The organism is Meridianimarinicoccus marinus (assembly GCF_040689105.1).
In the GTDB taxonomy this organism is placed as follows: domain Bacteria; phylum Pseudomonadota; class Alphaproteobacteria; order Rhodobacterales; family Rhodobacteraceae; genus Meridianimarinicoccus; species Meridianimarinicoccus marinus.
The window spans coordinates 1-56,519 of sequence record NZ_JBFBVU010000015.1 but is presented as its reverse complement, the minus strand read 5'-3'; the positions used below and the strand labels follow the sequence as shown (position 1 = coordinate 56,519).

General features: G+C 63.2%; 51 protein-coding genes and 1 pseudogene (1 of these 52 running past the window's edge). 33 read left to right on the top strand and 19 right to left on the bottom strand.

Annotated elements, in window-relative coordinates:
- Both AB0T83_RS12665 and AB0T83_RS12660 read right to left on the bottom strand, forming a co-directional pair.
- On the bottom strand, positions 1–849 hold the 5' portion of the coding sequence (locus AB0T83_RS12665; protein ID WP_366193500.1) for a carbohydrate ABC transporter permease. The gene continues 36 nt to the left of window position 1, outside the view; the window shows 849 of its 885 coding nt (coding positions 1–849); it begins with the start codon at positions 847–849; its stop codon lies off the left edge, out of view.
- Between the two features lie 63 nt (positions 850–912).
- Positions 913–2,187, bottom strand: a complete 1,275-nt coding sequence (locus AB0T83_RS12660; protein WP_366193499.1) for an ABC transporter substrate-binding protein — start codon at positions 2,185–2,187, stop codon at positions 913–915.
- A gap of 137 nt (positions 2,188–2,324) precedes the next feature.
- On the opposite strand from AB0T83_RS12660, the gene AB0T83_RS12655 reads away from it, so the two are divergent.
- On the top strand, positions 2,325–2,981 hold the full coding sequence (locus AB0T83_RS12655) for a GntR family transcriptional regulator (RefSeq protein WP_366193498.1): 657 nt from the start codon (positions 2,325–2,327) through the stop codon (positions 2,979–2,981).
- A gap of 445 nt (positions 2,982–3,426) precedes the next feature.
- Here AB0T83_RS12655 and AB0T83_RS12650 read toward each other — a convergent pair.
- From AB0T83_RS12650 to AB0T83_RS12615, 8 genes and pseudogenes are all read right to left on the bottom strand, one after another.
- Positions 3,427–3,673, bottom strand: a pseudogene (locus AB0T83_RS12650) (integrase core domain-containing protein); the annotation flags it as partial.
- Positions 3,674–3,817: 144 nt separating this feature from the next.
- Positions 3,818–4,036 (bottom strand): hypothetical protein, encoded by a 219-nt coding sequence (locus tag AB0T83_RS12645; protein ID WP_366193497.1) that lies wholly within the window; start codon positions 4,034–4,036, stop codon positions 3,818–3,820.
- An 875-nt stretch (positions 4,037–4,911) separates the two neighbouring features.
- A complete protein-coding gene (locus AB0T83_RS12640) occupies positions 4,912–6,417 on the bottom strand; it encodes a tripartite tricarboxylate transporter permease (RefSeq protein ID WP_366193496.1) in 1,506 nt (501 codons plus the stop codon).
- Positions 6,418–6,427: 10 nt separating this feature from the next.
- A complete protein-coding gene (locus tag AB0T83_RS12635) occupies positions 6,428–6,592 on the bottom strand; it encodes a hypothetical protein (RefSeq protein ID WP_366193495.1) in 165 nt (54 codons plus the stop codon).
- A gap of 339 nt (positions 6,593–6,931) precedes the next feature.
- Positions 6,932–8,239: a HipA domain-containing protein gene (locus AB0T83_RS12630; RefSeq protein ID WP_366193494.1), complete on the bottom strand. Its 1,308-nt coding sequence runs from the start codon at positions 8,237–8,239 to the stop codon at positions 6,932–6,934.
- 1 nt (position 8,240) lies between these two features.
- Positions 8,241–8,462, bottom strand: coding sequence for a helix-turn-helix domain-containing protein (locus tag AB0T83_RS12625; RefSeq protein WP_366193493.1), 222 nt, complete (start codon positions 8,460–8,462; stop codon positions 8,241–8,243).
- A gap of 229 nt (positions 8,463–8,691) precedes the next feature.
- Positions 8,692–9,810: a ParB/RepB/Spo0J family partition protein gene (locus tag AB0T83_RS12620; RefSeq protein WP_366193492.1), complete on the bottom strand. Its 1,119-nt coding sequence runs from the start codon at positions 9,808–9,810 to the stop codon at positions 8,692–8,694.
- Positions 9,807–11,114 carry an AAA family ATPase gene (locus tag AB0T83_RS12615; RefSeq protein ID WP_366193491.1) on the bottom strand — a complete coding sequence of 436 codons (1,308 nt, stop codon included), beginning with the start codon at positions 11,112–11,114 and terminating at the stop codon, positions 9,807–9,809. Before AB0T83_RS12615 ends, AB0T83_RS12620 begins: the two co-directional genes overlap by 4 nt.
- Positions 11,115–11,553: 439 nt before the next feature.
- Between AB0T83_RS12615 and AB0T83_RS12610 the strand changes: the two genes are divergently transcribed.
- Positions 11,554–12,234: a hypothetical protein gene (locus AB0T83_RS12610; RefSeq protein ID WP_366193490.1), complete on the top strand. Its 681-nt coding sequence runs from the start codon at positions 11,554–11,556 to the stop codon at positions 12,232–12,234.
- Between the two features lie 99 nt (positions 12,235–12,333).
- Here AB0T83_RS12610 and AB0T83_RS12605 read toward each other — a convergent pair whose 3' ends face one another.
- On the bottom strand, positions 12,334–13,869 hold the full coding sequence (locus AB0T83_RS12605; protein ID WP_366193489.1) for a sulfatase family protein: 1,536 nt from the start codon (positions 13,867–13,869) through the stop codon (positions 12,334–12,336).
- 88 nt (positions 13,870–13,957) lie between these two features.
- On the opposite strand from AB0T83_RS12605, the gene AB0T83_RS12600 reads away from it, so the two are divergent.
- From AB0T83_RS12600 to AB0T83_RS12580, 5 genes are all read left to right on the top strand, one after another.
- Positions 13,958–14,725 carry a helix-turn-helix domain-containing protein gene (locus AB0T83_RS12600; RefSeq protein ID WP_366193488.1) on the top strand — a complete coding sequence of 256 codons (768 nt, stop codon included), beginning with the start codon at positions 13,958–13,960 and terminating at the stop codon, positions 14,723–14,725.
- Positions 14,726–14,754: 29 nt separating this feature from the next.
- Positions 14,755–16,011, top strand: coding sequence for an ABC transporter substrate-binding protein (locus tag AB0T83_RS12595; RefSeq protein ID WP_366193487.1), 1,257 nt, complete (start codon positions 14,755–14,757; stop codon positions 16,009–16,011).
- 77 nt (positions 16,012–16,088) lie between these two features.
- The gene (locus AB0T83_RS12590) at positions 16,089–16,982 is read left to right on the top strand and encodes a carbohydrate ABC transporter permease (protein WP_366193486.1); all 894 of its coding nucleotides are present in this window, start codon (positions 16,089–16,091) and stop codon (positions 16,980–16,982) included.
- A 4-nt stretch (positions 16,983–16,986) separates the two neighbouring features.
- Positions 16,987–17,811, top strand: a complete 825-nt coding sequence (locus tag AB0T83_RS12585) for a carbohydrate ABC transporter permease (protein ID WP_366193485.1) — start codon at positions 16,987–16,989, stop codon at positions 17,809–17,811.
- Between the two features lie 10 nt (positions 17,812–17,821).
- The gene (locus AB0T83_RS12580) at positions 17,822–18,901 is read left to right on the top strand and encodes an ABC transporter ATP-binding protein (protein WP_366193484.1); all 1,080 of its coding nucleotides are present in this window, start codon (positions 17,822–17,824) and stop codon (positions 18,899–18,901) included.
- Positions 18,902–18,949: 48 nt separating this feature from the next.
- On the opposite strand, the gene AB0T83_RS12575 is transcribed toward AB0T83_RS12580, so the two are convergent.
- The 4 genes from AB0T83_RS12575 to AB0T83_RS12560 all read right to left on the bottom strand — a co-directional run bounded on the left by AB0T83_RS12575 (position 18,950) and on the right by AB0T83_RS12560 (position 22,050).
- The gene (locus AB0T83_RS12575; RefSeq protein ID WP_366193483.1) at positions 18,950–19,552 is read right to left on the bottom strand and encodes a ferric reductase-like transmembrane domain-containing protein; all 603 of its coding nucleotides are present in this window, start codon (positions 19,550–19,552) and stop codon (positions 18,950–18,952) included.
- Entirely contained in the window at positions 19,552–20,052 is a 501-nt protein-coding gene (locus AB0T83_RS12570; RefSeq protein ID WP_366193482.1) for a twin-arginine translocation pathway signal, read from the bottom strand. Before AB0T83_RS12570 ends, AB0T83_RS12575 begins: the two co-directional genes overlap by 1 nt.
- Before the next feature lie 127 nt (positions 20,053–20,179).
- A complete protein-coding gene (gene yghX, locus AB0T83_RS12565) occupies positions 20,180–21,094 on the bottom strand; it encodes a YghX family hydrolase (protein ID WP_366193481.1) in 915 nt (304 codons plus the stop codon).
- A gap of 206 nt (positions 21,095–21,300) precedes the next feature.
- Positions 21,301–22,050 carry a FadR/GntR family transcriptional regulator gene (locus AB0T83_RS12560; protein WP_366193480.1) on the bottom strand — a complete coding sequence of 250 codons (750 nt, stop codon included), beginning with the start codon at positions 22,048–22,050 and terminating at the stop codon, positions 21,301–21,303.
- A gap of 149 nt (positions 22,051–22,199) precedes the next feature.
- On the opposite strand from AB0T83_RS12560, the gene AB0T83_RS12555 reads away from it, so the two are divergent.
- On the top strand, positions 22,200–22,982 hold the full coding sequence (locus AB0T83_RS12555; protein ID WP_366193479.1) for a fumarylacetoacetate hydrolase family protein: 783 nt from the start codon (positions 22,200–22,202) through the stop codon (positions 22,980–22,982).
- A 17-nt stretch (positions 22,983–22,999) separates the two neighbouring features.
- The gene (locus tag AB0T83_RS12550; protein WP_366193478.1) at positions 23,000–24,451 is read left to right on the top strand and encodes an NAD-dependent succinate-semialdehyde dehydrogenase; all 1,452 of its coding nucleotides are present in this window, start codon (positions 23,000–23,002) and stop codon (positions 24,449–24,451) included.
- A gap of 58 nt (positions 24,452–24,509) precedes the next feature.
- Here the strand turns inward: AB0T83_RS12550 and AB0T83_RS12545 are convergent, their stop codons facing one another.
- A complete protein-coding gene (locus AB0T83_RS12545) occupies positions 24,510–26,450 on the bottom strand; it encodes a glycoside hydrolase family 127 protein (RefSeq protein ID WP_366193477.1) in 1,941 nt (646 codons plus the stop codon).
- Positions 26,451–26,634: 184 nt separating this feature from the next.
- Between AB0T83_RS12545 and AB0T83_RS12540 the strand changes: the two genes are divergently transcribed.
- The 7 genes from AB0T83_RS12540 to AB0T83_RS12510 all read left to right on the top strand — a co-directional run bounded on the left by AB0T83_RS12540 (position 26,635) and on the right by AB0T83_RS12510 (position 34,355).
- The gene (locus tag AB0T83_RS12540; RefSeq protein WP_366193476.1) at positions 26,635–27,915 is read left to right on the top strand and encodes an ABC transporter substrate-binding protein; all 1,281 of its coding nucleotides are present in this window, start codon (positions 26,635–26,637) and stop codon (positions 27,913–27,915) included.
- 57 nt (positions 27,916–27,972) lie between these two features.
- Positions 27,973–28,848: a carbohydrate ABC transporter permease gene (locus AB0T83_RS12535; protein ID WP_366193475.1), complete on the top strand. Its 876-nt coding sequence runs from the start codon at positions 27,973–27,975 to the stop codon at positions 28,846–28,848.
- Positions 28,849–28,852: 4 nt separating this feature from the next.
- Positions 28,853–29,746, top strand: a complete 894-nt coding sequence (locus AB0T83_RS12530) for a carbohydrate ABC transporter permease (protein WP_366193474.1) — start codon at positions 28,853–28,855, stop codon at positions 29,744–29,746.
- Positions 29,747–29,774: 28 nt separating this feature from the next.
- Positions 29,775–30,851: an ABC transporter ATP-binding protein gene (locus AB0T83_RS12525; protein ID WP_366193473.1), complete on the top strand. Its 1,077-nt coding sequence runs from the start codon at positions 29,775–29,777 to the stop codon at positions 30,849–30,851.
- Positions 30,852–30,913: 62 nt separating this feature from the next.
- Entirely contained in the window at positions 30,914–31,774 is an 861-nt protein-coding gene (locus AB0T83_RS12520; protein WP_366193472.1) for a DMT family transporter, read from the top strand.
- A 23-nt stretch (positions 31,775–31,797) separates the two neighbouring features.
- A complete protein-coding gene (locus tag AB0T83_RS12515) occupies positions 31,798–33,225 on the top strand; it encodes a sulfatase-like hydrolase/transferase (protein WP_366193471.1) in 1,428 nt (475 codons plus the stop codon).
- Complete coding sequence (locus tag AB0T83_RS12510) at positions 33,222–34,355, top strand: mandelate racemase/muconate lactonizing enzyme family protein (protein ID WP_366193470.1); 1,134 nt, start codon at positions 33,222–33,224, stop codon at positions 34,353–34,355. Before AB0T83_RS12515 ends, AB0T83_RS12510 begins: the two co-directional genes overlap by 4 nt.
- Before the next feature lie 88 nt (positions 34,356–34,443).
- Here AB0T83_RS12510 and AB0T83_RS12505 read toward each other — a convergent pair whose 3' ends face one another.
- Positions 34,444–35,097, bottom strand: a complete 654-nt coding sequence (locus AB0T83_RS12505; RefSeq protein ID WP_366193469.1) for a GntR family transcriptional regulator — start codon at positions 35,095–35,097, stop codon at positions 34,444–34,446.
- Positions 35,098–35,243: 146 nt separating this feature from the next.
- Here AB0T83_RS12505 and AB0T83_RS12500 point away from each other — a divergent pair, with 146 nt between their 5' ends.
- The 5 genes from AB0T83_RS12500 to AB0T83_RS12480 all read left to right on the top strand — a co-directional run bounded on the left by AB0T83_RS12500 (position 35,244) and on the right by AB0T83_RS12480 (position 40,328).
- The gene (locus AB0T83_RS12500; RefSeq protein ID WP_366193468.1) at positions 35,244–36,023 is read left to right on the top strand and encodes an HpcH/HpaI aldolase family protein; all 780 of its coding nucleotides are present in this window, start codon (positions 35,244–35,246) and stop codon (positions 36,021–36,023) included.
- A 102-nt stretch (positions 36,024–36,125) separates the two neighbouring features.
- Entirely contained in the window at positions 36,126–37,559 is a 1,434-nt protein-coding gene (locus tag AB0T83_RS12495; RefSeq protein ID WP_366193467.1) for an NAD-dependent succinate-semialdehyde dehydrogenase, read from the top strand.
- Positions 37,560–37,597: 38 nt separating this feature from the next.
- The gene (locus tag AB0T83_RS12490; RefSeq protein WP_366193546.1) at positions 37,598–38,767 is read left to right on the top strand and encodes a mandelate racemase/muconate lactonizing enzyme family protein; all 1,170 of its coding nucleotides are present in this window, start codon (positions 37,598–37,600) and stop codon (positions 38,765–38,767) included.
- A gap of 5 nt (positions 38,768–38,772) precedes the next feature.
- Positions 38,773–39,669, top strand: coding sequence for a 2-dehydro-3-deoxygalactonokinase (locus AB0T83_RS12485; protein WP_366193466.1), 897 nt, complete (start codon positions 38,773–38,775; stop codon positions 39,667–39,669).
- A gap of 17 nt (positions 39,670–39,686) precedes the next feature.
- Positions 39,687–40,328 (top strand): 2-dehydro-3-deoxy-6-phosphogalactonate aldolase, encoded by a 642-nt coding sequence (locus AB0T83_RS12480; protein WP_366193465.1) that lies wholly within the window; start codon positions 39,687–39,689, stop codon positions 40,326–40,328.
- A gap of 40 nt (positions 40,329–40,368) precedes the next feature.
- Here the strand turns inward: AB0T83_RS12480 and AB0T83_RS12475 are convergent, their stop codons facing one another.
- Positions 40,369–41,898 (bottom strand): sulfatase family protein, encoded by a 1,530-nt coding sequence (locus tag AB0T83_RS12475; RefSeq protein ID WP_366193464.1) that lies wholly within the window; start codon positions 41,896–41,898, stop codon positions 40,369–40,371.
- A gap of 127 nt (positions 41,899–42,025) precedes the next feature.
- Here AB0T83_RS12475 and AB0T83_RS12470 point away from each other — a divergent pair, with 127 nt between their 5' ends.
- The 5 genes from AB0T83_RS12470 to AB0T83_RS12450 all read left to right on the top strand — a co-directional run bounded on the left by AB0T83_RS12470 (position 42,026) and on the right by AB0T83_RS12450 (position 46,903).
- On the top strand, positions 42,026–43,249 hold the full coding sequence (locus tag AB0T83_RS12470) for an ABC transporter substrate-binding protein (RefSeq protein WP_366193463.1): 1,224 nt from the start codon (positions 42,026–42,028) through the stop codon (positions 43,247–43,249).
- A gap of 64 nt (positions 43,250–43,313) precedes the next feature.
- On the top strand, positions 43,314–44,183 hold the full coding sequence (locus AB0T83_RS12465) for a carbohydrate ABC transporter permease (protein ID WP_366193462.1): 870 nt from the start codon (positions 43,314–43,316) through the stop codon (positions 44,181–44,183).
- Positions 44,180–45,061, top strand: coding sequence for a carbohydrate ABC transporter permease (locus AB0T83_RS12460; protein ID WP_366193461.1), 882 nt, complete (start codon positions 44,180–44,182; stop codon positions 45,059–45,061). The genes AB0T83_RS12465 and AB0T83_RS12460 overlap by 4 nt, the downstream gene beginning before the upstream one ends.
- Complete coding sequence (locus AB0T83_RS12455; protein ID WP_366193460.1) at positions 45,058–45,816, top strand: SDR family NAD(P)-dependent oxidoreductase; 759 nt, start codon at positions 45,058–45,060, stop codon at positions 45,814–45,816. Before AB0T83_RS12460 ends, AB0T83_RS12455 begins: the two co-directional genes overlap by 4 nt.
- A 1-nt stretch (position 45,817) precedes the next feature.
- The gene (locus tag AB0T83_RS12450; RefSeq protein ID WP_366193459.1) at positions 45,818–46,903 is read left to right on the top strand and encodes an ABC transporter ATP-binding protein; all 1,086 of its coding nucleotides are present in this window, start codon (positions 45,818–45,820) and stop codon (positions 46,901–46,903) included.
- Between the two features lie 48 nt (positions 46,904–46,951).
- On the opposite strand, the gene AB0T83_RS12445 is transcribed toward AB0T83_RS12450, so the two are convergent.
- Positions 46,952–47,803, bottom strand: coding sequence for an SMP-30/gluconolactonase/LRE family protein (locus AB0T83_RS12445; protein WP_366193458.1), 852 nt, complete (start codon positions 47,801–47,803; stop codon positions 46,952–46,954).
- Positions 47,804–47,900: 97 nt separating this feature from the next.
- Here AB0T83_RS12445 and AB0T83_RS12440 point away from each other — a divergent pair, with 97 nt between their 5' ends.
- The 7 genes from AB0T83_RS12440 to AB0T83_RS12410 all read left to right on the top strand — a co-directional run bounded on the left by AB0T83_RS12440 (position 47,901) and on the right by AB0T83_RS12410 (position 56,333).
- The gene (locus AB0T83_RS12440; RefSeq protein ID WP_366193457.1) at positions 47,901–48,608 is read left to right on the top strand and encodes a GntR family transcriptional regulator; all 708 of its coding nucleotides are present in this window, start codon (positions 47,901–47,903) and stop codon (positions 48,606–48,608) included.
- A gap of 335 nt (positions 48,609–48,943) precedes the next feature.
- Positions 48,944–50,167 carry a mandelate racemase/muconate lactonizing enzyme family protein gene (locus tag AB0T83_RS12435; protein WP_366193456.1) on the top strand — a complete coding sequence of 408 codons (1,224 nt, stop codon included), beginning with the start codon at positions 48,944–48,946 and terminating at the stop codon, positions 50,165–50,167.
- A 77-nt stretch (positions 50,168–50,244) separates the two neighbouring features.
- Positions 50,245–52,137, top strand: coding sequence for an ABC transporter substrate-binding protein (locus AB0T83_RS12430; RefSeq protein ID WP_366193455.1), 1,893 nt, complete (start codon positions 50,245–50,247; stop codon positions 52,135–52,137).
- A gap of 100 nt (positions 52,138–52,237) precedes the next feature.
- On the top strand, positions 52,238–53,221 hold the full coding sequence (locus AB0T83_RS12425) for an ABC transporter permease (protein ID WP_366193454.1): 984 nt from the start codon (positions 52,238–52,240) through the stop codon (positions 53,219–53,221).
- Entirely contained in the window at positions 53,218–54,372 is a 1,155-nt protein-coding gene (locus AB0T83_RS12420; protein ID WP_366193453.1) for an ABC transporter permease, read from the top strand. The genes AB0T83_RS12425 and AB0T83_RS12420 overlap by 4 nt, the downstream gene beginning before the upstream one ends.
- Positions 54,362–55,372: an ABC transporter ATP-binding protein gene (locus tag AB0T83_RS12415; RefSeq protein WP_366193452.1), complete on the top strand. Its 1,011-nt coding sequence runs from the start codon at positions 54,362–54,364 to the stop codon at positions 55,370–55,372. The genes AB0T83_RS12420 and AB0T83_RS12415 overlap by 11 nt, the downstream gene beginning before the upstream one ends.
- A complete protein-coding gene (locus AB0T83_RS12410; protein WP_366193451.1) occupies positions 55,365–56,333 on the top strand; it encodes an ABC transporter ATP-binding protein in 969 nt (322 codons plus the stop codon). The genes AB0T83_RS12415 and AB0T83_RS12410 overlap by 8 nt, the downstream gene beginning before the upstream one ends.
- The last annotated feature ends 186 nt before the right edge of the window (positions 56,334–56,519 follow it).

Here is a 56,519-nt window from a genome sequence, read left to right as displayed (position 1 = left end):
CCGGACGTACCAGATCGAGATCAGCATCATGATTGCGGTGAGAATCCAGGCCAGTGCCGAGGCATAGCCCATGTCGTACCATTTGAAGCCGACGTTGAAGATGAAGAAGGCCAGCGTCTCGGTCGAGGTGCCGGGGCCGCCGCCGGTCAGCGTGACCACCTGGTCAAACATCTTCAGCGCGAAAATCGTCTTCAGGACGGCAATCACCAGCAGCACGCCCTTCATCTGCGGCAACACGATGCCAAAGATGATGCGCAGGCTGGAGGCCCCGTCGATGCGCGCGGCTTCTTCGGTTTCGCGCGGCACCGAGGCCAGGCCACCGAGGCACATGAAGGTCATGTAGGGAGCCCAGTGCCAGACATCGGTCAGCACGAGGATACCCATGGCAAGGTCGGGACTGGCCAGCCATGGCACGCCGGCAAGGGCGGGAAAGATCGCGCCCAGACCCTTGGCGATGACGCCGAATTCAGGGTTGAACATAAAACGATAGCTGACACCGATCAGGGCCGGGCTCATGGCGAAGGGAAGGATCAGGATAACACGGGTGAAGGTGTGCATCCGGCCCTTGCGCCGCAGCAGCAGGGCCAGCGACATTGCAATGACCAGGGTCAGGGCAACACTGGTAAGCACGAAGATCGTCGTCACCCAGAGAGAATTCTGAAAGCCCGGCTCGGAGAAGGCATAGCCGAAATTGTCGAGCCCGACGAAATCACCTGGACGGCGTTGCTTGGTCAGATCCCATTCCCGAAAGGCGGTGACGAAGGAATAAGCAAGCGGATAGAGCGTGGTGGCCAGAACAATCAGGAATGCCGGGACCAGCAGCAGGTAAGACAGGGATCTGTCCTGCATGACGCACCTCTTTGATGTGGAGGGAAAGGCGCGCCCATTCACGGGCGCGCCAGATGCCGTGGATCAGCGGATCCGCTTGATCTCGTCGGCAGCGTGGTTCAACGCGGCGGCGGTATCGCTCTGTTCACCGCTGGCGAGGCTCGAAATGGCGGTTTCCAGGATCTCGGAAATCCGCGGCCAGTTGTCACCAAAGCCCATGCCAGGCGCTGTGGCCAGCGCGTCTGCGGCCGCCGAATGCATGCCGCCCCAGCGTGCGTTGACGTCCTCGTCCCGCAGGTTGGAGAAATGGACGGCGACAACCTCGCTCAGGTTCTCGTCAAGCAGCACGTCGCGCTCCAGCGCGGGATCGGTAAGCCAGCTCAGATATTCTGCCGCCGCGCCCTTGTTGTCGGCCCCTTCGGTCACGGCGAAGATCCAGGTGTTGGTGAATGTGGTCTTGTCTGCATCACCAACCGAGGGCAGCGAGGTGAAACCGATCTGCTCGGCGGTCAGCTTGGACTGCTCGGGGTCGGACAGCTGCGAACGCACCCACCACCACACCGGCAGCATCGCCGAATTGCCCTGCTTGAAGCTGTTCACCGCGTCTTGTTCCACGAAGGTCGCGGAACCGGCCGGGGCAATCTTCTCTTCGGTCAGCAGGCTGACGTACTGGTCGGTCGCGGCAATGCCGGCCTCGGAGTTGAACGCGGGCTCGCCGTCCGCGTCGAACAACTCCCCACCATGCCCCCAAAGCAGGTTGATCCACACCATCAGGTTCTGTCCGCTCAGCTTGCCATAGGGCAGCGCGATCCCGGCGGCGTCGCTGGAGGCCTGCACCGCCTTGGCCGCGGCCACGACGTCATCCCAATTGCTCGGCACCGCAGCGCCAGCCTGTTCGAGCAGATCCTTGCGGTAGAACAGAAGCTGCACATGGCCCCGCACCGGCAGCCCCACCAATTCGCCGTTCATCCGCCCGTGGCGCAGGTGCGCCGGCGGGAAGTCTTCCAGATCGACACCCAGTGCGGCGATCTCGGCGTCGATCGGCTGCACCAGGTTTTGCAGAGAGGGCACCCATTGATCCATGATCGAAACCACGTCGTAGTCGCCCCCGGCGACCATTTCCGTGGTCAGCGCTTCCTTCATGTTGGGGAACGGCACGTAGTCGTAGACCACGTCGATGCCGGTGGCTGCCTCGAAGTCGGCTAGGCGCGCTTCATGCGCTTCGAACTGGCTGGATTTCACCGCCAGGACATGCACCGTTTCACCGTCGTAAGGCTTGCCCTCGGTGGCTTCCCAGGCGCTGGCGCCCGAACCGACAAGCGCCGCAGCAATGGCAAGTGCGCTGGTAAGATGTTTCATGTGGTCCTCCCTTTGAAACTGCCGTGACGTTAGGCGGGTTCCGTTTTTCTGTCAATATAATTATCAATAATCTTATCGTTGATGCTGTCGCGTGAGTTGTCTAGACTTCCCGACACCGCAACAACAGGGCCGTTCAAATGACGACCACTCTGCAGGCCGAACTGGAAAAGGACATCATTTTCGGGGTCTACGCGCCGGGCACGCGGATCACCGAAGACAGCGTCATGGAACACTACGGCGTCAAACGTCATGCGGTCCGCCATGCCTTCGCGGAACTGGAAAACCAGGGCTTGCTGGTGCACCGCCCCCGGCGCGGGGTCGAGGTCGTCGATTTCACGCCTGACGAGGTCGACGCCCTCTATGACCTGCGCACCGTGCTGGAAACCGCGGCTGCGCGCAGAACACCGCTGCCCGCTCCCGCCAAGACCACAGACGAGCTTGAGCAGATCGCGAAACGCCATGCCGAGGCCGTAGACCGCGGCGCCTTCCGAGAGGTCTATGAGCTGAACCAGAAGTTTCATGAGCTTCAGTACAGTTGCTGCACCAACCCCCGGCTGGCCGCAATGATCGCCAGACATGCCCGCATGGCCCAGCCGATCCGGGTGATCAAATACGACGACACCGACCACATGGCAACGATTGTCGCCCAGCATCTCGACATCATCGCCGCGCTACGCGGCACCTCGACCCCCGCCTATGAAGCCAGCGTCCGAAACCACCTGCCGGCCTCAGCCGAAGCCTATCGAACCATGTATGAACGGCGATTTGCGGGAAGCCGGGTCGCAAAAGTCTGAAACCCTTCTAACCCCATCGTTCTTGGAGTCAGGATGCACTGAGTTCAGCGTTCCGGTCCAAATCACGGCTTGCCAAGCGACCTTCGCCTTGAACTCGGTCAAGTGGGAATTTCGTTTTGGCATCTCTGATCTCTTTCTCAACCAAGATCAGCTGACAACAAGTCGTAGCTCACGTTGGCATCCGAATTTCGGCAAGAGTTCCGTCTGCTTGGTCCAAGCCGACCTTTCAGCCCACATGTTCCTCCTGCGCATCCGTTGGCGGCAGCCTCGAGTCAACCAAGGATCGGGTTGCGAATTGGCTGGCCCAGGTAGATGTCCTTGACCACTTCGGAGCGCCGCCTCCGTTCCGTTGACGATGACATAAAGTATGCCCGTGGTCGTGAGTGCGTTCTTCCCCGCGTCGTAATCAGCGTTTTTTGACTTGCCCTGATTTGGTGGGGAGCGTTTAGCACACTTCGTGTGCCTTTCGCTTGAAGGCGATGGGGCTTCGGAGGCCAAAGGATGAATGCCACCGGACGGCGGTTGTAGGACCCGTTGATGTATCTGGCGACGGCATTTTCAGCCTGCTAGCGGGATTGCCATGCGACCGGCCAGATCAACTCCGACTTGATTGTCATGAAGAACGATTCGACCATCGCGTTATCGTAGCAGTTCCCGCGCCCGCTCATCGACCTCCCTCTTTCACGAAGAAGGCCGCGGCGTTTTATAAGATGTCGCGCTCCTGCTTCAGCACCGCATGTTAACGCCAGCCGCACCGCCTCACGCCAAAAGTCTGGGGTCGGTCGGTTTTTGTTTCCCATAGAGCACTTCCTGGATCTTCAGTTGGTGCTCTCCACTCATTCAGGGCAAGTCCAATAGCCTGCCACGATGGCGTGGGCACCATTGAGCGTCGTTGTCGTCGACTCGTCGATGATGGCCATCTCGGGGCGCCAGTCGAACTGGCAAGCATCTTTTGGATCGAAGCTCAGTGGCACATAGGCCGCTGCTGCTCCCACATGAATACTCTGGAAACGGCTGGCAGGGCATGCCTTCACAAGCATCGCCTTAGCCACCATTCGCAAGCCGGCAATGCGGATCCCCGGAATTGAACAGACGGCTCATATGCTTCGAGGCGCGGCCTGGCCGCCTTTTTTGTCGCCTCAATGGCCCGTGTACTGTCGCAGCTGACACGCGCATCCCAATCCAAAGACGCTTTTCGCGCGCCAGGTACCATTTCCGTGCGGTGAAATGACCTGTGGGTTCGGATGGACCACCAGCGGAGCGACGAAACGGCGCGAGTCAGGACACTTGGAGGTGAACTTTCAGGCAATGGGAGTGCGGGGCCGAAATCCCCTGGTCATTGACATTACGGCCTGTTCCGGGCCTTCGGGGAGGAGCAGATGTACCCATGTTGCAGATTTGAACGCGGGTTTTCAGGACCTCAGACGACGGTCAGAGACAACGGAACCCTGCTTTTCCCCCATATCTGGTCCCTCGGAGCGTTGCTGCCCGGGAAAATCTCGCCGTCCGGGCGTCGGGTTTTGGGCATCCCATGCGCATCCAGGACCTGGCCTGCCCCGCCTCCTGCGCCGGACCTGCCCGGACCCATCTGGGGCCTTCAGCGCCGTCCGACCGGCACTTGAAAGGATCCAGACAGGCCGGTCCACAGTGCTGCCCCCCGGCGGGTCGGGCAGCCCGGGCCGGGATTCGCAACTGCGGGCCCGCCCAGGGTCGGCGATTTCAGGCGTCAGTCCGGGTCTGCCCGGAACCCACTCGCGGCCGGTCCCGGCCCACGCATGTAGTGTTTCTCCGGTCGGTATCGGTGAAGAAGCCTTAGTACGGCCCGATGCAGCAGAATCGTAATGCGCATTTCGTTATCACTTCTTTCGGGACGCCTTGACGCGTCATGATCAATCTTGGGGCTGGCCCAGATGCTCTGGCTTGCCCCACGTCACGCCCGTTCCGCAGCAGCTTTGAGCGCCTTGCCTCGCAGTCCGACAAACACCGCAATCGCCACAATCGCGATGCATAGGACCAGGAGAACCATGGAAATCGGTCGGTCGGTGAAGATCCATAGGCCATCGCGCGAGATCAGCATCGAACGGCGGAAGTTGTTCTCGACGATGGGGCCGAGGATCGTGCCGATCACCACAGGCGCCAGAGGGTAGTCGGCGGCGCGCAGCAGGATGCCGAGAAGTCCGAAGCCGAACATCACCCAGAGGTCGAACACGGAAGACTGAAGCGCAAATGTACCGATCGCACAGAGCACCAGAATGGTAGGGATGAGCGAGGATTTCGGCAGTCGAAGCAGGCGGACGAAAACCGGCACCAGAAGAAAGCCGAGGACCAGCAGGAACAGGTTGGCGAGGATGTAGACGAGGAAGATCCCGCCAACGACCTCTGGTCGGTCGGCGAAGAGGGCCGGTCCGGGAAAGAGACCGAGGATCAACAACGCGCCCATGAGCACGGCGGTGGTGGCATCGCCGGGAATGCCAAGCGACAGTGTCGGGATGAGCGCCCCGCCACAGGTCGCATTATTGGCGGCTTCGGTGGCGACAACCCCGCCTTCGGCCCCATCGCCGTAGCCCTCTTCGGGCTTTGCAACCGCTTTCGCGACGGCATAGGAGGTGAAAGCGCTGATGTCGCCACCGGCCCCCGGGAGGGTTCCGAAAAACGTGCCGATGGTCGAAGACCGCAGAAGGTTTGGTATGTGCCCGGCGATGAGTTTCAGCGAGCGCAGGCCCGGGCGTACCGGTTTCGGAATCTCGCCGGTGATCTTGTCCCGGCCGATGAGTTGCCAGGCCATTTCCGAAACAGCAAAGAGTCCGACAACGATCGAGACGATGTGGAAACCGTTCAGCATCTGGTAGCTGTCAAACGTGAAGCGATAGCCCGTCGACAACTCGTCGGTGCCGATGGTCGCGATCAGCATTCCGAGCATGCCGGCGAGCAACCCCTTGGTGGTGGCTTCGCGCGAGACAACGGCGATGGAGAGTAGCCCCAGAACCCCCAGCAGGGTGAGCTCCGGCGGGCCGAAGCGTGTTGCGAAAGCCACCAGCAAAGGCGCAAAGAGAATGAGCAGTAGCCCGCCGAACAGGCCACCGATGGAGGATGCACAGATGGCAAGACCGAGCGCGTCGGCTGCGCGGCCCTTCTGCGCCATCGGGTAGCCGTCGAACAGTGTTGCCGCGGCAATGGGTGTTCCGGGAATGCGCAGCAGAATGGCCGAAATCGCGCCCCCGCAGGACCCGCCAACGAAGACGGCGATCAACAGTCCCAGCCCCGCGAGCGGCTCGACATAGAGCGCGACAGGAAGGAGCAGAACCACGCCCATGAGTGGGCCCAGACCTGGCAGGGCGCCGATGACAAGGCCCAGTATGACACCAAGGAAGGTCAGCAGCAGGACCTCTGGACTGGCCATGAGCATTGCGCCGCTATAGAGCATTTCACCGATCATTTTTTCGATCCTACCAAGACAAGGCGATGCCGAACTGACCGCGTGGCAGGACGACGTCGAGCAATCCGCCGAAGACGAGCGAGAGAGCCACGGTGACGGTGAGCGGAACGGCAGCCAATAGGATCGGGGCGCGTTCGCCGGCGAGATACATGATCCCCGACAGGTCGGCCTGCACGGGCCGGGGTTTGCAACCGGGGCACCCTTCGACAGCTTCGGGGGCACATGTGTTCCTGCCTCCGCATACGCGCATCGCGGCCCCCGCCCTCATGCGCGCGTCATTGCAGCCCGCCCCCATGGGACGATTTTTGCAAGCCGATTGGGCTCACTGAACAATGCTATGGTTGGAAAGCCGGGCAAACGCGCATTACCCCCGCACCCTTCGCCCCTGCCCTGTCACCCCCGATAAGCCGCGCTTATCATGTCAAACCTACTCAACCCAGAAATCCACACACAGAACAGCTCCCGCTGACCCGTTCCGCCCACGATCGGCCTCAGGTGACACATGCGATCCACATCAAGGACGGTTTAGCACCACCAGATCGCGCGGCGGGATTTCCAGGTCGAGCGCAAGCGCCGCCGCCAGCGCGGATGCCTGTTCCGCGAAGCCATCCCCAAGCCGCTTGTGCGAGGGGCCGCGCATCTCGGGGATCCGGTCAACAACAGCCTGGGTCAGCGCGACCAGCCTGCGACGCATCGGGGCGGTCAGGCTGCGATACCCCAGATCCTGCGCGAACCGCTCCAGATCCCGGGCCGTGATGGTATCGGCCATTTGCGCCGCGCCGATGTCAAAGGACAATTGATGCGTGACCTGGTCGTCGATCAACGTGGGCACGATGTCGTACAGCGGGGCAAGCTGCGGCCGGCCCGTCGGATCGTAGGCGTAAAGCAGGCTGTGGTTCTTTGCATGGTTGTCCGTGTTGCCCAGCAGCAGGTTGACAACAGTGCCTTCCAGAAAGGCCGAGCGCGCCTGCGCGGGGGCGCTGCAGTGCTCCAGCAGGTGCCCCGCCGCACGGGCCGAGAACTGGCGCGCACCGGTGCCGTTGCGCTGGTACTTCAGGTGCGGCCCAAGGCTCAACGCCTGGCAGAAATCCTCCTGGTGGATGCGGTGCACCTTCGCCCCCCGCACCGACCGGTCGAAACGGGTGACCAGCAACCCGCGCAGATCGCCCTGCCCGACCTCCTTCGTCTGCGCCACCGGATGCGCCAGCAGGCTGGCCGCGATCGTCATCAGGGCGTGCTCCTGCGCGACCAGCCGCAGGTCGCGTCGCCGTGGAACCTTCAGGATATGCGTTGTCGGCGCGCCACTGCCCGCACGCGGCAGGGCAACCTGCCCCCCCGGCAGAACCGTCACCGCAAGCTTGCCCTGCACTCCGGCCAACGGCGAGGGGTCATCCGACGTCTCGGGCAGCCGCCGGTGATCGCGCAGGGCGCGCATGATCGTCTCCAGATCCTCTGCCGACAGGGCCGTGTAGTCCGTCTCCAGATTGCCGGGGCGCTTGCCCGGCCCCTCCCCTTCCGGCACCACCGAGATTGCGCCGGGACAGTCGCGGCCAAGATGCGCCAGCAGCCCCACGATATCGGTCTGTGCGATGCCGTGCTTCTGCATGACCTGATCCCGCATCGCGTTTTCGAACAGCAGGTTGTCGAAGAAGCCGCGCGTCGGAACATCGCCGAAGGGCGCGTCCCGGATCGGCAGCGACAGGGACAACGGATGTGGCAGATCCTGCCGCAGGTACCGGAAGGACACCGCGCCATCGTCGGCGCGGCTCAGGGTGCCGACAGGAGCGGCCTGCCCATCCAGAAACACGTCGAGCCGTTGCATTTCAGCCCTCTGCCATCAGGTCGAGGCCAAGGTCGCGGCACAGCGTGAACACCATCCCGATCTGGGTGGTTTCCTTGCCGCGCTCGGCCGCAATGATGGTCGGCACCGAGATCCCCGATTGCAGCGAGAGGGTTTCCTGCGTCAGGCCCAACGCCTTGCGCCGCTTGCGAAGGGCTGCGCCAAGATCGGCGGGGGTCTTGATGATGTGACGGGGGCGCGACATGGGAATCTCAAGGCTCGTTTAGGTTAGGGGTGTTTTACGTCGAAGCGGTGTAAAACTCAACAGTCTTTTAGGTTTCGTGGCGCTGCGCCGGATTTTGCCGGAAACCTGAAAGAGCCTTCATATTTTACGCCCTGCCCCGCCCTGTGATCCGCGGGGTTCCATACGGCAGAAAAAACAGAAAGGGCGCGCCAAGCGGCACGCCCCTCCCCGTCTTGCGGTATGTCCCGATCTAGTCGTCCAGCATCGCCAGCAATTGCTGCACGGCGGCCTCAAGCTTTCGCCGGTCCATCGTCGTGAAATCCGCATCCAGCTTCAGCTCCAGCCGCCCCATGGAGGCCGTGCATTTCGCCGCCCCCCTTGGGCTGTGAACCTGAAAGGTCGTGCGCGCCTTGCGGGGCGATTTTCCGGCCCTTGGCGCGTCGTTCCCCACGGGGAACGTATCCTGCGCGGGGTCCGGCGCCGCCTCCCCCTGCCCCACATAGGCCTTGAGAATCTCCAGCTCCCCGGCGGCATCCCGCGCACCACCGGTCACCAGAGCCCGCTGCAGATCGGCCAGCGTTTCCGGCTCGGCCTCGATGCGCTTGCGCACCGCCAGCCCAAGCGCGCGCGGGATCGCCTGCGGATGTTGCAGGTGCCGCTCCAGCACCGTCAGCAACTTGGCAAAGGCCCGGATATAGCTGCGCTTCTGCTTGCCGACCGAGCCATAGAGCGCATCGACAGCCTCGTCGGTGGTGTCCGCCGCCGTCGCTTCGCTTTCGGCATAGCTGCGGGCAAGGGCGGCCATCTCGGCGAAAGAGATGTCGGTGCGCACGAGGTTTTCGTCGACCATGCGGCGATACAGCCCCTCCAGCGACTCGCCCTGCCCCAGCACCACCGCTGGAATGGTGCCGTACCCGCCATCAGGGTTTTCGGCGGCCAGCGCCCGGAACGCGGACAGCCGCCGCAGCCCCTGTACCAACTCATAGCCGTCACCAGCGGCTTCGACCTGGATCGGATTGGACAGACCGATCTGTGCAATCGAGGTTTTCAGATCCTCAAGATCCTCGGCCCCCACGCTCTTGCGGTCCCGGACCAGCTTGGTGGTCCGGATTTCGCCAAGCGGCACCCGTTGCAGGACAAGGCCCTGGTTCCGCAGAGAGACGTATTCATGCGCCAGGGCATCGTTCTCGGCCCGGATCGCCTGTTCGGTTTCGGCCCGGTCGCGCAGCGAGTCCGCGTTCTCACGCACGGCGCTGGCCATCGGTCCCCGACGCGGTTCCAGCGAGGAAATGCGCGGGCCGCCGGGGCGCGGGGCCTCCTGTTCCTCGGGCATGTCGATGTCAAAGACGCGGCGTCTCTTCTTGCTCATTCCCTTTCCTCCATCTTCTCCCAGGCTTCGGTCAGGTTCTTGCGAAACTCGGTATAGGCCCGGTCGAAGGTGGCGCGGGCGCGTCGCCATGTTTCACGGGTCATGTCGCGATAGTCGATCTCGTAGACCGAACTCAGGAACCGGCCCGATTGCTCGACGGCGCGGGTCAGCTCGATCGGATGCTCGGTCACGCGATCGCCGAAGACCTTGCCAAAGGCTTCGTACATGGCGCGGTGCAATTCGTTGCCCGGCTCGAACCGGGTCAGAAGGAAGCGCAGGTCGAGGAAGGCTTTCGGCCCGGCGTTCCCCGCGGGGAACGCGGCATCCTTGAACCCGGCATCCAGATCCTCCAGCGCCTCGCTGAGCTGGCCGATGAAGCTGGTGGTGCTGTCGTATTCCCAATAGCCGGGGCCGGAGGGGATATAGAGCACATCCGCCGCGAAGACGGCGTTCATGGACTGATAGCCGATGGCCGGCGGGCAATCGAAGATGATGATGTCATAGCTGTCGTCCGGGATCGCCGAGAGGTAGCGGTCCACCGCCGCGAAGAACGACCAGTCCGGGTTCAGGTGCCGATACTGGGCCGAGGCAAATTCGACGAAGGCGGCGTTGGCGCACGACGGGATCAGGTCGATGGTCGGCCAAGAGGTCGCCTGGATGAAATCCGCGACGCGCAGGTCTTCCAGCCCCATGCCGCGGACCGAAGCGGGCAGGCGGCGTTCCACCACCTTGGTGCCCGAGGCCGCCCCCGAGCTGGCGCTGTTCATGCGGTCGGTCTCGCGGATCAGGTCGCGCGCCATGATGCCCCAGACCGTATGATCCTCGGACACGTCGCTGAGCCCCATGGAATGGCTGAGCGTGGCCTGCGGGTCGAAGTCCACGCACAACACCCGGTAGCCGTCCAGCGCCGCCGCATGGGCGAAATGCAGGGCCACCGTCGACTTACCGGCGCCGCCCTTGAAGTTGGCGATGGCGGCGCGGATCGCGCGCTTGCCGGGCGGGCGCGGCGGCATCAGCGTCTTGCGGTTCACCTTCATGCGGCGGCGCAATTCGTTGATCTCGGCCAGCGAAAACCAGCGCTGGCGGCCGTCTTCCTCGACCTCGCCGACGGGCAGGGACGGGTCCGCCGACAACCGGCCCCGAAAGGTGGACTGGTTGATCTTGAAGATCAGCTCGGCTACCTCCCACGAGGAAAAGCGGCGCAGCGTCTTCTCCATTTCCGGAGAGAAGGTCTGCTTCCGGATCCAGCCCTGCATTTTCAGCGAATGTGACTGGAGCTCCTGAAGGTCGCGATAGTTGTACATACCCACCTCATGAGACGTAAATTCTGCTCTATTCGTGAAATACGCCTATTTGCCTGTTTTGGCAAAACAGAATATCCTCAAACTGCATGAAACCCGATGGCCGGCCAACCCTATGTGGCATTGGCGCGCCAGATGTGAATCGCCGGATGCCCTTGAGGGCCACGCCAGATGTTGGGAGGCGCGCATATGGGGGGACAGGATTTGGCGTTCCCGCGCCATTGGGGGGACAAAACCGGCCAACCGGGGGACACATGGGATGTCCCCCATCACCTGTAAACCCTAATTCTTTGATTGATTGTGAAAGCCGAAAGGGGCCGCCGGGCCAAACACGTTGACAGAATCGAAAATTGGACGCTAAATCCTGAACCATGAGCAAAAGCGTCCGGACAACCGGAGGCACGGTTCGCAGGAACCACAGGCACGAGCAGGATACGGTCCAATGTTGGCCAAGCAAGCAGTGGGGCAGGGGGCTGCCTCTCGAAAATACGATGTGCTCACGGCATTGGGCACCATGGCCTGCGCCGAGACAAGCTCGGTCCAGCGGACGATCCTCAGATTCATGACCCTGATCACCGCCCGGTACAACTGGCTGCGGGACGAACTGTCGATCGGGCGCGCCGATATCGCCCGGCTGTGGCAGGTGAACGAACGGACGGTGAAGCGGGAACTGGCCAAGCTGAAAACCCGGGGCTGGCTGACCGTGAAACGCCCGGCGGCACGCGGCAGGGTGACGGTCTATAGCATCGACTGGGCCAATATTCTTGAGGCGTCGCGTCCGACTTGGTCCAATGTGGGGCCGGACCTTGAGGCGCGTCTGGGCGGGGCGCCGGAACCTGCGCGGTCCAAGGTGGTGGCCTTTCCGACCGTGGAGACAGCCGGGCAGGGGGGCTGGGGTCGCGCGGCGGCCATTCTGCAGGGGGAGGATCCGGCCTTCTATGCCAACTGGTGCGCAGGGCTGGAGTCGTCCGGGGTGTCTGACGGGGTGCTGGAACTGATCGCGCCGTCGGCCTTCCACGCCCAGTACCTGCAGACGCAGGGGTACGACAAGCTGTTCCACGCAGTGCGCAGGGGCCTGCCCGAGGTCGCGCGCATGGTGGTGGCGGGAAAGCGGCCGGGATAACGGATTCCGTCCGCCGTCCCAAGGCGGGGATGGGCCGCTGGCCCGGTGGCCGGCTCCGCACCTCTTGCCGGGGCAATGGGCGGGGCCGGGCGGGAAGGTTCAAGCGGCTCTGCGGGCCTTGCGGCTGTCATGTTCGGGCACGTCACCGATCTCGGCCATGCGGGCGTCAAGCTGCGCCAGCATGTCGTTGAAGACCTCGGCATAGGCCGGATCGTCGGCAACGTTGACCAGTTCCAGCGGGTCTTTCTCGCAGTCGAACAGCTCCCATTCCGGCGGTTCGTCCGGGCCATGCGCGCCGGGTTGTCCCAGATCGGAATTGTACCAGTAGATCAGCTTGTAGCGATGGCTGCGCAACCCGTAGTGCGCCCAGGCATTGTGATGCTCGTCCTTGTGCATCCAGTAGCGGTGATAGGCGCTGTCGGGCCAGTCTTCGGGGGCCGCCTGTTCCAGCACCGGGCGCATGGAGCGTCCCTGCATGTAGCTGGGCATCGGAAGGCCCGCGTAATCGAGGAAGGTCGGCGCGAAATCGACATTGGTGGCGATCTCCTTGGCGACGGAGCCCGGCGCGATGGCGGCGGGATAGCGGATGAGGAAGGGCATCTGCAGCGATTCCTCGTACATGAAGCGCTTGTCGAACCAGCCATGTTCACCAAGGAAGAACCCCTGATCCGAGGTGTAGATGACGATGGTGTTTTCAGAGAGGCCTTCGGCGTCGAGCCAGTCGAGCATCCGGCCGACGTTTTCATCCACGGCGTGGATCGTCGCGAGGTAGCGTTTCAGGTAGCGCTGGTATTTGAACAGCGCGAGTTCCTCCTCGGTCTCGAAGGTGAAATTCTCGCCGGTGTGCTTGTCGATCAACACCAGACCGCGCGGATCCTTGGGGTGCGGCACGCGGCGGGTGCTCCAGTAGGGCACGCTCAACTCGCCGACCTCGGCGCCACCTTCGGGCTGCACGAGGCCGAGATCGGTATAGGTCATGTCCATGCGCACCCGCATGCGCGCGGCTTCGGCAGCGCGCGCGCGGTTCTCGTAGGTGTCGTTGTAGGTCTCGGGCACCTTGATGTCGCGGCCTTCGAACATGACGCGGTCGCGCGGGTGCGGCTCGAACGGGCGGTGCGGGGCCTTGTGGTGGCACATCAGGAAGAACGGGCGGTCGGGGTCGCGGTCCTTGAGCCACGACAGGCTCTTGTCGGTGATGATGTCCGTGGCATAGCCGCGCTCGGTGCGGTCCTCGCCCATCTCGATCATCCGCGGGTCGAAATAGTCGCCCTGTCCCGGCAGCACCGACCAATAGTCAAAGCCGGTCGGCTCATGCGGCTTGCCTTCGCCCAGGTGCCACTTGCCAACCATCGCGGTCTGATAGCCCGATTGGCGCAGGTGCTTGGCGACATTGGGCCAGCGGTTGTCGATATGGGTGTCCAGCGTGGTGACGCCGTTCACATGGTTATAGGTGCCGGTCAGGATCGAGGCGCGGCTGGGCGTGCAGATCGAATTGGTCACATAGCAATGGTCCAGCCGCATCCCTTCCTGCGCGATCCGGTCGATGCCGGGGGTGTGGTTGAGGCCATGGCCATAAGCGGAGATCGCCTTGGAGGCGTGATCGTCGGACATGATAAACAGGATATTCGGTCTCACGGGCGGCTCCGTTCCATGGTTCTTGCGGGCCAACTGTTGACCCCTTTCTTAAATATGGTAGTAACAAACCCAAATATAGGAAACAAGTATGTCCGGAACATCGAGCCGCGTGATCGCGATCCTGGAGGCCCTGACAGGGCCCGAAGCCGATGGGCTGGCGGCGCAAGAGGTTGTCGAACGCTCCGGCCTGCCAGCCTCCACGGGCTATCGCATTCTCACGGAATTGCAGGATCTGGGTCTTGTGCATCGCTCGGCCAGCCGCAAGCTGATGGCCAACTTCAGCTTTCAGCGGCGCCTGCATTGTCCCGGTCTTGATGCAGAGGTTCTGGCCGAGGCCTGCGCGGTGCTGAGCGACCGTCTGACCGCCGCCGCCGAGGTTGTCGTGCTCAGCGGCCACAACATGCTGTGGCATATCGTGCAGCAGCACCCCGATCAGGCCATCCGCCTGCGCGCCTTTTCGGGCTTCATGCGCGGCGCCTACGAGTTGGATTCGATCTCGCGCATGGCGCTGGCGCATCGCCCGATCGACAGGCTGGAAAAATCCTGGGACACCGGGGCGTTCTACAGCACCGGCGTGGACCGGCAGCAGCTGGACTGGGACGCGGCCCGCGCGATGATCGAGGCCGTCGATCCGTCGGACATGCAATACGACATGATGGGCAACGCCAAGGGCATCCGCCGCTATTGCGTGGCGATCCACGGGCCGGACGGCGGCATGATCTGCCTGCTGACCGTGGCCGAAGCGGCCACGCCGGTGCGCGACGAGGCGCAGCATGTCGCCAATGTGCGCGGCCACCTGATGGCCCGCAAATCGACGATCGAAAGCGCGTTCTCGGATCCGGCAAAAACCGGCTGAAACGTTTCCAATACCAACGGGAGGACACCATGAAATTTACCCTACCAGCCTTGGCAGCCGCCGCGGCGATGACCGCTATGCCGGTCATGGCGCAGGATCTCGTCCTGTCCATCGGATCGCGCGGCTACGGTCCCGCGGTCGAGCGCAACATCGAACGCTACACGGCGGAAAACCCCGGTGTCAGCATCGAGTGGAACAAGGTCTCGGACGTTCCGGGCGAGACCCGCAAGCTTTATGTCACCGGCCTGACGGCGAAAAGCCCGACCCCCGACATCTATGCGGTGGATGTGATCTGGGCCGGCGAGTTTGCGCAGCGCGGCTGGCTGCAACCGCTGAACGGGCTGCTGGACGCGGACACCATCGCCGCCTTCAACCCGTCGCTGCTGGACGCCGCGACCGTGGATGACGAGGTTCATGCCCTGCCGCTGTATGCCGATGGCATCCATTTCTTCTATCGCACCGATCTGCTGGAGAAATACGGGCTGGCGGTGCCGCAGACCTGGGAAGAGGTTCTGGCCGCGTCGCAGACCATCCTGGACGGCGAGGGCAATCCGCAGCTTTACGGCTTCGTCTCCATGTGGGCCAAGATCGAAGGGCTGTTCATGAACTGGCTGGCCTTCACCAACGCCAACGGCGGCGGTTTCTATGATGCCGAGGGCAATATCGCGGTGAATTCGCCCGCCAATATCGCGGCAACGCAATTCATGGTCGATCTGCTGCACGAACACCGCATGGCGCCGGATTCGATCCTGAACGCGCGCCCCGATGACGCGCGCACCCTGTTCCAGCAGGGCAGGGCGGCCTTCCTGATGGTGCAGGACTTCGTGCATGCTCCGCTGAGCGCCGACAACAGCCCCGTCGCCGGCAAGTTCGACTTCACCCGCGTGCCCTATTTCGAAGGCCATGAGGACGCCAACAGCACCACCATGGGCGGCTGGTTCCTGGGCATCAATCCGAATTCGGAAAACAAGGAAGCCGCGGCCGATTTCCTGGCGAGTTTCACCGCGCAGGAGCAGCAGTTGGCCGCAGCGGTCGAGGACAACCGCGCGCCGACGATCCCCGCGGTCTATGAAGATCCGTCAATGGGCAGCAACGAGGTGCTGGCCAAGTTCGGGGCCAACTACGACTTCGGCGTCGTGCGCCCCTCTGCCAATTCGGGCAGCAAGTACCCGCGTGTCTCCGAGATCATGCAGCTTGAGATCACAAACGCCCTGCACCAGCAGAAGACCGTCGAAGAGGCGTTGAACGATGCGCAGGCGCAGCTTGAGGCGCTGATGGCCGAGTAACCCCACCAGCCCCTGACATGCGCCCGGCGGCCCCAGTGTCGCCGGGCGGACCTTTGACACCCCCAACCGGTGGCCCCATGACATCCATGATTTCCCCGCTCGACAGGCGCAGGCACCTGACGGGCATGGCCTTCATCACGCCGACGATGCTCGTGATCATCGCGATCCTCGTCTATCCGATCCTGCAATCCATCGTGCTGAGTTTCGGCCAATCCAGCATCGACGGGTCCGAGCCTTACCAGTTCGTCGGCCTGAAGCATTACGCCGCGCTGGCAGGCAATGACCGGTTCTGGAACGCGCTCTGGGTGACGCTGCTGTTCACCGGCCTGTCGATCCCGCTGGAACTGGCCATGGGCATCGGGCTGGCGGTGCTGATGAACGAACATTTCCGCTTCAAGGGGATCGCCCGGCTGGCGGTGCTGTTTCCCTGGGCGCTGCCCACCGCGCTGAACACGCTGATGTGGCGCTGGATGTACAACACCGACTACGGGCTGTTCAACGCCGCCGCCCTGCAATCGGGGCTGGTGGACCGACCGATCAATTGGCTGGGTGACGAGACGCTAGCGATGATGTCGATGGTCATCGTGGCGGTCTGGAAAACCTCGTCCTTCATGGCGCTGATCATTCTGGCCGGGCTGCAATCCATCCCGCGCGAGCTGTACGAGGCGGGCCGCATGGATGGCATGACCCGCTGGCAGGAGTTCCGCGAGATCACCCTGCCGCTGCTGAAAGGGCCGATCCTGGTGGCGCTGATCGTGCGGTCGATGGATGCGCTGCGCACCTTCGAGCTGCCGTTCAACCTGACTGATGGCGGGCCGGTGACGGCCACCGAGAGCTTGTCGCTGTATGCCTACAAGGTGATCTTCGACTTCATCGAGTTCAACTATGGCGCGGCCATCGTCGTGGTGCAGTTCCTGGTGATCTTCGCGATGAGCCTGCTGTATATCCTGACCCTGCGGAACAAGGACTGAGCCGATGAAAAAACGTCCCCGCTTTGGTCTGTACGCGCTGGTGATCCTGTCGGTGGTGATTTCCTTCCTGCCGATCGTCTGGCTGGTGCTGACTTCGTTGAAAACCACCGAAGGCATCTATGCCTGGCCGCCGCAGTATCTGCCCGATCCTTTCACGCTGAAGAACTACATCAACATCTTCACCAATTCGCCCGAACTGCTGCTCTATGTGCTGAACTCCTTCATCGTCGCCCTGGGCTGTACCGTGGTGGCGCTCAGCTTTGGCGGCATGGCGGGCTATGCGCTGTCGCGGCTGGGGATGCGGCGGGCCGGGGTGCTGATGGTGTTCATCCTGGCGGTGTCGATGTTCCCGCCGGTGTCGCTGCTGCCCTCGCTGTTCCAGACCTTTCTCAAGCTGGGGCTGCTGAACACCTATGCCGGGCTGATCATTGCCCATACCGGGCTGTTCCTGCCGTTCACCGTGTGGATGCTGGCCAGCTATTTCGCCACGCTGCCGCCCGAGATCGAAGAGGCCGCGCGCATGGATGGCATGGGGTTCTTCCGCATCTTCTGGTCCATCGTGATCCCGCTGTCCTGGCCGGGGTTCGTGGCCACCGGGCTGATCGTGTTCATCTTTTCGTGGAACGAATTCCCGCTGGCGCTGGTGCTGATGACGCAGAACGCGATGCGCACCGCGCCGGTCGGCATTTCGCTCTATCCCGGTGAGTATGCCTTCCCGTGGGAGACGATCTCGACCGCGACGGTGATTGCCATCGTGCCGGTCCTGATCATCACCGCCATCTTCCAGAAACAGATCGTCGGCGGGCTGACCGCGGGCACAGGCAAGTGAGACCCTGACAATGACAGAAGTGAAACTGGATCGTATCGGCAAGTCCTATGGCAGCGTCGAGGCCGTGCAGCAGTTCGACCTGACGATCCGCGAAGGCGAATTCCTGGTGCTGCTGGGGCCGTCGGGCTGCGGAAAATCCACGACGCTGCGGATGATTGCCGGGCTGGAAAGCATCACCAAGGGCGATCTGCTGATCGGCGGCGCGCGGATGAACGATGTCGATCCCAAGGATCGCGGCGTGGCAATGGTGTTCCAGAACTACGCGCTGTATCCGCACAAGACCGTGTTCGACAACATGGCCATGGCGCTGAAGCTTCAGAAGGTACCGGCGGCGGAGATTGCGCAGCGGGTCGGCCACACCGCCGAGCTTCTGGGCCTGACCGATTATCTTCAGCGCAAACCCGCCGCGCTGTCGGGTGGCCAGCGCCAGCGCGTCGCCATTGGCCGGGCCATCGTGCGCACGCCAAAGGTGTTCCTGTTCGACGAGCCGCTGTCGAACCTGGATGCCAAGCTGCGCGTCAAGATGCGGATGGAGCTTCAGGAGCTGCACGGGCGGCTGAACGCGACCTCGGTCTATGTCACCCACGATCAGGTCGAGGCGATGACGCTGGCCGACCGGATCGTCATCATGAACGGCGGTGTGGTGGCGCAGGTCGGCACCCCGCGCGAAGTCTATGACCACCCGGCGGATGAATTCGTCGCGGGCTTCATCGGCAGCCCGGCGATGAATTTCGTCGATCTGTCGCGCGATGACACCGGCGGTTGGCGCAGCGATTGTGGCAGCCTGGCCCTGCCCAGCCTGCCCATGGACACCGGCCCCCGCAGGCGCATCCGGCTGGGCGTCCGGCCCGAACATATCGAGGTTCTGCCCGGCGCCACCGGCGCGGACGGGATGACCTATACGGCGAACGTCCTTCTGGACGAATTGCTGGGCGCCGATGCGCTGTTGAGCCTTGGCATCGGCGATGTGCGGCTGCTGGCCCGCGTCGGCGGCGTCGACCACCCGGTTAGGGGCGACACCGTGACGATCCGCCTGAACCCGGCGCAGCTTCATGCCTTCGATCTGGAGACGACGGAAGCGCTGCGCTGATCGCGTCCGGGCGCAGGTGTCCTCCCCATCTGCGCCCGGCTTTGCCCCCTAACGACGGCTCGCCGATGGTCCGCGCCACATGCGCCAGACCCGGCGCTTGCGCAGCGCCAAGGCCCCCGCGCTCAGAACGAACAGGCAGAAGACCGCCTTCGTCACCTCCTCCATGGTGCCCTGAATCAACAAGGCGTGCACCACGGTGCCGGTCAGGATCAGGACCGCCGCAAGGCTGTGTCCCAGACGCCAGAGCCGCAGCCCGATCCGCTTTTGTAACGCGGCAAGCAAGGCCGCCGCGAAGACCGCCCACATCGCCACGGCCCCCCAGACCGAAAACGGTGTCGGAGACCGGAACAGCAAGACATCTACGACATCCGGTGGGCTGGTGATCCAGAGCCCCCCCACGTGAAGGACAACCGCCAGGACAAGACCGGCCCCGCACCAGATGTGGACACGCCGGACCGGAACCCCGGGCAGGGCGCCCGCGATCAACAGCGGCTGGACCAGCAACAGCGCCAGTCCAGCGATCCCGGCAAACCCGGCTGCGATATAGATCGGGTCGCGCCATTGCAGCAGCGGGCTTTGGGCGGCGGCGATCAGCGGTGTGGCGATGGCGAGCGCCAGCGCCGTCCACACAAGCGGGCCGCGCAAGGCCATCAGGCGGGGCGCAGCACGAACTCTACATGAAGGCGCGTGTCCGAGGCCCGCGCCATCACGGGCCGCAGGAACACCGTTTCAAAACCGCCGTCGTCAAAGTCGGCGTCATAGGCCAGATGCCCGTGCGGCTGCCCGAAGGCGGGGACGATCTGCGGCATCTCGATGCGGAACACGCCCTGGGCATCCGTCAGCGTCGCCCCGTGCGAGCGCTTGTCGCGTTCGTGCCCTTCCGTCGTATGCGCCCAGACCTGGATGCGCCGCCCGGCAAGCGGGGCGCCATCGCCGGCGCGGCGCACGGTGCCGGTGGTCCAGAAGCCGCCATTGCCGATGCGTTTCACGATCGGCGCGCCGGGGCGATAGTTGTTGGCTCCGCCCCGCATGGTTCGCGTGGGTTCCAGATTTTGAGCCAGCGCGGGCCGGATCAGGCCCGGCGCATGGAGCAACAGCGCGGCCCCTGCGGTGGCCATCACCGCGCGCCGCGTCGGGGATGAGGTTGGCATGTCGGTCTCTCCTGTCTGCCACGTCAGAAAACCCTGCGGGGTCTCTGGATAGGTATCGTTGCGCGGGGACACGTCAACTCGGGTGCCGATGGCGCCGGATCAGGTGGGCTGTCCGGCGCCCCCCGGCTTACCCCGCAAGATAGGTTCGGAACCAGGCCACGGTGCGCTGTTCGGCAAGGCGGGCGGCCTGTTCGTCGTAGCGGGGCGTGGTGTCGTTGTGGAACCCGTGGTTCACGTCTGGGTAGATATTGACCTCGTACCGCTTGTCGTTTTCCTCAAGCGCCTTCTGATAATCGGGCCACATGGCATTGATGCGCTGGTCGAGCGCGGCAAGCTGGATCATCAGCGGGGCTTGGATCTGCGCCACCTGGCTGCTTTCGGGGGCAGCGCCATAGAAGGGCACGCCCGCCGCCATTTCGGGATAGGCGACGGCCAGCTTGTTCACGACACCGCCGCCATAGCAGAAGCCCGTCGCGCCCACCTTGCCGTTGGTGCCGTCAAGCGCCTGAAGATATTCGAACCCCGCGAAGAAGTCGTTCAGCAGGGCCGTCTGATCGAGGGTGCGCTGCATCTCGCGCCCCTTGTCATCGCTGCCCGGATAGCCACCCAGCGACGACAGCCCGTCCGGACCCATGGCGACGAAACCGGCCTTTGCCAACCGGCGCACCACGTCGCGGATATAGGGGTTCAGCCCCCGGTTTTCGTGGATCACCAGCACGGCCGCTGGCGGGCGGCTCGGGTCGATCTGTGTCGGGCGAACCAGATAGGCGGTGATGTCGCCGGTGCCGTTCGGGCTTGGATAGACGATGTCTTCGCCCTGAATGTCCGGATCATCCACGGCCACCTGTTCGGCCAGCGCGTAGTTGGGCGAAAGCGTGCCAAGGATCGCTGCCGCCGTCAGCCCCCCGACGGCCCATTTGCCGGCCCGGTCGAGGAACTCCCGCTTCGAAATCTTGCCGTGGGCGTAATAGTCGTAGAGGTCCAGAAGCTCTTGATCGAAATCGGCGGCGGTCAGGCGGCGCGCAGGTGTCTGAGTGTTCATCAGCAGGACTCCGTTAGGGAAAAGGGCGTGAAGCAACGGGGCTACGGTTCTTGAATTAGGTCGTTTGGCAATTCCTCAACCCGCATCATGTGAGCGTGGGTCATTCAGAAATGCCTGTCCAGATTCGCACACTACATTTTTTGGTGAACGGCAGGGCCCGCGCCGTCTTGCGTCAGATCCGATTGGCCGGGCGCAGCTCGGCGCGCTCAGCGCGAGGGATCGAGCTTGACCACTTTCGACAGCCGGGCGGCAGCGTCGGCGAGGTGGTTTTTCATTCCGGAATAGGCGGCGTCCGCATCCTGTGCTGCGATGGCCTCGGCAATGGCGCGATGCAGGGGCACGGATTTGCGGTTCAGGCTTTCTTCGGGGTTGGTCAGGCGGATCGACAGCATCAGCCCAGCGAAAATAGCGTTCTCAAGGGCTTCAAGATAGCGGTTGTTGGTGGCGCGCAGTACGGCGATGTGAAACCGGGCGTCGGCCAGAACGTATTCGCTGTTCTCACGGGTGCTGGCCTGCATCTGATCCACCGCATCGAGGATTGCTTTCAGTTGCGCCTCGCTGCGGCGGTTGGCGGCGTAGTAGGCGGCGTCGGGTTCGATTGACTGCCGCAACTCCATCAGCGAGATCAGCCGCTCGTCCTCGATGGTCAGGGATTGGTGCCACATCAACACGTCGCGGTCGAGCATCTGCCAATTCCCGACGTCCTGCACCCGTGTGCCGATCCGCTGGCGCACTTCGAGAAGCCCCTTGGCGACCAGCATCTTGACCGCTTCCCGCACCGCGGTGCGGCTGACGCCAAATTCCTCGCACAGCGCGTTTTCGTCCGGCAGCAACTGGCCGGGCTGAAGCTGGCCATCGAGAATGCGCTCGCCCAGTTTTCGGGAAATCTGGCCGGACAGCGAGCGGGAGAGGGTGTTCGACGTCGGGATCAGGACGTCCTGGTCGGAAGAGGGCACGGCGAAATCTCCTGTCTTTTGGGAAACATAATACCTTTGTGGCGGAAAGCAACGCCGTGGCCTTCGGGCGGCAATGCAGGCCTGGAGAAAATGTATTGATATTATGATTAGATATGCCGTAAGAATATCGGTAAAAGAAAGGAATACCGATGTTATCACAAGACCAGCGAACAGAGGCGGCCCGCGCGTTGTTTCGGGCCGAACAGACACGGGTGCAGGCCGAGCGCCTGTCGGCGACCTATCCTCAGATCGAGATCGAAGATGCCTATGCGATCAGCCGCGAAGTGGCGGCGGCGCGGGCGAGGGCAGGGGACCGCCTGATCGGCCACAAGGTCGGGCTGACCTCGAAGGCGATGCGGGCGGCGTCGAAGATCAACGAGCCGGACTACGGCCATGTCTTTGCCAGCATGCTGATCGAGGATGACGCGACGGTCGCACATGCCGACTTCTGTGTGCCGCGGGTCGAGCCCGAGCTGACCTTCGTCCTGAAATCACCGCTAAAGGGTCCGGGCCTGACGCTGGATGACGTGCTTGCCGCGACCGACTACGTGGTGCCCTCGATCGAGATCATCGATGCGCGGGTGACCGAACCGCGCCGCATTTTCGACACTGTGGCCGACAATGGCGCGGCCGCCGGGCTGATCCTAGGTGCCAGGCGGTTCCGCCCCGACGAGATCGACTGGAGCTGGGCCGGCGCCCTGTTCCGCCGCAATGGCGAGATCGAGGAAACCGGCATTGCCGCCGGGGTCATGGATCATCCGGCCAATGCGGTCGCCTGGCTGGGCAACAAGCTGGCCACCTATGGCGGCGGGCTGGAGGCCGGGCACATGGTGCTGTCGGGGTCGTTCACGCGCCCGGTCTGGGCCGATCCCGGCGACCGGCTGGAGGCCGACTTTGGCCCGCTCGGCACCGTTTCCCTTTCCTTTTCTTGAACATTTTGGAGCAAAAGATGCCCGAACAACACCCCAAGTACCTAATTGGCGACACCTGGGGGACGGCCTCGGACCTGCCGCCCATGGCCGTCGTCAACCCGGCAACTGGCGACACGCTGTACGAGGTCCCCTGCTGTAGCCCCAAACACGTCGCACAGGCGTTGCAACATGCCGAAGCGGGATTTGCCGAATGGTCGGCCATCCCCGGCTGGCAGCGCGCGCAGTACCTGCGGCGCATCGCCGAAGAAATCGTCAAGCGCCGCGAGGATTTTGGCCGTGCCATTGCCACCGAAATGGGCCGGGTGCACGCCATGGCGATTGGCGAGGCTGACTCTGCCGCGCAACAGTTTGTCTGGATGGCGGGCGAGGCCGAGCGGCTGTTCGGCCAGACCATCACCTCGCGCTTTGGCGGGCATCTGAGCATCACGCCGGAACCGGTGGGCATCGTGGCCGCCTTCAGCCCGTGGAACTTCCCCCTTGGTCTGCCCGCGCGCAAGCTGGCGCCGGCGCTGGCCGCGGGCTGCGTGGTGATCCTGCGCCCTTCGGAACAAACCCCACTGGTTGGCACGATCCTTGGCGAGTGCTGTCAGGCCGCCGGTCTGCCGAGCGGTGTGGTGCAGATCCTGCAAGGCGACCCGCAGGGGGTATCGCCCGCGCTGATGGAAGCGGAAGCGGTGCGCAAGATCTCCTTCACCGGATCCACCCGCGTCGGCCGCTTGCTGATGGCGCAATCGGCGCAGACCGTGAAACGGGTGTCGATGGAGCTGGGCGGTCATGCACCGCTGATCATCTGCCCGGATGCCGATGTGCCGGCCGCGGCCCGGCTGGCGGCGAAGTTCAAGTTCATGAATACGGGCCAAATCTGCGGCTCGCCCAGCCGGTTCTTTCTGCATGAGGAAGTGGCCGAAGCGTTTACCGAGGTCTTCATGAGTGAGGCTGAAAACCTGCGCATCGGCGATCCGATGGCGTCCGAAACGACCATGGGACCGATGGCCAGTCCGGCACAGTTGGACAAGCTGGAGCGGCTGGTATCCGACGCGGTGGAGCGGGGCGCGACCCTGCGGTTGGGCGGTGGCCGGGCGCGGGAACAGAACAAGGGGTTCTTCTTTACGCCCACGGTTCTGGAAAACGTCACCGACGATGCCGAGATCATGTCGGAAGAGCCTTTCGGCCCGGTGGCCTCGCTGACCACCTACTCCGATCTGAGCGATGCCATCGCGCGGGCCAACAGCACGCAGTACGGCCTTGCCGCCTATGCCTTCACCCGGTCCGAGGTGGTGGCGCGGCGGTTGTCGGCGGAATTGCAGTCGGGAATGGTGGGGATCAACAACTTTCAGCTGTCGCATTTCGAGGCACCGTTCAGCGGGGTGAAACACTCGGGCGTCGGCATCGAAGGCGGGCAGATGGCGATCAACGAATACCTGACCTTCAAGACCACCCATGCCGAGTTCGAGGTGCCTGCCGCCTGACCACGCGACATCCGGTAGGTCAGAGGGATACCGCAGCGATGCGGTATCCCTTTTTCGTTCAACCCTTGCGCGGCAACCAGACCGCCATTGTGTTGTCGTTGCGATTGTTCCACGCGAAATAGGGGATCAGGGTTGCGGAAACCGCACTCTGATCCGTGGCCCTTGCCGGGGCGTACAGCGCCTGTGTGGTCCAGGGCGCGCGCCGGGGCAATTCGGTGCGCAGCAGGGTCAGGCCGTCGAAGACCCCCTGTGCTGCAACCGGAGTGAAGCGTGCGTCGGCGGGCAGGGCGACATCGTTGATTGTCACCCCCTCGGGCAGATCCGCGCCTTCCAGACAATAGACCACCGGGCCCGCCATCACCGCCACCTGGTTGCGCAACTCCTCGACCTCGGGACGGGCGGCCAGAATGCGGGGGCGGATGTCCAGCGTCAGTTCGATCACGTCGCCGGGCGCCCAGGACCGGGTGAGGGCAAGGTAGCGGGGCCCGCAGCCCGTGACCTCGACCGGATCGCCATTTACACGAAGGCGGGTAGTGTCGCTCCAGCCCGGAATGCGCAGGTGCAGGGTGCAGTCTGCCTCGGGGGCGGCCTCGACAGACATGCACACCTCGCCGGACCACGGGAAGTCCGAGTCCTGCCGCAGCGTGATGCGCCCGGTGCCAAGGTCGGTGTCCAGCCTGTTGGTTCCATAGAGATGCACCCAGACGGCATTTTCGGCCGTCGAATAAGCCCAGCGGTGCAGCCCGGCGATGGTGCGGGTCACTTGCGGCGGGCAGCAGTAGCAGGTCCAGCGGGTCCAGCGGCGGGGCGAGTCGTTGTTGCCGATGAAATGCGTCTCGCCGTTGAAGCGCAGCGGGTTGGAATAGGTGAAATGCGTCCCCGACAGCGACACGCCCGACAGCCCGGTGTTGTACATCACCCGTTCGATCACATCGCCATAGCGGGCATCGCCGGTCAGTTGCAGCATTCGCCAGCTCCACATCGCGTTGGCGATATTGGCGCAGGTTTCGTTATAGGCGGTGTCCGAGGGCAGTTGGTAGGGTCGGCCATAAGCCTCGGCGATGGGTTCATAGCGGGGATGGCTGCGCTCGGCTGTGCCCTTGTGCAGCGCGCCGATACCGCCGGTGATGTACATCTTGCGATAGGTGGAATCCTCCCAGATGCGGGTGATTGCGGCCATCAGCGGCGCCTCGTCGGTTTCCATCACGATGTCGGCTGCCCCGGCCCAAAGATAGGGGCCGGTGACCGCGTGGCCCACCGCTTCGGTCTCGTCCAGGAGCGGCACGCGGGCCTGGCTCTGGTCGCCGTTGTTGCCGGGACGTTCGGGGTGGGTGCCGCGATTGTCGACAAAGATCCGCGCGAGTTCGAGATAGCGGGCCTCCCCGGTCTCGCGGAAAAGCTCGACCAGACCCATGATCTGCGAGGGGTTGAAACCGAAGCGGGCGAGGTCCGGATCGCGGGGGTGGAAAGTGTCATACAGGTTGTCGGCGGCCCGCCGCGCGATGTTCAGCAGCCTGGGGTCTGCGGTGACCTGATGGTGCAGGCAGGCCGTGGTGAAGAGATGCCCGAGATTGTACATCTCGTGATGCTCGATATCGGTCCAGCGTCCAAGCTCGGTCAGGGTGATCTGGGTGTTGAGATAGCCGTCAGGCTCCTGCGCGGCGGCGATGATGTCGATGCGGTCATTCATGAAGCGAGTGAGTGCTTCGTCCGGTGACACGTCCGTCAGCAGCAGGATCGACTCAAGCGCCTTGTAGCAATCGCCGTCACTCCAGTAGCGGCCGTGGAATGTCCCGCCGCTTTCGGCAACGGCGCGGAAATTCCCGAAGTAGGCGGCGTTCGCGGGGTCTTCCATCGCGTCCAGAACGCTGTGAATCGACTCACTGCGGATCAGGTTTTGCTTTTCGGCCCAGAAGCCACCGGTCCAGCGCACGTCCTTGTCGGCGGGGCGCCACAATCGCGCATGCGCGCTGATCGGGCTTAGGGTGGGTCCATCCATATCTCTGTTCTCCGATGATTTTCAGTCTCGTGGGTTCGGCGGTTTGCACAGCCGTGCCGCGTGGCGCCAGGTCGAGAGACTTGCGTTTCGTTGCGGCTTGACGGACAGTACAGAAACATATTATGTTTGTATTTGTCGATAAAAAGCAATACCAGCGACAAAAAGCAAACCGGAGGAGGATGAGATGTCCCGACTGAAACAGAGCGTGGCCACCATGTGCCTGAGCTTGCCACTGGCCCTGAGCGGGCTGACCCTGACCCCAGCCCCGGTGGTTGCCGAAGGCGTGGTGCACCTGTTCCACCGCTCGGCGGCAGAGCCGATGCGGGTGCCGCGCATGGCAATGTGGAATGCCTGCGCCGAACGGCTGGATATCGAGATCATCGAGAACTTCTCGCCGCCCAAGCAATACGAGGTGCAGCTTCCGGTGCAGCTCTCCAGTTCGACCCCGCCCGACATCTACGCCTATTGGGCCGGTGGACGTTCGCAGTTTCAGGCCGCGACTGGCAAGATCCGCGCGATGAACGACATCTGGGACGAGATCAAGGACAACTACCCGGCGGGCGTTCAGGCCACCAGCACCGAGCCGGATGGCAACGTCTACACCATCCCGACCACCTTCCAGCCCAACGTTTTCTGGTACAACAAGCGCGTCTTCGCAGAACACGGGCTGGAAGCCCCGCAGTCCTGGGATGGGTTTCTCGACGTGGCGGCCCAGCTGAAGGAGGCCGGCGTCACCCCCTTCCTTCTGGGATCGAAATCCGGTTGGGAGCCGCTGTTGTGGTTCGACTATTTCGTGTTGCGCGTGGCCGGGTCGGACTTCCGCAACGGGCTGATGGCGGGAACCGAAAGCTATCTCGACCCGCGCGTCATCGAGTCTATGGAGCTTTGGAAGAACCTGCTGGAAGCAGGCTATTTCAATGACCGCACGTCCAGCATCGGCTGGCAAGAAATGGCGACCAAGTTTGTCAACGGCGAGGGCGCGATGGAGCTGATGGGCACATGGACGGTCGGCAACTTCATTGCCGCGGGGCTGGAGCCGGGGACCGATTTTGACGTCTTCGACTTCCCGGCCATCACACCCGGTATCGAGCTTGCCGTCGAAGGTGCTGTCGAAGGTTGGGCCGCAAGTGGCGCCGGCGAGAACACCGAAAACGCACTGGCCATGCTGAAATGCGTCTCTGAGCGCGAACCGCAGGAGTTGTTTGCGGCGCAGGCGCAGCGAATGGCGGCCAACAAGGACGTTCCCGTTGAAATCTACGAACCGGCCTCGTTCCAGCCGACCATCGTGAAATTCCAGGACATGCTGGATGCGCCGTTCCACCAGAACCTCGAACTCGCCACCCATCCCGGCGTGACCGAGGTCGCCAAGCGTGAGCTGCCGCGCTTCCTGGCCTATCCGGACCAGTACATGAAGGTGCTGGAAATGCTGGAAGATCGCCGCAACGACGTCTTCGGCGACAGCTGAGGCATTGCGACCGGGCGGCCCCCGCTGCCCGGTCGCACAGCAGAGGAGGACACTGCCATGAACGCCCGGCTCACGCCTTGGCTTTTCCTGATGCCCGCGATCCTGATCTACGGCATCTTCGGCGCCTACCCGATTTTCCAGACCTTCGCCATCAGCCTGACCGATCAGGTCGGTGTGGCGGAACCCGGAACATTCGTCGGGCTGCAAAACTATGTAACGCTGATCCAGGACGAGTATTTCCTGAACGCGCTGAAACACACGGGCATCTGGGTGATCGCCTTCCTGATCGTGCCCAATTCGCTGGCCATCACCATCGCGCTGCTGGTCAAGCAGACCTTCTGGGGCGCGAGCCTGATCAAGACGGTGTTCTTCCTGCCATTGGCGCTGTCGTTCGCGATTGTCGGCGTGGTCTGGGGCTGGATCTATGAACCCGACGTCGGCCTGCTGGATCAACTGCTGATCGCGCTGGGGCTTGAAGGATTGATCGTTGAATGGCTGGGCCCGGATGCGGCGACCTATTCGGTGATTGCGGCGGCCGCATGGCGGCAGACGGCCTTTGCCACGGTGGTCTTTCTGGCCGGCCTTTCGGCGATCCCGCAGGAATTGATCGAAGCGGCGAAAGTGGATGGTGGCACGCGGCGGCAGATCTTTTTCCGCATCACCCTGCCGCTGCTGAAACCCGCCAGCACCATCGCCGTCTCCTCGGCGCTGATCCATGCGCTTCTGGCCACCGAGATCGTGCTGACCATGACCGAAGGCGGTCCGTTCGGCTCGTCCGAAGTGGTGGGCTACCGGATGTATATGGAGACTTTCTGGAACTACAAATTTGGCTACGGCGCCGCGATCGGCGTGATCGTCACCCTGATGACGGCGACCATGGTGGTGCCCTACGTGCGGCGTATGGCCAAGGCCCAAGAACGTGACTGGAGCTGAGGCCATGACCGATATGACCACACATCTCTCGGCCCCCCGCGGGGCGGCCATCGACCGGGGCAGCCTGCGCGAACGGATCGAAGAACCGCTGATGCGCGGCGGGCAGATCGCGCTGCTGCTGCTTCTGGCGCTGGTGTTCTTCCTGCCGGTGCTGGGCACGCTGCTGACCTCGGTCCGCACCATTCCCGACATTACCCAGAACGGCGCCTGGGCGCTGCCGTCCAGTTATGAATGGGGCAACCTGGGCCGCGCCTTTGTCGAGATGCTGCCCTATCTGCGCGCCTCGGTGATCATCACGCTGCCATCGGTTGCGGGCACGCTTCTGGTGTCGATGATGGCGGGCTATGCACTCAGCCGGATGCGGTTCCAGGGGCGGATCTGGATGTTCCTGGTGATCGTCTCGCTCAGCTTCGTGCCGATCCACACCCAGCTGATTCCGGTGTTCCGGCTGATGTCCGACCTTGGCCTGCATGACACGTTCATCGCGCAGATCATCGTGCACATCATGCGGCAGATCCCCTTTGCCGTGCTGATCATGACCAATTTCTTCAACACGGTTCCGGGGGAATTGCGCGAAGCCGGCCGTATCGACGGGGCCAGCGAATGGACGATCTTCCGGCGCATCTATGTGCCGGTGGCCCGGCCTGCGCTGTCGGCGCTGATCGTGCTGGAGTTCACATGGATCTGGAACGATCTGCTCTGGGGTCTCGTGCTGACCCAGGGGGCGGGCAAGAAGCCGGTCACCGTGGGCATCCTGTCCTTCGAGGGCGAATACGAGATCGCCTGGAACATGGTGGCTTCGGGCGCGGTGGTGGCTGCCATCCCGACGCTGGTCGTCTTCCTCGCCTTCCAGAAACACTTCATCCGCGGAATGACAATGGGATCGGTCAAGGGCTGAGGCTCGGCACCGAACAAGGAGAAATCACATGGCACATGTTACCATCAGTCAGGTCATCAAGAACTATGGCGCGGTGCGGGCGATCAAGGGCATCGACGTGGATATCGAGGACGGCGAGTTCGTCGCCCTTGTCGGTCCCTCGGGCTGTGGCAAGACCACGCTTCTGCGGATGATCGCCGGGCTGGAGGACATCAGCGGCGGCACCATCGAGATCGGCGGCAAGGTGGTCAACGGTCTGCAACCCAAGGCGCGCGATATCGCGATGGTGTTCCAGAACTACGCGCTTTACCCGCATATGAAGGTGGCCGACAACATGTCCTTCTCGATGCAGCTTGCCGGCGCGTCGAAGGGCGAGATCAAGGCCAAGGTCGAGGATGCCGCGCGAATCCTCAACCTGGAACCCTACCTTGACCGCTATCCGCGCGAACTGTCGGGGGGCCAACGCCAGAGGGTCGCCATGGGCCGCGCCATCGTGCGCAATCCCAAGGTGTTCCTGTTCGATGAGCCGCTGTCCAACCTGGATGCCAAGCTGCGCGTGTCGATGCGCGCCGAGATCAAGTCGTTGCATCAGCGCCTGGGCACAACGGCGGTCTATGTGACCCACGACCAGATCGAAGCCATGACCATGGCCGACAAGATCGTGGTGATGAGCGAGGGCCGGATCGAGCAGGTGGGCACACCGCTGGATCTTTACGACGAACCCGCCAATCTGTTCGTCGCGGCCTTCATCGGCTCGCCCTCGATGAACCTGCTGGAAGGGCAGGTCTGCGACGGCGGCGTGCGCTTTGCCGATGGCACGGTGCTGGCCCTTTCGGGCACCGAAGGTTTCGAGACCGGCCGCCCGGTGATCGCCGGTATCCGTCCCGATACGTTCGAGCTGGCCGAACGCGGGCTGGCGGTGCAGGTCAATGTGACCGAGCCCACGGGTGCGGAAACCCAGGTGGTGGGCCAGATCGGCAACACGCCGGTGACCTGCCTGATGCGCGAAAGGATCAGCGGGCGCTACGGGGACGTGCTGCATGTGCTGCCGCAGGGCCCGGTGCATCTGTTCGATCCCGAAACCCGCCTGCGTCTGGGCACCGCGCGCGCGGCCATCGTCAATTGAACTGCGCCACCCATACAGCGCCGGGTGCCGCGTCCATCGCCCCCGAAGCCGCGTCACGGTCGATGCTTGCGGGCATGGGGCTGGTGGCGCTGGCCGGTTGCATCCTGGCCACGCAGGATGCGGCCATCAAGGAAATGACAGCGCGCCATTCGCCGATGCAGATCGCCTTCGTGCGCTATGGCTGGCACGCGCTGTTCATCGCGATCTTTCTTCGGGCAGCGGGCCGGCAGGAGGTCTATCGCACCCGGCGCCTGCCGCTGCATCTGGCGCGGGCTGCACTGTTGCTGACCGCTTCGCTCTCCATGTTCGTGGCCATCGCTCATATCCCGCTGTCGCAGGCGACAGTAATCCAGTTTCTCAGCCCGCTGGTGGTGACGCTGCTGTCGGTCCTGTTTTTGGGAGAGCGCATCGGCTGGCGTCGTACGACCGCGTTGTGCCTTGGCTTCTGCGGCGTGCTTGTGGTCATTGGCCCCGCGCGCGACGGTGCTGGCGGGCCGTCCCTGGTCTGGCTCCTGCCGCTGCTGTCGGCCTGCGGCTCGGCGGGCTATGTGCTGATGACCCGCCGCTTGTCGTCGCCCGACGAAGCCGCGCCCTCGATGGCGCTGATGCCGGTGATCTGTTTCCTGGCCCTGCTGCCCGTGCAGCCGTTTTTCTGGAGCCCGGTCACGCTGGCCGACATGGGGATCCTCGCCGGTCTGGGCCTGACCGGAACCCTGGCCCATGTGGCCATTCAACTGGGAATGCAGGCCGCCCCGGCGTCGATCCTGTCGCCCTTCCTGTACAGCCAGGTGATCGTCGCCAGCTTGTGGGGTGTCGTCTTCTTCGGCGACCCGATGAGCGCCGGCTTTGTCCTGGGCACCTTTCTGATCGTCGGCGGGGGGCTTGCGATCTGGTGGATCGAACGCCCCCGCCCGACCCCGTGACACGCAAACCAGAGAGTTTCAGAATGACTGCCAAGAACATTGTCCTTTTCATCACCGATCAATGGCGCTGGGACACCCTCAACCAGCCGGGCCATCCCTGCAAGCTGCCCAATCTTCAGGCCTTTCGCGCAGAGGCGACCAATCACGTCAACGCCTTCACCTCGGTGCCGTTGTGCACCCCGGCGCGCGGCAGTCTGTTCACCGGGAAATGGCCGCATCAGACCGGCACGATGGACAATGTTCAGGGCTCGTCCTTCTATCCGCACGGCAAGCTGCACCCCAGCCACAAGACCTATATGGAGCGTCTGCAAGAGGCCGGCTACGAGGTGTCCTTCATTGGCAAATGGCATCTTGGGGCAGGCACGCTGATAGAGCGCGGCATCGACGCCCCGCTGAGCGATGGTGGCGATCTGGCGCTGATCCCGGCCGATGACCTGGAGTTCGCAACACCGCGCAAGACGCCCTTCTACGGCACGATCACCCAAGGCACCCATATGGATGAAAAGCGGGTGATGGCGGGGATCGAGCGGCTGGAAAGCCTGTCGGACACGGGCAAGCCGTTCTGCCTGATCGTTTCGCTTCCGGGGCCGCATTTTCCGCACCATGTGCCCGAGGACTGGGTGCGGATGTACGACGATCTGCCCGACGACTACATGCCTGACAATTTCATCCCGCAGTTCACTGAAGTGGGCAAGCCAAAGGCCCAGGGTGCACCCTACTGGCCGTGCCAGGATACCCGCGGGCTTGATCAGCAGGACTGGCGCCGCACCGCGCAGCACTATTTTGGCTTCTGTTCGTTCATCGACGACCTTTTCGGCCAGTTCCGTCGCAAGATGACCGCGCTGGGGCTGGACGACAGCACCAACCTGGCCTTCACCGCCGATCATGGCGAGATGCTGGGCGCGCATGGCTGGTTCGACAAGGGGCCGTTCTTCTATGAGGAAGTGATGCGCATTCCGATGCTGATCCGCGAAGCCGGACAGGGCGCGGCGATGGTCAACGAAGGATTTGTCAACTTCCGCGATCTGTTTCCGACCCTGCTGGCCGAAAGCGAAGCCGCCGGGATCCTCACGCTGGAAGAGACCGCGCGCAGTTTCGATGCCACAGCCGAGGATCACGCGGTCTATGGCTATGACGCTTACCAGGGGCGCCAGTTCAAGTTTCGCGGCATCCGCGAGCACCGCTACAAATATGCCTGGAGCCCGCATGACATCGAAGAGTTCTACGATCTGGAGACCGACCCGCAGGAGCGGGTGAACCGGGCAAGGGATCCGGCACTTGCAGATGAAAAGGCGCGGCTGAAAACGCGCCTCTTCGATTGGATGAAGGCCGAAAACGATGCGCTGGCCTTCGGCGGCTACCAGTTGCCGGTCGGCAGCTATATCGACGGTCGCCCGGCGCATGAACAGCACGATCACCAGCAACATCTCAATCCGGCATTGAAACAATGAAGATCACCGAAATCAGGACCTACATGCAGCGTGTCGACGATCGCCCGAGGGTGCTTGTCGCCATCAGGACCGACGCTGGCATCACCGGCTGGGGCGAGACCTATGCCCATGGCCCTGAGCGTGCGGTGGCCCCGATCCTTGACTATTTCGCCACGCATCTGCTGGGTGAGGATCCGCGCCGGGTGACCTTCCTGCACGAGAAACTCATGCATGTCGCCCGGTTTCCGCCGGGCGCACTGGGGCTGGCCGCGTTTTCCGCCGTTGATCACGCGCTCTGGGACATCGCGGCCAAGGCACTTGGCGTGCCGGTCTACCAGATGCTCGGCGGCCACATGCGGGACCGGGTGCGGGTCTATTGCACCGCCATCGGCGCGCCGGACAATGGCGTCGAGGTGCTGTCGGATCTGCACGCGGAATTCGGCTTCACGGCCTTCAAGCTCTCGCCCTATCGCAAGCACCCGTTCGAGCATCGCTGGGGCGAGGTTTGCGAGGCGACGGCGGATTATTTCCGCCAGTTGCGCGAGGGGCTTCCGGCGCATTTCGAGATCGCCTTTGACGCCCATTCGGTGCTGATGGAGGGGATCGACGCGGTGCGGCTGGCCCGTGCCATCGAGCCCTACGACCCGTTCTTTCTGGAAGAGCCGCTGCGGCCCGAGCATATGCCCGCCTGGACCCAGATGAAGGCAAAGCTGAACATCCCGCTGGCCACGGGCGAGGCGCTTTACAACCGCCACCAGTTCCTGGCGCTGCTGAACGCCGGCGGGGCGGATATCGTGCAGCCGGACATTGCCGTGGTCGGCGGGCTGACCGAGATGCGCCGAATTGCCGAGGTGGCCGATGCCCATTCGGTGCCGGTGGCGCCGCACAACCCGATGGGGCCGCTGGCCACCGCGCATAATGTGCATTTCTCTGCCGCCTGCACCAACTTCAAGATCCTCGAATACAAGGTGCACCGGGACGTGCCGTGGATCGCCGATCCCTATGTCCCGGTTGATGGCTATCTTGAGCTCCGGCCCGACCGGCCGGGCTGGGGAGTCGAGATCATCGAAGAGGCCTTGCAGACCGATGAATATTCCCATTGGTCCCGGCCCCTGATGCGCAAGCCGGACGGGGCGACGAGCTATGCGTAGGGATCCGACTTCGGGTACGTGGCCGTCATCTCCAGGGCGGGGCTTGGCGTTTCAGGTTCCTGGGAGGATCGTTGCGGCGCCGTTCGGCTTACGCCTTCATCGCCTTGACCGCCGCCACCGTCGTCAGTTCGATGTGGCGGGCGGTGAGGGTGCAGGTTTCCGCCACATCCCGCGCGATGGCCGCCGCGTAGATCGCCGCGTGTTCGGCGGGCGTGTCGCGTTCGCTGGTCCCAAGGCTGCGCGACAGGTGGCGATAGCGTTCGTGGTGGGCATAGATCTGGTCGCGCAGGTCCAGCAGCCATTTCGACGGCGTGGCCGAGACCAGTGCGTCATGAAACGCCCGGTTGCGGGCCTCGATTTCCTGTGGGCTGGTTTTACGATCCTCTGCCAGCCGCAAACTGTGATAGGCGGCGACAAGCTGTGCCTCCCAGGCATCGTCGCCCCGGCTCAGACTGTCGCGCAGCGCCTCGCTTTCCAGCAGGATGCGCACCCGGCCCAGATCCTCGACCTCGGCAGCCGAGACGCTGCGGACATAGAAGCCGCGGTTGGACTTTTGCACCACCGCCCGCTCGCCGATCAGCCGCGACAGGGCTTCGCGCAGCGGCGCGGCGCCAAAGCCGAACTGCGCGCGCAATTCGGCGATCTTGAGCTTGCGACCCGGCGCCAGGTCGCCAATGACAATGGCCTGCCGAAGTGTCAGAAAGGCGCTTTCAGCGTCGGTGACAAAGGTTTGTTGGTCCATGAAGCGACTGTTGTATCCGGCATTTTCGATTGCTCCTGTGTAGGGCCACAGCCGGCACAATCCAAGCCCAGGGGCACCCGGCCCGTCCGTGTTTTCACAGACAATCCCGATTTCGGACCAATGACCTACAGAAAGCCGACACGCCCATGAACATTTCCGAGAACAGGTTTACCCGCGCCCTGGCAAGAGGCGACCAGCAGATCGGTCTTTGGATCAGCCTGTGCAGCAATTTCGCCGCCGAAGTCGTGGCCTCTGCCGGCTTCGACTGGGCGCTGATCGACATGGAGCACAGCCACAACGACTATGCCAGCGTGCTAGGCCAGCTTCAGGCGTTTGCCGCCTATGACACGGTGCCGATTGTGCGCGTCGAATGGAACGACGCGGTGACGGTCAAGCGCCTTCTGGACCTTGGCGCGCCGGGGCTTCTGTTCCCGATGATCCAGACGGTCGAGGAGGCCGAACGGGCCGTCGCCGCCACCCGCTATCCGCCGCACGGCATCCGTGGGGTATCCAGCCTGACACGGGCCACCAAATTCGGACGCGTCGCTGACTACACAAGGCGGGTAAAAGACGAAACCGCCGTCCTGCTGCAGGTCGAGACCCAGGCCGCCATGGCGCGGGCCGAGGAGATTGCCGCTGTCGAGGGCGTCACGGGGTTATTCTTCGGCCCGGCAGACATTGCCGCCGACATGGGGATGCTCGGCCAACCCACCGCCCGCGAGGTCTGGGACCGCATCCGCCCGGTGGCCCGGCGGGTCATGGCGATGGGTGTGCCGGTTGGTACGCTGGTCTCCGATCCGGCGCTGGCGGCGGAGCTTCTGGACGAGGGGTTCGCTTTCGTCGCCTGCGGCACCGACACCGGCCTTCTGGCACGCGGCAGCGATGCCCTGCTGGCGGATGTCCGACGGTGGCGAAAGCCCCACTGAGACCAGAGGTGTCGTAATTGCCCGACCGCCGCTTTGGTCTCGACTCCCGCCTCGGCAGTTGATAAACATATTATGAATGTACTTTAGGCCGGGGAGGCACGCATGGCCCTGCACAAGAAGATGTATATCGGCGGCGAACTGGTCGAGGGGCAGGCCCGACTCGACGTGGTGAACCCGGCGACCGAAACCCGCGTGGCCACGGTGGCCGCCGCTGGGGAAGCCGATGTGGACAAGGCCCTGAAGGCGGCGCAGGCTGCGGTCCCCGGCTGGACCGCCACACCGGTTGTCGAGCGACAGCGCTGGATGCTGAAACTGCGCGATGCGGTGATCGCCAACGAAGAGATGCTGCGGGACTGCATCCATCAGGAGATGGGCAAACCCTGGGGCGGTACCCAGGAAGATTTCGACCTGCTGGAACGGTCGCTGAAATTCTACGCCGAGGAAATCCAGCGCGTCCATGACGAGACCCTGCGCGACCTCGACGGCACCCATGAGCACCGCATCGTCTACGAACCGTTGGGCGTCGCGGTGGCCTATCTGGCGTGGAACTTCCCGTTGCTGAACCTTGCCTACAAGCTCGCCCCGGCAATGGCTGCTGGATGCCCGATCATCCTGAGGCCCTCTGCCGCAACGCCGGTGTCGGCCTATGCTGTGGGAGAGCTTTGCCAACAGATCGGACTGCCGGCGGGAGTGGTCAATATCCTGACGACCGATGGCTACGGTCCGTCGGACGCGCTGGCGGCCTCAACTATCCCCAATCTGATCACGCTGATCGGCTCGACCAACACCGGCAAGCATCTGATGAAGGTGGGCGCGACATCGATCAAGAAGTTCTCGATGGAGCTGGGCGGCAATGCCCCGGTGCTGGTCTACAGGGACGCCGATCTGGACCTTGCTGCGGACATTGTCACCACCGTCAAGTTCAACAACGCGGGGCAGATCTGTGTGACCCCGAACCGCGTCTTTGTCGAGCGCGCGGTTTACGATGCCTTCCGCGACAAGGTGGTGGCGCGGGCCAGGGCGGTCAACGTGGGGTTCGACAGGGAGGCCGACATCCTGACCGGCCCGATGATCGACGGCCGCGCCTGGGGCCGGGTCAAGGGGATGATTGACGATGCGGTCGCCAGGGGTGCGGGGGTTCTGGCCGGCGGCGACCGTCCCGAGGGGCTGGACAAGGGGCATTTTCTTGCGCCCACGGTGCTGGACCATGTCACGCCCGAGATGGAGATCTACCGAAACGAAATTTTCGGCCCCGTCGTCAGCCTGATCCCCTTCGATGATCGCGAGGCAGTGGTTGAGCGCGCCAATGACGGCGAAGAAGGTGGACTCTCGTCCTATATATTTACCGCCGATCTGGCGCTGGCCGACCGGGTCGCCCGACGGCTGCGCTATGGTGAGGTGCAGATCAACGGCGTCAAATACGACATCTACCTGCCGCATGGCGGCATCGGGCAATCTGGCATCGGTCACGACTGCTCGCGCCTGGCCCTGAACGACTATCTTGTCGTCAAGCGTATCAGCCGGGGGCTGACCTGATGGAGCACGTCATGGAACTTGAACCGATCGCCAACACCCTGAAAATCACCAAGATCACCAGCCACGTCCTGCAATGCGACATGCCCGAGGAACTGGGCTATTCGCAGCAGTATTACGCCAAGCGCACCGCCCATATCGTCGAGGTCGAGACCGATCAGGGGATCACTGGCTGGGGCGAATGTTTCGGCCCCGGCAATGTGGCGCTGGCCAACAAGGCGATCGTGGAAAAGGTGATCCAGCCGCTGGTGCTGGGAATGGACCCGATTGATCGCGACGTGATCTGGCACAAGGTCTACAATCTGCTGCGCGACCACGGCCAGAAGGGCATGCCGCTGCAATCCCTGTCCGGGGTCGATATCGCGCTGTGGGATATTGCCGGCAAGGTGACGGGGCAGCCGATTCACAAGCTGATCGGCGGCGCGCATCGCAGCCACGTGCGGTCCTACGGCTATGGCATGATGCTGAAGCGCGAGAGCACCGAGGATCACGTGGCACGCTTCGTTGATGAGGCGGCCGCAATCCGGGACATGGGGTTTGCCGCCACCAAGATGAAGATCGGCCTTGGCGCCAAGGCTGACGTGAAGCTGGCCGCTGCGGTGCGGCGCGGTGTCGGGGATGATTTCGACTTCATGGCCGACGCCAACCATGCCTACACCACCTCGGATGCGTTCTATGTGGGGCGCGCGCTGGACGAGTTGGGCGCCTATTGGTTCGAGGAACCGATCGCGCCCGAGGATCTGGATGGTTACCGCGAGCTGCGCGCCGGGCTGAAGGTCAACATCTCGGGCGGCGAGGCCGAGTTCAACCGCTGGGGTTGGCGCGCACTGCTGGAAAGCCGGGGACTGGACATTGCCCAGCCCGAGGTTTGCGCCCTTGGCGGTATCACCGAATACCTGCGGGTGCTGGCCCTGTGCCATGCGCATTTCACCCCGGTTTTCAATCACGTCTGGGGCTCGGCCATCGCAGTGGCCACCAACCTGCAATTGCTGGCCGCCATGCCGCCGATGCCCGGCGGGCTGTTCCCGCGCGAGCCGTGGCTGGAATTCGACACCACCGAGAACCGCTTTCGCGACCATCTTCTGGCCGAACCGCTGGACATTCAGGGACAGGTCAAGCGCAACGACGGGCTGATCGCCATTCCGACGGGGCCGGGGCTGGGGGTGGAGCCGGACCGCGCCTTCATCAAGGCCCATGAGATCGAGGCGTAACCCCGATGATCCGGTATGTTGGGGTTGATTGGGGCACGTCGAGCTTCCGCCTGTGGGTCATCGACGCCGATGGACAGGTTCTGAGTGAACGCAAAGGCAGCGAGGGCATGTCGACGCTGACCGCTACGCAATTCGGCCCTGTGCTTGAGGCCCATCTGGCGGCGCTGGATGTGGGGACAGATGTGCCGGTGGTGATCTGCGGCATGGCCGGCGCACGGACCGGCTGGCGGGAAGCGCGTTACCTCGACCTGCCGCTGCCGCTTGACAGGCTGGCCGAATCCGCCATCCGGGTGCCGCACGACAGCCGGGACATCCGCATCCTTCCGGGGGTGGCCCAGCGGGCCGCTTCGGCGCCGGACGTGATGCGCGGTGAAGAAACCATGCTGCTGGGCGCGGTTCGTCAGTTCGGCGTCGATGGTACGGTCTGCATGCCGGGGACCCATTCCAAATGGGCGGTGATCGAAAAGGGCGTCCTGGCTCGGTTCGAGACCGCGATGACCGGTGAGATCTTCGCGCTTCTGTCGCGTCAGTCGACCCTGTCGCATTTCGTCGATGCGGCCAAATTCGACGGCGAGGCCTTCGACGGCGGGGTTCGGGCGGCACTGACGCATCCGGAGTCCCTGCTGCGCGACTTGTTTCACCTGCGCGCCGGCCCGCTTCTGGACCTGATGGAGGGGGCCGAGGTCGCGTCGCGCCTGTCCGGTCTGCTCATCGGACTGGAAATCGCCGGTGCGCAAGCAAAGGCAGGGGACAGCGTGACGCTGATCGCCTCGGGCGTCCTTGCTGACCGATATATGCGGGCACTGGACGGTACTGGGTGCCTTGTCCGGCGACTGGACGCCGATGACGCCGTATGCGCCGGGCTGTCCGCTTCGGCGGCGGCCCTTTGGCCAACACCCTGAAACATGGAGAGGACTGTATGACAGTTGCCGAACTCTGGTCCGAAATGGACATCAAGCTGATCGCCATCCTGCGCGGGATCACCCCGGATGAGACGCCCGAGGTTGTCCGCGGACTGCTCGACGTCGGGCTGCGCGCCATCGAGATCCCGCTGAATTCGCCGGACCCGATCACTTCGATCGGTCGGGCGGCGGAAACGGCGAAATCCTATGGGCCCAGCCTGATCGGGGCCGGGACGGTTCTGGCACCGGAACAGGTCGCCCAGGTGCAGGGGGCGGGCGGCAACCTGATCGTTTCGCCGGATGTGAACGAAGATGTCGTCAGCGCCACGGTTCAGGCCGGCATGGCCAGCTTTCCCGGTGTCTTCACCGCCACCGAGGCGCATCGCGCGATCCGGCTTGGAGCGACGGGGCTGAAGTTCTTTCCCGCCTCGCTGATCGGTCCGGACGGCATTACGGCCATCCGCGCCACGCTGCCACCGTCGGTGCAGATCTGCGTGGTCGGCGGGGTCGGCCCTGCAAATTTCGCGGCGTACCGGGCCAGCGGGGTGCACGGTTTCGGGCTGGGCACCAGTCTATACCGCCCCGGCGACAGCGCGACCCTTGTCGCCGGACGTGCCCGCGAAACGATAGACTCTTTTCGCACCGCCTATCAAAATTAAGACAATGCCGCCGCAGATCGCGCCGGCATTGTCTGTCCTGTCAGTGCCAGCCGACTCGTGGCGCCACCGGGATCATGTCGTCCGGGCGCGACCGGATCATGTCCAGGTGTTCGGCGCGGATGTGGCGATAGGCCGGATCGTCGAACCGGTTGACCATCTCGTCGGGGTCTTCGTGCAGGTCGTAAAGCTCGCCCGTGTCCGTACGCAGATCGGTCGACATCCGGTAGCGCGCGCTGCGCACCGTCATCAGATCCATGTCCACCGCCGACCGCAGGCTGTCGACTTCGTATTCCGACAGAGCGAAATCGCGGCTGTCGGTGCCATCCCAAAGACCGCGCCACGACTGCCCATGCCCCTCGGGCGCGGCAATTCCTGCCATATCGGCAGCCGTGGCCAGCACGTCGACCGTGCCCACCGGATCGTCGATCACCCGGCCCGACGGCACCTCGGGCCCCTGGATCAGGCAGGGCACCCGCAGCAGCCCGTCATAAAGCATCGGCCCTTTCAGCAGCAGCCCGTGATCGCCCAGCCATTCGCCGTGATCGCTGATGAAGATCACATAGGTGTTGTCCAGCTCGCCCGCCTGGCGCAGGGCGTCCAGAATGCGGCCGACCTGATGATCGACGGAAGAGATCATGCCGAAATAGATCCGCGTGATGTCGCGCAATGCCGCTTCGGTAAGATCGCCCTTCTGCCCCCAGTCGATGCCCCCGGCATTGTGCTCGGCCCCCTGTTTGATCGGCTTGGCGCGGTCCTCGACAAAGGCCTTGTGCCACCACGGGCGCTTTTCAAGATCCAGCCGGGGATGCGGTGCAATGGTGACCTCGTCGGGCGCATACATGTCGCACCAGGGCTGCGGCGACAGGAACGGCGGGTGCGGATCGGGGAACGAGACCCAGGCCATCAGCGGCTTTTCACCCTTGGCCTCGATCATCTCGACCGCGCGGTCGCCGATCCAGGGCGAGGAATGCCATTTTTCGTCCAGCCCGGACCGCCAGGCCTGGAAATGAGCGGTGTCGGGCGCCAGCCGCTCCTTCGCCCGGTCCCAGCGGTCCCGCCCACGGCCGTCCTGATCGAGCCAGTATTCATAGTGCAGTGCTTCGGGCGGATCGTACCACTGCGTGTGGTGATGCGGGCGCAGCATCATGTTGATGTTGTCGAAACCCATGTAGGCGCCCGACCAGTCGGGCGAGAAATCCTTGGCGCTCTTGTAGCATTCGGGCCGCCCGGTGGGCTCGAACGTTTGCTGGCTGGACAGATGCGCCTTGCCGATGAAATGGGTGTCATAGCCGGCGCGGCCAAAGGTTCCACCCAGACCGGCCTGGCCCAGGGCTTCGTCCAGATCGCGGCCGTTGTCGCGCACGCCGTGGCTGTAGGGCAGCTTGCCGGTCAGGATCGAGGCCCGCGCCGCCTGACACATGGGATGCGGGGTGATGCATTTGGAGAACCGCACGCCATTGGCGCCGATGCTGTCGATATGCGGCGTGCGCACGCCACGACCTTCTGGCCCGATGCAATCGCCACGCTGCTGATCGGTCGAAATCAGGATGATGTTGGGTTTCTTGCGCATTCGGAGCCCCTTGTTCTGTTTGGATTCGCAGACGTCAAAGACCTTATTACTATGCCGGGCAGATGCAGGATGTACAATAAGAAAAGAATAATGTACGATTATTGCAGAAGAGAGGAGCATCCTGAAAATGATTCGAAGCCTTACCGCTGCAACCACCATCGCCCTACTGCTGGCATCGACCGCCGCCGCGCAAACCACGCTCGACGTCGTCGCCTGGAAGGGGAACGAGGCCGAGCCCGCTGGCCTGCCCGAGCTGATCGAGAAGTTCGAGGCCCAGAATCCCGACATCAAGGTTGAACTGACGTTCGTCGCCCGCAAGGACGTCGACAAGGTCATCCCGCCGCGCCTTCAGGGCGGCAACCCACCGGATGTGACCATGGTCGACAGCGCGCTGGTCGATCTCTGGGGTGGGGCGGGTTTCCTGACCGACCTGGGGACGGACAGCCCGTGGTATGATCGGATGATCCCCGCCGTCCGCGAGGTGATGACCTCGGACGGCGAGATCCGCGTCTACCCGCTCGAAGTGATCGGCATGGGCAATTTCGTCAACATGGACCTGCTGGCCAAGGCGGGTATCGATACGGCGCCGGTGACGATCGACGAGTTGAAAGCGGCCTGTCAGGCATTGTCCGCCGAAGGCATCGCGCCGATGATCTTTGCCGGTGGTTTCCCGGCCATGCTCTTTGTGGGGGCCAACGGTATTGATCCCGATGGTATCTCGCCGTCGGAGTATGGCTTGGGGGAGCGCAGCTTCGTCGGGGACGAGAACTTCAACGCCGCACTGGACGGTGTCCGCGATCTGGTAGCGGCGGATTGTTTCGACCCCAAGCTTCAGGCCGGTCTGGACCCCTGGGCCACGGCGCCGCAGGAATTCCGCTCGGGCAATGTCGCTATCCTGCCGCAGGGCGCGTGGAACATCGGCAATTTCTCGTCCGTCGAGGGTCTGAATTTCCAGTTTGCGCCGATGCCGTCGCTGCACACCGAACATGGTCTTGCCCTGGATCTTGTCGGGCCCGGCTGGGCGATCCCGCGTGACGCGGAAAACCTTGAAGCCGCCCGCAAATGGGTCGACTTCTTTGCCGACGAGGAGAACCTGAGTGTCTTCCTCACTGCAGAGGGGGCCTACAGCCCCTATACGGGCGGTGTTTCGACGATGCCGGACCTTGCCGCGCCCTACACCGAAGCGCGTGACGCGGGCAGCCTGATCCTTTGGCCATTCTCGACGCTGGAATTCCCCAAGCCGCTGCAAACGGAATGGGAAGACAGCATCACCGGCTTCCTGCTGAACATCGACGAGCCCAACGAGAAAACGCTGCAGCGTTGGGACGATACCGTGGAAGACAACCTGTAATACCGCGCGGCCCGGCACCTTGTCGCCGGGTCCTGCCATGCACGACCAATCAACGGGGGAAACCATGCGCGCGAGACATTCACTTTACTGGTTCACGCTACCGGCGTTGCTGGTGATCGGGCTGTTCTTCATTCATCCGATCATCCTGACCTTCGACATGAGCCTGACCAATTTCAAGGGCATCGGCGAGGCCAAGGATGTCGGCTGGAGCAACTACGAGCGCATCTTCAGCCGGGATCGCTACCTGCAAGAGATCTGGCTGACCCTCTGGTACACGGTGGTGGTGGTTTCGGCGCTGACCGTCACCGGCCTGTTCTTCGCCGCGATGCTGCACCGCCTGCCGCTGATCCGCAACTTCAGCCGCGCCGCCCTGTACACCCCCGCGATGATGTCCTTCGTCGTTGTCGGCTATGTCTGGCAGTTTCTCTATTCGCCGCTGAACGGCGGCATCAACGTGGCGCTCCGGGATCTGGGCCTGGGCGCATTTGAGCAGAACTGGCTGGGCGATCCGGCGCTGGCGCTTTATTCGGTGGCCTTCACGCAAATCTGGATGTTCACCGGCTTCACCTGCGCCATCTTCCTGGCCGGTTTCGCCGGCATCCCGGAAGAGATCGGCGAGGCGGGCCGGCTGGAGGGCGCGACCTCCTGGCAGCGGTTCCGCTATCTTGAATTGCCGCTGCTGGGACCGTCGATCACCGTTTCGGTGATGCTGACCACCATCGGCACGCTGAAGACCTTCGAGTTGCCCTTCATCCTGACCAAGGGCGGGCCGGATGGCGCAACGCGGCTGCTGTCCATCGACATTATCGACAACCTGTTCGGCCAGTACAAATTCGGCTTCGCCAGCGCGCTGTCGATCGTGATGCTGCTGATCGTGCTGGGTGTCGCCTTCCTTCAGAACAAGGTCCTGCGTGACCGGGAGAACGCATCATGAGCCTCTCAGACGCACACCCCGCCACCCGCGCGCGCGCGGGCTTCGACTGGGATCTGATCCGGCGCCGGGGCAAGTCCATCCTCGTGCACGGCATCGTGCTGGGCCTTGTGGCCATCATGCTGCTGCCGCTGGTCTACATGGTGATGATGTCGTTCAAGACCTCGACCGAGATCGCGCAGGATCCGCTGGGGCTGCCGGACAGCCTGTACTGGGGCAACTACATGCAGGCGCTGGCCTCGATGGGCTATGTCCGTTCGGTGCTGAACTCCATGGGCATTACCATCTCGGTGATCGTGGTGGTGGTTTTTGCCGGTGCCATGGCGGCCTATCCGCTGGCCAGATTGGAGAACCGGATCAGCCGGGTGATCGTCATGGTCATGGCGCTGGGGCTGGCGACGCCGAACTTCGTCACCATCACCCCGATCTACGTGATCTTCCGCGACCTGGGGCTGCTGGACAGCTATCTGGGCATCGTGCTGGCCTTTGCCGCGCTGAAGCTGCCGCTGGCGGTGTTCTTCTACACCAGCTTCATCGCCGCGATCCCGATCGAGCTGGAAGAGGCCGCGCGGCTCGACAATTGCAACAACTGGCAGATCTTCTGGCATGTGATCCGGCCGCTGCTGGCGCCGGTGACGGCCACGCTGTCGCTGTTCGTGATGATCATGGTGTGGAACGACTTCATCTATCCGCTGCTGCTTCTGACCGACAAGGACAAGCTGACGGTGATGATTGCGGTCTACAAGTTCGTGGGCAATACCGGCATCGACCCGACCAAACTTTTTCCGGCCGCGGTTCTGGGATCGCTGCCGCTGCTGCTGATGTTCGCGGTGTTCCAGCGCAAGATCATGGCCGGTGCGACGGCGGGAGCAGTGAAATGAGGCTGGACGGACGTCATGTGATCGTCACCGGGGCCGGGGCAGGGATCGGGCTGGGCATCGCCCGCGCCTGCCGCGCGGCGGGGGCCGAGGTGACCGGCTTCGACAAGCAGATCGACGGCGCGGCCAAGCTGGACCAGATCGGCGCGCGCTTCGTGCAGGTCGATGTCACCGACCTCGACGCTTTCGAGATGGCCATCGCCGAGGCCCACGGCCGCGCCGGACGGCTAGACGGCATGGTCAACAACGCCGGCGTCACCATCAAGGTGCCGTTTCTGGAAATGACGCGGGACCAGATGGAGACCCTCTGGACGGTCAACCAGCGGTCGGTTCTGGTGGGCTGCCAGGCGGCGGGGCGGATCATGGCCGACGCCGGGGGCGGTGCCATCGTCAACCTGTCCTCGGTCCATGCCCGCGCCACCAACCCCGGCCACGAAGGCTATGCGGGCACCAAGGCCGCAATCGCGGCGATGACTCGCGCCATGGCCTGGTCGTTGGGGCCGCACGGCATCCGCGTCAATGCGATCTGCCCGGCGATGACCCGGACCGAGATTGTCGATGCGGCCATGCAGGATCCGGACAAGGAATCGCTGTTCCGATCGTGGACGGCCGATGGGGCGGTAACAACGGTGGACGAAATCGGCGCGCTGGCGGTGTTCCTGCTGTCTGACGCCGGATCAGCCTTGAACGGGTCCGAGGTGGTGGCCGACCGGGCGATGTCGGCGCTGCTGGACGTCTTTGATGTAAGGAGGAAGTGAGATGGCCGAACTGGCGCTCAACAATGCGATCAAGCGCTATGGCGCGACGCAGGTCATTCACGGAGTGGACCTGCAGGTCGATGATGGCGATTTTTGTGTCTTCGTGGGGCCCTCGGGCTGTGGCAAGTCGACCTTGCTGCGGATGATCGCCGGGCTTGAGGAAACCTCGGACGGGCGCATGACCATTGGTGGTCGCGACGTGACCCATGCCGACCCGGCCAAACGCGGCGTGGCCATGGTGTTCCAGACCTACGCGCTTTATCCGCACATGACGGTGCGCGAGAACATGAGCTTTGGTCTGAAGATCGGCGGCTCTGAGAAGGCAGAGATCGACCGCAAGGTCGCCGAGGCCGCTCGGATCCTGAAGCTCGACGCCTATATGGATCGCAAGCCCAAGGCGTTGTCCGGCGGGCAACGCCAGCGGGTGGCGATCGGTCGGGCCATCGTGCGCCAGCCGGATGTCTTTCTGTTCGACGAGCCGCTGTCGAATCTCGATGCCGAGTTGCGCGTCGAGATGCGGGTCGAGATCGCGAAGCTGCACAAGCAGCTGGGCGCAACCATGGTCTATGTGACCCATGACCAGGTCGAAGCGATGACCATGGCTGACAAGATCGTCGTGCTGCGCGATGGCCGCATCGAGCAGGCAGGTGCACCGGTGAAACTCTACGAGGATCCGGACAATGTGTTCGTCGCGGGCTTCATCGGCTCGCCGCGGATGAACTTCTTTGACGGCACGGTGACTCGGGTCGAGGCGGGCACGGCGCATGTCTCGCTGCCAAGGCTGAACGGGGTCGAAGTGCCGGTGGCATTGTCCCAGGTGCCGCATCAGGGGCAGGCCGTGAAACTTGGTCTGCGGCCCGAGCATTTCGAACCGGAAGGCGCGATCCGAGCGGCGCTGAAAATCGACGTGATCGAGAACCTTGGCGGGGTCTCCTATGCCTATTCGACCAGCGACGGCGACGCGCATCCGGTCATTGTCGAGATGCGCGGCAAGTCTCGTCCCGGCGAGGGCGGGCAGATGACCATCGGGTTCGATCCAGCCTCGGTACTGGCGTTCGATGGCGACAGCGGTCTGCGCATCCGCTGATAGCGTAATGCGGGCCCCCGTCGCGATATGCGGCGGGGGCGTCATTGTTCACGGCATCGTGGCCATGGGGGGCAGCAGGCCGGGAACATCCATCTCGACGGCAAACAGACCGCCCGCCAGCGGGTTGGCGGCTTTTTCGGCCTCGGTCATGCTGAATGTGCCAGTGGTGATATAGAGTGTTGTCAGCTCTACCCCGCCAAAACAGCAATTGGTGACAATCTCGCAGGGCAGGTCGATCTGGGCCACGATCTCGCCATCCGGCCGCATTCCCAGCACGCGGCCCCGGTCGCAGATCGCCACCCAGAGCGTGCCCTCGGCATCGACGGTCAGCCCGTCGGGCTTGCCGGTGGTGTCGTCAAACCGACGCAAGACGCGCCATGCGCCAGCCTCGAACACATGCAGAACCCCCGGCACGCTGTCGACGAAATAGAGCCGCGTGCCGTCCGGGCTCCAGCCCAGCCCGTTGGAAATCGTGGTGCCGCGCATCATTGCCTGCGGTCCAGTCTGGCCGTAACGGTAAAGCGCCCCAGTCGGCCCTTTGGCGCCTTCCGACATTGTGCCCACCCAAAGCGCCCCGTCCGGCCCGGCGATCATGTCGTTCAAGCGGTTGCCGGGGATCTCTGGCTCCGGGTCATGCAGAATGTCGATCTTGCCGGTTTCAGGGTCCACCACGCCCAGCCCGCGCACCGTGGCGATCAGCAACTGCCCGTCATGACGCAGTGCCAGCGCGCTTATCAGGCAGGGCAGGAGCGTGCGGGTTGTGGCGCCCGTTTCAGGATCGAACCCGTGCAGGGCCTCGCCCGATATATCGACCCACCACAGACGCCCGCGCCCGGCATCCCACAACAGCCCTTCACCACAGCCGGCTTTGGCAGCATCAACGCAACGAGGCGTATCCATATCGTTCTCCACTGGAAATAATGTATGATATAGTATAAATGATGGGCGGAAGAACGGAAAGTCTTGACGCTTCCAATTCTCATGTGAACGGTTCGGTATGAGCAACAACGGTCCCATCGCCCTCGCGGCAGACAAGGATGCCGAGGCGTCCTCCACATCAATCTATGATGCCATCCGCCATGACATCCTGTCGGGGGCGTTGGAGGCCAACGAACGGTTGAAAATCTCGGCACTGGCCAAGCAGCACAACACCTCGACCAATCCGGTGCGCGAAGCGTTGCAGCAATTGCGCGGCGAGGGGTTGGTGCTGTTCACCCCGAACCAGGGCGCGAGGGTCCGGCCCATCGACATGGACTTCGTCCGCGACGTGGCCGAGGTGGGGTATCAGCTGGAACCCTATTTGCTGAAGCTCTTCGTCGAGACCGCCAGCGCCGAAGACATTGCTGAACTGGAGCGCATCCAAGATGAGATTGAGGCCCTGAACTTCAAGGACAAGGCGCGCCACACGGACCTGAACCACGCCTTCCATGAAACCATGTACGAACGGCACTACAACCGCGTTGCGTTTGGGGTCTGGAAACAGCACCGCGAAATTCTCGGCTCGATCAGCACGCGGATCCCCATTGCCATTGGCCGTCAGGAAGCGATTCTGCGGGAACACCGGGCGCTGATCGACGCGATCAAGGCGCAGGACGTGGACCGCGCGGTCAAGGTACTGAACCAGCATATCGGCGATGCCGGGCGTCATGTCGTCGATCAGCTTCGCATCGAGCAGACCCGAGCCTCTCGGCATCGCAGTGCATGATCCGGCCCTTTAGGCCGCTCTTCCCTTCAGTCCAGCGGCCCATGGGTCCGCGGAACCGGTTCGCTTTCTTCCGATAGTTTGGATGGCTCCCTGGTGGGCCGTCACGTCAAGCAGCTGTGGCACGCCGAGGCTTCTGGCCGGTGTGGCCGCGCAGCTTTGCCATGTTCGGCGGTAAGCTGCAGAAAAGTCAGAGAAATTACGTCGGAGTTTTGGGTGTGCATCGTTGTGTTTGGCCGTGCGCCCAGCCATATCAAACATGAAACCAAATAAATAATGTACGAAAATAGAATATCATGTACTGTGGTGGGGAGACGATTCTAGTTGGAGGTGCCGTCGTGCCCGCAAGCCCATCAAGTGCCCTTGCCGAACCGGCCTATGTTCAGCCCATGGTGCGCGTGTCGCCCGACGTGGCGATCGCCGCGATCGAGGCCATCCCCGCGCGGGTCGGTGGTCGCAATCAACTGCTGATCCGGGTCGAGACGGGCGACGGGCTGATCGGTTGGGGCGAGTCCGGGCTGTCATCGCGCGAAGCCGCGGTGGCGGCGGTGGTTCGGGACTTCGCAGGTTTCCTTGTCGGCAAGGATTCCCGCCAGATCGGCCGCATCTGGCAGCAGACCTATCGCAGCCAGTATTTCGAAGGCGGGCGCGTGCTTACGGCGGCAATCTCGGCCATCGACATCGCGCTGCACGATCTTCTGGGCAAGCGGCTTGGCGTGCCGGTGTACCAGCTTCTGGGCGGAAAACAGCGCGACGTGGTGCCGACTTTCGCCAGTTTCCTTGCCACCTCGATCGAGCAGTCCCTGCAGGACACCAAGACACTGGTCGCGGGTGGATGGGACTGCGTGCGCATCTATCCCGATGGATTCGACGGCAACACGGTGTTCGATCCGCGGGCCTCGCTCGGGCGTACGGTCGAAACGCTGGCCGCCCTGCGCGAGACCTTCGGGCGCGACCTGTGCCTCGGGATCGATCTGCATCACCGCTATTCACCGGCCGAGATTGCCAGCTTCTGCAACATGCTGCCGCCCGGCACGCTGGATTTTCTGGAAGAACCGATCCGTTCGGAAAGCCCCGAAGCCTATGCCAACTTGCGCAAAGTGACGGACATTCCATTCGCGGTCGGCGAGGAATTTGCCTCGAAATGGCAGGCCGCGCCGTTCCTTGAGCAGGGGCTCACGCAATACATGCGGCTGGATATCTGCAACATCGGCGGTTTCACCGAAGCCATGAAGATCGCCGGCTGGAGCGAACGCCACTACGTCGATCTGATGCCACACAATCCGCTGGGGCCGATCTGCACCGCCGCCAGCGTTCACATGTCCGCTGCCGTTCCGAATTTTTCCTGGCTGGAGACCCGGCAATCACCGGTTGAAAGTCTTGGGTTTCATGACCCGGCACTGTTCCCGGTTCAGGTCGAGCTTGACGGGCCGGTCTACCGCGTCCCGGACGCGCCCGGACTGGGCGTCGAGGTGAACGAACAGGCGATCCGGGCCAGCAAGCCCGAACATGTGGAATGCCCGCATCTCACCAAGCCGGACGGATCCGTCACCAACTGGTGAGCTTCACGAAAACAGAGGAGGACAAGAACATGGGTCCATTGAAAGTTACACGGCAAGCGCTCTTGGGAGGAGTTGCCATGCTGGGGATCTTGGCAATGACGGCGACGTCTGGCATCGCCAATGAATACGGTCAGGCGCCGATGTTCGACCCGTTGGTCGCATCCGGCGCACTGCCGCCGCTGGAAGAGCGTCTGCCGAAAAACCCGCTGGTGTTCGAAACGGTCGACGAGATCGGCGAATACGGCGGCACCTTGCGCCGCGCCATCCTTGGCGGTGGCGATCAGCACAACATCGTGCGGGTGATCGGCCATGAGAACCTTGTCCGCTGGAGCGTGGACTGGACCGAGATCATGCCCAATATCGCCGAAGGCTGGGAGGTGTCCGACGACGCGACCACCTTCACCTTCAAACTGCGCGACGGGATGCGCTGGTCCGATGGGGCGCCGTTTACGGCCGATGACATCATGTTCTGGTACGAGGTCTTTTCCGATCCGAGGTTGACGCCCAGCAAACACCCGATCTACGTCGGCCCAGAAGGCCCGGTCACCGTCACCAAGATCGATGACACCACGGTCGAGTTCAAGTTCGCCTCGCCCAACGGGTTGTTCATTCCGAACCTGGCCTATGGTTTTGGCTACTATCCGGTGAACTACCCGAAACATTACCTGACCCAGTTCCATGCAGACTATAACCCGGACGGCATTCAGGCGCTGATCGATGCGGAACCCGCCGCCGAAGACTGGATTTCCCTGTTCACGCTGAAAGCCGGCCACATGCACACGCCCGCGTTCTGGCAGAACCCGGACCGGCCGACGCTGCACCCGTGGAAGCTGAAGAATGCCTATGGCGCTTCCGACCGGCTGGTGGCCGAGCGCAACCCCTATTTCTGGAAGGTGGACGCCGACGGCAACCAGTTGCCCTATTTCGACGCCATCACCTGGGATCAGGTCGAAGACCCCGAAACGATCCTGCTCAAGGCCTTCAACGGCGAGATTGACTATATGAACCGCCATCTGGGCCGCCCCGCCAACCGGGCGATCCTGACCGACAATGCCGAGCGCGGAAAATACCGGTTCTTCGACACAAACGATCTGCCCTCGAACGGGGCGATCCTGATGCTGAACCTGAACAACCCCGATCCGGTCAAAGCCGAGGTGGTCAACAACAAAGATTTCCGCATCGGGTTGAGCCATGCGGTCAACCGGCAAGAGATCATCGACCTGATCTATCTGGGCTCCGGGCGGCCGATGCAGACCTCGCCGCAGCCGGTTTCGCCGCTGTACAATGAAAAGATGGCGACGCAATTCACCGCGTTCGACCCCGATCTGGCGAATGAATACCTGGACAAGGTCCTTCCCGAAAAAGACGACGACGGCTATCGCCTTGGTCCCGATGGTGAACGGTTCTCGCTTGTCTTCATGGTGGCCGATGTGTTCGGCGCGCAGTTTCCCGACGTGATGGAGCTTGTGTCGATCTACGCCGCCGATGTGGGGCTGGATTTCCAGATCCGCATGAGCGACCGCGCCCGCCTTCAGGAACTGGCTTCCTCGGCGCAGCATGACGCCTATATCTGGAACTGCGCTGGCGGCCAGTCCGACGCCTATACCTCGCCCGAGTGTTACCTGCCCTTCGGTACGGCGGTCTACTGGGCGCCGGACTGGGCCAAATGGGGCGTTGACCCGGCCACCGGAGTCGAGCCGCCGCAAAGCATCAAGGCGCTGTTCGATCAATACGACGAGGTCAAGGCCGCGCCGGATGCCGAGTCCCGCAAGGCCGCAATGGAGGCGCTTCTGGAGCTTTCCACGGAGCAGTTCCTGACGATCGGCCTTGTGCAAAGCGACCCCGCGTTCGGCGTGGCGCGCAACAACGTTCGCAACGTGCCCGATCCGCTGCCGATCTCGGGTCAACTCTGGTACCCGTCTCCCTACGTCAGCCAGATGTTCTACGAAGGCGGCAAGGCCCTGCCATAGGCCTGCCTGCAGGCCGGTCCGGGCCTTCCTCCCTGCCCGGACCGGCCGCAAATCATCGCCCTCGGGCGCATGCATCCCCCCTTCGACAGAAAGTTCCAAGATGCTAGGCTTCATCTATCGTCGGCTGCTCTACATGATCCCTACGGTCGTGTTGGTGTCGGTCGTCACCTTCCTGATCATCCAATTACCGCCCGGTGACTACCTAGACACGCTAGCCGCCGAACTGTCCGACAGCGGCGGTCTTGATGCCGGCACGATGGAGGCCCTGCGCGAACGCTACGGGTTGGGCCAGCCGTTCTTCGTTCAGTACTGGAAATGGATTTCCGGCATCGTCCTGCATGGTGATTTCGGCCTGTCCTTTGAGAAGAACCTGCCCGTGGGCGATCTGATCTGGGACCGGCTGGGCTGGACCTTCGCGATCTCGCTGCTGACGCTTCTGTTCATCTGGGCCGTGGCCCTGCCCATCGGCATCTATTCGGCGGTGCGAAAGTATTCATTCGGCGACTACGCCGCGACCTTCTTCGGCTTCATCGGGTTGGCGGTGCCCAACTTCCTGCTGGCGCTGGTGATGATGTATGTGGCGTTCAAGTACTTCGGCCAGTCGGTCGGTGGACTTGTCAGCCCGGAATACCTTGACCAGCCCTGGAACTGGGACAAGCTGGTCAATCTGCTGCAACACATCTGGATGCCGATATTCGTGGTCGGCACCTCGGGCGCGGCGGCCCTTATCCGCATCATGCGCGCCAACCTGCTGGACGAGTTGTATCGGCCTTATGTGGTGACCGCGCGGGCCAAGGGCATGTCCGAGTTTCAGCTTCTGCTGCGCTATCCGGTGCGGGTGGCGCTGAACCCTTTCATTTCCACCATCGGATGGATCCTGCCGACGCTGGTGTCGGGGGAAATCATCGTCGCCGTGGTGATGAACTTGCCGACCACCGGCCCGATGCTGCTGCGCGCGCTGCTGGTGCAGGACATGTACCTGGCCGGGTCGCTTATTCTGATCGTCAGCCTGCTGACGGTGCTGGGCACATTGATTTCAGACCTGCTGCTGGCGTGGATCGACCCGAGGATCAGATACCAATGACCGATCAGACAATACAATTGGGCAATGGCGGAATGCAGCCCGACGACACTGGGGCCATGCCCGATCTGCTGGGCCCGCGGGCGTTGATGTGGCGCAAGTTCCGCCGTCACCGTGTCGCCTATCTGAGCCTTTGGGTCGTGGTCTTCATCTATGCGATGGCGCTTTTCGGAGAGTTTCTGGCCACGACGGACATTCAGCAAACCAACCGCCGTGCGCCTTTTGCCCCGCCCATGAGCATTCACATGTTTGTCGAAGGTGAGGATGGATCGCGGCAGTTGCTGCTGCATGCCAAGGGTCTGAAACTGACCCTGGACCCCGTCGAACGGCGCCGTACCTTCGCAGAGGATCCCGACAAGGTCATCCCGCTGGGCTTCTTCGTTAAAGGTTTCGACTATCACTTGCTGGGCGTGATCCCGATGGACCGGCATTTCTTCGGTCCGGTGAACCCAAAGGACCGCGTCTATTTCTGGGGCGCCGACCGTCTGGGACGCGACATCTTCAGCCGCATCGTCATGGGCACGCGGGTTTCGATGTCCATCGGCCTTGTCGGGGTGGCCATGTCGCTGGTGATCGGGGTCTCGTTGGGCGGGCTTTCGGGCTACTACGGCGGCTGGGTGGACAATGCGATCCAGCGGTTGATCGAATTCCTGCGCTCGATCCCCACCATCCCGCTGTGGATGGGACTGGCCGCCGCGATCCCCCTGGACTGGCCGCCGCTGCGCACTTATTTCGTGGTGACCATCATCGTATCGATGATCGGATGGACCAGTCTGGCGCGCGAAGTGAGGGGCAAGTTCCTGTCGCTTCGGGGGGAGGATTTCATCACCGCCGCGCGGCTGGACGGGTTGAGCGACTGGCAGGTGATCCGCCTGCACATGGTGCCCAGCTTTTCCAGCCACATCATCGCCTCGCTGACATTGGCGGTGCCGTTGATGATCTTGGCCGAAACCTCGCTGTCCTTCCTCGGCATCGGGTTGCAGCCGCCCACCGTGTCCTGGGGGACGCTGCTGAAAGAGGCGCAGAACATCCGCACCATCATTCAGGCACCCTGGCTTCTGATCGCACCGGGATCGGTGATCGTCTTGGCCGTGCTGGCGCTCAACTTTCTAGGGGACGGACTTCGCGATGCCGCAGACCCACATGCCCACTGAACCGCTTGTCGAGATCCGCAATCTGCGCACCCACTTCTTCACCGATGACGGCGTGGTCAAGGCTGTCGAAGGGGTCGATCTGGATATCTTTGCCAACCGAACCTTGTGCATTCTGGGAGAGTCCGGTTGCGGCAAGTCGATCATGGCGCGGTCGATCCTGCGGATCGTGGATGCGCCCGGCAAGATTGTCGACGGCTCGATCATTTATCACAATGCCACCGGTCAAAGCGTCGATCTGGCCCGCGCGCGCAACGGCTCGCGGCAATTGCGCGACATTCGCGGTCAGGACATCGCGATGATCTTTCAGGAACCGATGTCCTCGCTCGGGCCGATCCAGAAGATCGGGCGCCAGATCACCGAAACCATTCTGCTGCACCGCAAGGTGACAAAGGCCGAGGCCAAGGAGATAGCCATCGACCTGCTGGACCGCGTCGGCATTCCGCAGCCCGCGCGCCGGTTCGACTCCTATCCGTTCGAACTGTCCGGCGGCATGCGGCAGAGGGCGATGATTGCCATGGCCCTATCGTGCCAGCCGCGTCTGCTGATCGCCGATGAGCCGACAACGGCGCTGGACGTCACGACACAGGCGCAGATCCTCGACCTGATCGCCGAGTTGAAGGAAGAACTGCAGATGGGGGTCATGCTCATCACCCACGATCTGGGTGTCGTAGCCGAGGTCGCCGGAGATGTTGCCGTGATGTACATGGGCAAGGTGGTGGAAAAGGGCGATGTCTTCTCGATCTTCGAAGCCCCCCAGCATCCCTACACCCGCGCGCTTCTGGAATCCGTGCCCCGCATGGGGGGTGGGCGGCGTGACAGGCTTCCCGCCATTCGCGGCATGGTTCCGCATCCGCTGGCGCGGCCGTCGGGCTGCACCTTCCGCACGCGGTGCGATCACGCCATGGCCGGGATCTGCGACCGGAGCGAGCCGGTGTTGACGCCTGCAGGCGAAACGCAAGCGGCCTGCTTTCTGCACATTACGGAGATGACCGATGACTGAGACCCTGATGCAGGTCCGTGACCTTGGTATGCATTTCGGGGGCGGGTCAAAAGCGGCCCATCCCGTGCGGGCGGTAGATCGAGTCTCGTTCGACGTCCTTCGGGGCGAAAGCTTCGGTATTGTCGGCGAAAGCGGGTCTGGAAAGACCACGCTGGGGCGTTGCCTGATGCAGATCCTCAAACCCTCTGCAGGATCGGTGAAATTCAACGGCAAGCGGCATTCCGGCGTCGAGCTGACCAAGATCGACGCGAAGGCCTTGCGCGACATCTGGCGGGACATTCGCATGGTGTTTCAGGATCCGCAGTCCTCGCTCAACCCGCGCCTGCGGGTGATCGACCTGATCGGCCAAAGCCTGCAACAGGCCGAAGGCTTGAAGGGGCAGGTGTTGGCAGAGCGCGTTTCCGAGCTGCTCTTGCAGGTCGGGCTGCGCCCCGAGTTCCTGATGCGCTATCCCAACGCCTTTTCCGGGGGGCAGCGCCAGCGGCTGGGGATCGCCCGCGCCCTGGCCACACAGCCCGAGCTGATCATCGCGGATGAGGCGGTCTCGGCCCTGGATGTGTCTATTCAGGCGCAAACGCTGAACTTGTTGATGGACTTGCAGGCGGATTTCGATCTGACCTACGTGTTTATCGCGCATGACCTTGCCGTTGTGGAACATTTCTGCGACCGGATCGCGGTGATGTATCGCGGGCGGATTGTTGAACTGGCACGGACGCAAACCCTGTTCGCGACGCCCCGCCACCCCTATACCCGCGCGCTGCTGGCCTCTGTCCCGATCCCGGACCCAAGGGCGCGCAAGTCGCGCGGGAAGTCGAAGCCGACCGAGGCGACCCCCAACCCCGAAGGCTGCCAGTTCGCACCCCGCTGCCCGCACGCAACGGAGCTGTGCCACAACACTCGGCCCACGCCCCGTGCCATCGGTGGCGCGGATGTCCTGTGCCATTTTGCCGGAGAGATTTGATGATGGGTTGCCCAACAGGGCCACGCGTACAAACCCCATTCCCGAGCATCCGACACCTACGCAATGAGGGTGGAAGGGCGCCAAAACGCTCGCGTCTTCGGCGCCGACTTGCGGATCAGTTGTCCTGCTCCAGCCGGTCCACCATTTCGCCAAAGCCGCGCGCCTTGGCGTGTTGCAGCGGGGTGA

What these genes read in the sequence shown, in the direction of transcription:
- AB0T83_RS12660 (WP_366193499.1), bottom strand. Translation starts at nt 2,187, where the DNA reads ATGAAACATCTTACCAGCGCACTTGCCATTGCTGCGGCGCTTGTCGGT.
- AB0T83_RS12655 (WP_366193498.1), top strand. Translation starts at nt 2,325, where the DNA reads ATGACGACCACTCTGCAGGCCGAACTGGAAAAGGACATCATTTTCGGG.
- AB0T83_RS12645 (WP_366193497.1), bottom strand. Translation starts at nt 4,036, where the DNA reads ATGGTGGCTAAGGCGATGCTTGTGAAGGCATGCCCTGCCAGCCGTTTC.
- AB0T83_RS12640 (WP_366193496.1), bottom strand. Translation starts at nt 6,417, where the DNA reads ATGATCGGTGAAATGCTCTATAGCGGCGCAATGCTCATGGCCAGTCCA.
- AB0T83_RS12630 (WP_366193494.1), bottom strand. Translation starts at nt 8,239, where the DNA reads ATGCAACGGCTCGACGTGTTTCTGGATGGGCAGGCCGCTCCTGTCGGC.
- AB0T83_RS12625 (WP_366193493.1), bottom strand. Translation starts at nt 8,462, where the DNA reads ATGTCGCGCCCCCGTCACATCATCAAGACCCCCGCCGATCTTGGCGCA.
- AB0T83_RS12620 (WP_366193492.1), bottom strand. Translation starts at nt 9,810, where the DNA reads ATGAGCAAGAAGAGACGCCGCGTCTTTGACATCGACATGCCCGAGGAA.
- AB0T83_RS12615 (WP_366193491.1), bottom strand. Translation starts at nt 11,114, where the DNA reads ATGTACAACTATCGCGACCTTCAGGAGCTCCAGTCACATTCGCTGAAA.
- AB0T83_RS12610 (WP_366193490.1), top strand. Translation starts at nt 11,554, where the DNA reads ATGTTGGCCAAGCAAGCAGTGGGGCAGGGGGCTGCCTCTCGAAAATAC.
- AB0T83_RS12600 (WP_366193488.1), top strand. Translation starts at nt 13,958, where the DNA reads ATGTCCGGAACATCGAGCCGCGTGATCGCGATCCTGGAGGCCCTGACA.
- AB0T83_RS12595 (WP_366193487.1), top strand. Translation starts at nt 14,755, where the DNA reads ATGAAATTTACCCTACCAGCCTTGGCAGCCGCCGCGGCGATGACCGCT.
- AB0T83_RS12590 (WP_366193486.1), top strand. Translation starts at nt 16,089, where the DNA reads ATGACATCCATGATTTCCCCGCTCGACAGGCGCAGGCACCTGACGGGC.
- AB0T83_RS12585 (WP_366193485.1), top strand. Translation starts at nt 16,987, where the DNA reads ATGAAAAAACGTCCCCGCTTTGGTCTGTACGCGCTGGTGATCCTGTCG.
- AB0T83_RS12580 (WP_366193484.1), top strand. Translation starts at nt 17,822, where the DNA reads ATGACAGAAGTGAAACTGGATCGTATCGGCAAGTCCTATGGCAGCGTC.
- AB0T83_RS12575 (WP_366193483.1), bottom strand. Translation starts at nt 19,552, where the DNA reads ATGGCCTTGCGCGGCCCGCTTGTGTGGACGGCGCTGGCGCTCGCCATC.
- AB0T83_RS12570 (WP_366193482.1), bottom strand. Translation starts at nt 20,052, where the DNA reads ATGCCAACCTCATCCCCGACGCGGCGCGCGGTGATGGCCACCGCAGGG.
- yghX (WP_366193481.1), bottom strand. Translation starts at nt 21,094, where the DNA reads ATGAACACTCAGACACCTGCGCGCCGCCTGACCGCCGCCGATTTCGAT.
- AB0T83_RS12555 (WP_366193479.1), top strand. Translation starts at nt 22,200, where the DNA reads ATGTTATCACAAGACCAGCGAACAGAGGCGGCCCGCGCGTTGTTTCGG.
- AB0T83_RS12550 (WP_366193478.1), top strand. Translation starts at nt 23,000, where the DNA reads ATGCCCGAACAACACCCCAAGTACCTAATTGGCGACACCTGGGGGACG.
- AB0T83_RS12545 (WP_366193477.1), bottom strand. Translation starts at nt 26,450, where the DNA reads ATGGATGGACCCACCCTAAGCCCGATCAGCGCGCATGCGCGATTGTGG.
- AB0T83_RS12540 (WP_366193476.1), top strand. Translation starts at nt 26,635, where the DNA reads ATGTCCCGACTGAAACAGAGCGTGGCCACCATGTGCCTGAGCTTGCCA.
- AB0T83_RS12535 (WP_366193475.1), top strand. Translation starts at nt 27,973, where the DNA reads ATGAACGCCCGGCTCACGCCTTGGCTTTTCCTGATGCCCGCGATCCTG.
- AB0T83_RS12530 (WP_366193474.1), top strand. Translation starts at nt 28,853, where the DNA reads ATGACCGATATGACCACACATCTCTCGGCCCCCCGCGGGGCGGCCATC.
- AB0T83_RS12525 (WP_366193473.1), top strand. Translation starts at nt 29,775, where the DNA reads ATGGCACATGTTACCATCAGTCAGGTCATCAAGAACTATGGCGCGGTG.
- AB0T83_RS12520 (WP_366193472.1), top strand. Translation starts at nt 30,914, where the DNA reads ATGCTTGCGGGCATGGGGCTGGTGGCGCTGGCCGGTTGCATCCTGGCC.
- AB0T83_RS12515 (WP_366193471.1), top strand. Translation starts at nt 31,798, where the DNA reads ATGACTGCCAAGAACATTGTCCTTTTCATCACCGATCAATGGCGCTGG.
- AB0T83_RS12510 (WP_366193470.1), top strand. Translation starts at nt 33,222, where the DNA reads ATGAAGATCACCGAAATCAGGACCTACATGCAGCGTGTCGACGATCGC.
- AB0T83_RS12505 (WP_366193469.1), bottom strand. Translation starts at nt 35,097, where the DNA reads ATGGACCAACAAACCTTTGTCACCGACGCTGAAAGCGCCTTTCTGACA.
- AB0T83_RS12500 (WP_366193468.1), top strand. Translation starts at nt 35,244, where the DNA reads ATGAACATTTCCGAGAACAGGTTTACCCGCGCCCTGGCAAGAGGCGAC.
- AB0T83_RS12495 (WP_366193467.1), top strand. Translation starts at nt 36,126, where the DNA reads ATGGCCCTGCACAAGAAGATGTATATCGGCGGCGAACTGGTCGAGGGG.
- AB0T83_RS12485 (WP_366193466.1), top strand. Translation starts at nt 38,773, where the DNA reads ATGATCCGGTATGTTGGGGTTGATTGGGGCACGTCGAGCTTCCGCCTG.
- AB0T83_RS12480 (WP_366193465.1), top strand. Translation starts at nt 39,687, where the DNA reads ATGACAGTTGCCGAACTCTGGTCCGAAATGGACATCAAGCTGATCGCC.
- AB0T83_RS12475 (WP_366193464.1), bottom strand. Translation starts at nt 41,898, where the DNA reads ATGCGCAAGAAACCCAACATCATCCTGATTTCGACCGATCAGCAGCGT.
- AB0T83_RS12470 (WP_366193463.1), top strand. Translation starts at nt 42,026, where the DNA reads ATGATTCGAAGCCTTACCGCTGCAACCACCATCGCCCTACTGCTGGCA.
- AB0T83_RS12465 (WP_366193462.1), top strand. Translation starts at nt 43,314, where the DNA reads ATGCGCGCGAGACATTCACTTTACTGGTTCACGCTACCGGCGTTGCTG.
- AB0T83_RS12460 (WP_366193461.1), top strand. Translation starts at nt 44,180, where the DNA reads ATGAGCCTCTCAGACGCACACCCCGCCACCCGCGCGCGCGCGGGCTTC.
- AB0T83_RS12455 (WP_366193460.1), top strand. Translation starts at nt 45,058, where the DNA reads ATGAGGCTGGACGGACGTCATGTGATCGTCACCGGGGCCGGGGCAGGG.
- AB0T83_RS12450 (WP_366193459.1), top strand. Translation starts at nt 45,818, where the DNA reads ATGGCCGAACTGGCGCTCAACAATGCGATCAAGCGCTATGGCGCGACG.
- AB0T83_RS12445 (WP_366193458.1), bottom strand. Translation starts at nt 47,803, where the DNA reads ATGGATACGCCTCGTTGCGTTGATGCTGCCAAAGCCGGCTGTGGTGAA.
- AB0T83_RS12440 (WP_366193457.1), top strand. Translation starts at nt 47,901, where the DNA reads ATGAGCAACAACGGTCCCATCGCCCTCGCGGCAGACAAGGATGCCGAG.
- AB0T83_RS12430 (WP_366193455.1), top strand. Translation starts at nt 50,245, where the DNA reads ATGCTGGGGATCTTGGCAATGACGGCGACGTCTGGCATCGCCAATGAA.
- AB0T83_RS12425 (WP_366193454.1), top strand. Translation starts at nt 52,238, where the DNA reads ATGCTAGGCTTCATCTATCGTCGGCTGCTCTACATGATCCCTACGGTC.
- AB0T83_RS12420 (WP_366193453.1), top strand. Translation starts at nt 53,218, where the DNA reads ATGACCGATCAGACAATACAATTGGGCAATGGCGGAATGCAGCCCGAC.
- AB0T83_RS12415 (WP_366193452.1), top strand. Translation starts at nt 54,362, where the DNA reads ATGCCCACTGAACCGCTTGTCGAGATCCGCAATCTGCGCACCCACTTC.
- AB0T83_RS12410 (WP_366193451.1), top strand. Translation starts at nt 55,365, where the DNA reads ATGACTGAGACCCTGATGCAGGTCCGTGACCTTGGTATGCATTTCGGG.